This is a genomic window from Isoptericola variabilis (genome assembly GCF_050311655.1).
In the GTDB taxonomy this organism is placed as follows: Bacteria; Actinomycetota; Actinomycetes; order Actinomycetales; family Cellulomonadaceae; genus Isoptericola; species Isoptericola variabilis.
Genome location: NZ_JBNOZM010000008.1, coordinates 1 through 57,671 on the forward strand (window position 1 = coordinate 1; position 57,671 = coordinate 57,671).

Genomic DNA, 57,671 nt, shown 5'->3' on the forward strand with positions numbered 1-57,671 from the left:
TCGCCCAGCACCAGGGCCGCCGCGTCCGACCCGAGGAAGTCCTCGCCGAGCACGAACGCCTGCGCCAGCCCGTTGGGCACCTGCTGCACCGCGTAGCTGATCGAGATCCCGAACTGCGACCCGTCGCCCAACAACCTCCGGAACTGCTCGGCGTCGTGCGGGGTCGTGATCACCAGCACGTCCCGGATCCCCGCCAGCAGCAGCGTCGACAGCGGGTAGTAGATCATCGGCTTGTCGTACACCGGTACCAGCTGCTTGCTCACCCCGAGGGTGATCGGGTGCAGCCGGGTACCGCTCCCACCGGCCAGGATGATTCCACGCATGGTCCATAGGCTATCGTCGCGAGCCGGTCCGTCCCGGACGGGTCGATGGACGGGCCGCGAGGCGCGCCCTCGGCCCTGTGACTGCTGAAGGAGCTGCTGTGTCCGCACCCGCCGACGCGTCCGAGCGTGTGGCCGCGCCGGCGCGCCCGCGCACGGAGGTGCGCACGGACGTGCAGGGCCTGCGCGCGCTGGCGGTGAGCGCGGTGCTGGTCTACCACCTGCTGCCGGGCACGGTGACGGGCGGCTACGTCGGGGTGGACGTCTTCTTCGTCATCTCGGGCTTCCTCATCACGTCGCACCTGCTGCGCCGGCCGGTGCGCGGCGTGGGCGACCTGCTGGAGTTCTGGGCGCGCCGGGTGCGCCGCCTCATCCCGGCGGCGACGGTGGTGCTGGTGGCCACGCTCGCGGCGACGCTGCTGTGGCTGCCGACGACGGTGCACGCCCGGGTGGCACGGGAGGTCGCGGCCGCGGCGCTGTACGTGGAGAACTGGGCGCTGGCGCGCTCGGCGACGGACTACCTGGCCGCGGACGAGCTGGCGTCTCCCGTGCAGCACTACTGGTCGCTGTCGGTCGAGGAGCAGTTCTACGTGCTGTGGCCGGTGCTGATCGGGCTGGCCGTCCTGCTCGCGGTGCGTCTGCGCGGGCGGGGGCAGTGGGTGCCGACGGCGGTGGTGGGGCTGGTCGTCGTCGTGTCGCTGGCGTGGTCGGTGCACCTGACGGGGACCAACCCGTCCGCGGCGTACTTCGTGACGACGACGCGGCTGTGGGAGCTCGCGCTCGGCGGGCTCGTCGCGGCGGCCGTGACGGCGCGTCCGTGGGGCCTGCCGGCCCCGGTGCGGGCGGCGTCGGCGTGGGCGGGCCTGGTGGCCGTGGTGGCGGCGGTGCTCCTCTTCGACGGGACGACGCCGTTCCCCGGCGTCGCGGCCGCGCTGCCCACGGTGGGCACGGCGCTGGTGATCGCGGCGGCCGCCGACGGCGCCCGGGGCGGGCCCGGCGGCCTGCTCGCGCTGCGGCCCGTGCAGTGGCTGGGCGACGTCTCCTACAGCGTGTACCTGTGGCACTGGCCGCTGATCGTCGTCGTGCCGTACGCGCTGGGGCACGAGCTGGGCGGCGTCGAGCTGGTCGTCGTCGTCGTCGCCTCGCTGCTCCTGGCGGCCGTGACCAAGCGCTGGGTCGAGGACCCGCTGCGCCGCCAGCCGCTGCTGGTGCGGCGCCGGGCGGCGACGTTCGGCCTGCTCGCGGTGTGCGTGGGCGTCTCCGCGGTCTGGGGGGTCTCGGCGGCCTCGGCCTCCGACGCGCGTGCGCACGAGGCAGTCGCGTCCGCCCCGGCCCGGGTCGCGGAGGCCGGCGAGTGCGCGGGCGCCGGCTCGGTGCGTGACGCGTCGTGCGACGTGCGCGGCCTGCTCACCCCGCCGGAGGCCGCCGCGCAGGACAAGCCCGCCGTGTACGCGGACGACTGCTGGAACGACCCGCCGTTCACGACCCGGAACAGCTGCACGTACGGATCCGACGACGCCCCTGTGCGGGTCGCGCTGCTCGGCAACTCGCACGCGGGCCACTGGGCGCCGGCGCTGGAGGCCGGGGAGGACGCGGGGGACTGGCAGGTCGACACGTACCTGCAGTCGTCCTGCTACCCGGTCGAGCAGCTGCTGGACTACGAGGCCGCCGACGACGCGCAGGGTTGCCTCGACACCACGCGGTGGGCGATCGACTCCGTCGTCGCCGGCGGCTACGACCTGGTGGTGATGTCGGCGCGCACCAACCAGCTCCTCGCGGACGTCCCGGACGACGAGCAGTCGGAGGCGGCTCAGGACGCGTACGCCGGCACACTGGCCACGTTCACCGACGCTGGCATCCCGGTGCTCGTGCTGCGCGACACGCCCGCGATGCCCGACAACGTCCCCGACTGCCTCGCCACCGGACCGGTCTCCTGGGACGAGTGCGGAGCACCGCCGTCGCAGGCCCTCGAGCCGGACCCGCTCGCGGCCGCGGGCCGTGCCGACACGTCGGGCCTGGTGACCGTCCGCGAGGTCACCGACCTCATGTGCGACGACGACGTCTGCCACCCCGTGATCGGTGGTGTGATCGCGTACTTCGACCACGGCCACCTCACTGCGACGTTCGCGCGCACCCTGACGCCGGAGGTCGCCGACGGCGTCCGCGCCGCGCTGCGGACGGGCGCCGCCGGCTGACCCCCGCTCAGCGGGCGGTGTGCCGGACGAGGACGTCCTGCACGTGGGTCCGCTTCGACCGCGGCACCAGGACCTGCTGGTCGTAGTGCCCGACGGCGACGAACGAGATGAAGACCTCGTTGTCGGGGATGTCGATGATCTTGCGGATCGCGGACTCCTTCGCGGTCCCCATCGCCGTGTTGAGCGAGCACGACCCGAGGCCCGTCTGGGTGAGGCCGAGCAGCAGCGACATCATGAACAGCCCGCCGTCGACGAACGGCTGGTTGCGCTCCGGGGCGAAGAGGAACGCGTCGAGGTCCGCCGTGACCAGCAGCAGGCGGGGCGGCATCGCGTAGCCGTTGAAGCCTCCCTGGATGTCCAGCACCGACTTGATGATCTGCGGGTCCTCGAACTGGTGCACCCGCGCGGCCTGGCGGTTGCACACCGACGGCGACTGCATCGCGATCTGCACGGCCCTGCTCACGTCCTCGTCGCTGACGGGCTCGTCGGTGAACTCGCGCACGCTGCGGCGACCGTAGACGACGTCGAGGAAGCCGCGGTGGTCGTCCTCGTCGAGGCGGATCTCGCGGACCTGCTCGGCGGGCAGCACACCACCCTCGTGGTGCCGGGTGTTGTCGATGAGGTCCTGCGCCGCCCCGGAGAAGAGCTGACGGAACGCGGAGACGTCGGTCTGGAGCGCGGCGTGGCGGTCGAAGTAGGTCTTCATCACGGCCGCGGAGCTCTGCACGTAGGGGTCGTCGGTGCTGTACCCGGCGGAGAGCCAGGCGTTCATCTCCTTGGCGAGCCCCGGGACGGCGATCTTGCCGAAGCCGGGGCGGAAGTTGCTGCGGCTCAGGCCCTTCTCGATGGCGTGGGCGTGGAAGATCATCCGCGCCCGGGCCCCGGACACCTTGCTGGCCTTGTGCGCGGTCTCGTAGGAGCGGACCTGCCGCTCCTGGTCGGCGAGGGCGAGCGCCATGGCCTGCTTGGCGAACCCCTGGGCCGGCGACTTCCCGGTCCTGCGCCGTGCCCGGGCGGCGACGCCGGCGGGGATCTCCTGGAGCGCGACGCTCCGGACGTCCGCGCCCGCCCGCCGCCCGGAGAAGTGCACCGCGCCCAGCATGACCTGGCTGAAGCCCGGGTCGGACACCTGGAAGGTGACGGTGTCCTGCCGCGCCTCGGACGACCCCTCGGGGAGGGTCACCTTGCCGACGACGCGGAAGCTCCCGGTCTCGGGGTTGCGGACGTGGACGTTCACGGTGCGGGCGTCGGTCCGGGGAGTCCAGTCCAGCGTGAGCTGGTAGGCCGATCCCGGGGTGAGCGCCTCCGGCAGGTCGGTCCAGACGAGGTTGCCGAGCACCGAGCCGCCACGCGCCACCTTCAGACGGGTGCCGGTCGCCTTCCGCGAGATGCGCCAGGCGTTGCTGCTCGCGGAGAACTCGGGGTTCGTCAGCGTGAACCGCTGGAAGGGGCGGATCGCGGCGGAGCCCGACGTGGCGGGGTCGAGCGCGGCCTTCAGCCACTCCAGCGACGACGCGCGGCCGGACTCGATGTACTCGCGCGCCTTGGTGAAGTCGATCTCCCGGGTGACGAACGGGTTCTCGGCGATCGTCGTGGTGGTGTCGGTCTCGAGGACGCGGCGCTGGTCGCCGAAGCCCAACGACGCCAGGAGGTTCTTGAAGCGGTCGGCTCCACGCTTCGCGTTGTAGATCGAGGAGAACGGCTTCTCGAAGATCGCGGAGAAGGCCGAGCCGTGGAAGCTGTCCGTGACCACGTAGCCGGCGTCGCGGTAGGCGCGCAGGAAGTTCTCGGGGGCGTCCTCGGCCAGGACCTCGGCCCGCGGCTCGTCCGCGAACAGCTCCGTCGCCTTCTCCCGCCCCTCGTCCGGGTTGGGGATGACCACGATCTTGTCGAAGCCCAGCTTGTCCGCGATCGCCTGCGCGACGGCCTTCTTCTCCGGGCTCGGGTCGAGGAAGAAGACGGCGAGGTAGTCGCCCTCGGGGCTGACCGTCGCCCTGTCCGCCAGGTCGCCGTAGTGCTCCTTCGGCAGCAGGAACACCGGGTCCACGACCAGCGAGGCCTTGACGCCGAAGACGTCCCGCGCCGTGTCGATCGCGTACTCCTCGCGCACGGAGATGGCCTTGAACTGCTGCAGGTGCCCGGAGTGCTTGGCCACGAACGGCACCTTGAACTTGTCGGTGCCGCGGTTCCCGAACGACGTGCCGTACGCGACCCGCTCGTTCTCCGGGCCGACGAAGTCCAGGAAGAGGTCGTCGTTGACGCGCCCGATCAGCGGGTTCCACAGCTGGTCGCTGCCGACGACGAAGGTGCGGGCGACGTCGTTGAGGCGGGGGAGCGCGGAGAAGTGCTCCTGCTCGGTGTGCTCGTACCCGACGCGCCGGGCGAAGTCCATCGACACGATGTCGGTGGGCCAGTGCACCCGGTAGCCGTTGTAGCCGAGCGGCTCGTGCACCATGAGCACCGAGCGGCCGAGGCTCTCGACGGCGCGGTTCAGCCCGTAGTAGGTGAGGATCGAGCCGTAGTTCTTGCCGTACCACCATCCGAGGATGGCGACGTCGTACGTCTTGGTCGGAGCGCTCATGCGTGCTGTCCTTCGCTGCTCTCGTCTGTGCTGTTCGCCTGGAACGTCGTGCGCCACTCCTCGACCGACGTGAACGACGGCATCGCCTCCCGGTAGCGGCGGCTCAGCGGCGCCCACTGGCTGCGCAGCTGTCGGTGCAGCTGCATGCTGCGGACCAGGTAGGCGCGGAACTTCTTCGGGTCCCGCACGTACATCGAGGCGCCGGTGCCGTCCGCCGACGTGACGACGGCGGAGTCGAGGTGCGACAGGCGCCACCACCGGGCGGCGGTCGTCGCGACCCGCTCCTCGGGCACCTCGAGCGCCTCGGGGCGCACCGCGCGCAGCTGCTTGGCCATCCCGGTCAGCGCCGAGACGACGGCGCGGGGCCTGCCTCCGGGCGCCGTGGGCACCTTGCCCTTGCGGGAGGGCCGGTGGCGCCGGGTGAGCGGGAAGGCGCCCGGGTCCTTCTCCACGACGGCGTCGGGGAACGTCGCGCGCAGCGCCCGCACCTCGGTCAGCGTGGAGCCGATCGTCGCGTGCAGGTGCTCGGGGCCCTGCAGCAGGTCCTCGAGGGCCCGCAGGCGCAGCTCGACGGCGGAGTACTGCAGCTGCAGCAGGTGCTTGACGTCGCCGGTGAAGCTCGCGCGGGGGAGCCCGCCGCCGCTGCGGTACGGCGAGTGCAGCATGGCCGCGAGCCAGCGGTTGCGCTGGTGGTAGTACGCCTGCCAGTCGATCGCGTCGTCCTTGTCGACCCACGGCACGTGCCACACGGCCGCCCCGGGCAGCGAGACGGTCGGGATGCCCTTGTCGGCCGCCCGCAGGCTGTACTCGGCGTCGTCCCACTTGATGAACACCGGCAGCGACAGGCCCACCGTGCGCAGCGCCTCGACCGGGATGAGGGACATCCACCAGCCGTTGTAGTCGACGTCGACGCGCTGGTGCAGCCAGGGGGTCGTCCGCAGGGGGTGCAGCGAGAAGTCGTGACGGTCGAACGTGTTCTCGATCTTGCCCCACCAGAACGAGTAGCGGTTGACCCGTTCGCCGAAGGTGTGCAGGCACGACTTCTCGTACATCGAGAACATGTGGCCGCCCACGATCGTGGGCACCCGCGCGAAGTCGCCGAAGGCGATCGCCCGGGCGATCCCCTCGGGTTCCGAGACGACGTCGTCGTCGAGCAGCAGCACGTAGTCGGACTCGCCGGCCTGCAGCGTCTCCGTCATGCCGCGCGCGAACCCGCCCGAGCCGCCCAGGTTCCCCTGCCGCACGAGCGACAGCCGGTCGCCGAGCACCGCCGCGGCCTCGGCGAAGTCGGGCTGCTCCTGGACGAGCTTCGTGCCCTGGTCGACCACGTAGACCCGGTCCACCAGGTCCTTGAGCGTGGCGTCCTCGCCGAGGGCGCGCAGCTGCGCGACGCAGTAGTCGGGGCGGTTGAACGTGGTGATCGCGATCGAGGCCGTCCCCTGCTTGCGCGCGTGCGACCCCGCGACGCTCCACGCGGCCGCCTCGAGGGTCACCGGGCCGTCGGAGGCGTACAGGTCGAACCAGTACCACCCGCCGTCGCCGAAGGACGCGAGCGTCAGGTCGACGTCGACGACGCCGTCCACGCTGTGGATCAGGCGCACCCGCTGCGGGTTCCCGCGCGCGTTCGACTTGTAGACCGCCACGGTGGCGGCTCCCGAGAGCCGGATGCTGAGCCGCACCTCGTCGACGTCGGTCCAGCGCCGCCAGTACCCGGCGGGGAACGCGCCGAAGTATGAGCCGAACGAGGCCTCGCTGCCGTGGTCGAGGCGCAACGACCGGCGCCCCAGGACCTCGGCGCCCGCCTCGGCGGGTGCGACGTCGGGGTGCGCCTCCTCGACCGCCCGCGCCATCGTGAAGTCCACGTACAGCGGGAGCGTGTCGGGATCGGCATCGGGAGGCAGCACCACCTGGTGCACGACGCGGCGCGCCACCGCGGTCTCCCTGGCTGTGTCGAGTTCTTCCATGAGAGTCACGCCTTACCCCCGAACACTGCGTCGAGCTTGTTGTCGACCATGGAGAGAGCGGAACCGATCGCCATGTGCATGTCGAGGTACTGGTAGGTACCCAGTCGGCCGCCGAAGTACACGTTCTTCTCGCCCTGCATGTGCTTGCGGTACAGCTGTAGCCGATCGCGGTCCGCCGAGGTGTTGACCGGGTAGTAAGGCTCGTCCCCGCGTTCGGCGAAGCGGGAGTATTCGCGCACGATGACGGTCTTCTCGCGATGGTAGTCGCGTTCGGGGTGGAAGTGGCGGAACTCCAGGATTCTCGTGTAAGGCACGTCGAGGTCGGCGTAGTTCATCACCGGTGTGCCCTGGAAGTCGCCGACCGGCAGCACCTCCTGCTCGAAGTCCAGGGTGCGCCACGACAGCTCTCCCTCGGAGAACTCGAAGTAGCGGTCGACGGGCCCGGTGTAGACGACGGGCACCTGTCCGACGGTCGAGGCCTTGTTGACCGGCTGGTCCTCGTCGAAGAAGTCGGTCTCGAGGCGGACCTCGATGCGCGGGTGGTCGGCGAGGCGCTCCAGCCAGGCGGTGTAGCCGTCGACCGGCAGCCCCTCGTACGTGTCGTTGAAGTAGCGGTTGTCGTACGTGTAGCGCACGGGGAGCCGCTTGATGATCGACGCGGGGAGGTCGGTGGGGTCCGTCTGCCACTGCTTGGCGGTGTAGTCCCGGATGAAGGCCTCGTAGAGGGGGCGGCCGATGAGCGACACGCCCTGCTCGTCGAGGTTCTCGGGGTCCCTGCCGGCGAGCTCGCCCGCCTGCTCGGCGACGAGCGCCCGGGCCGCGTCCGGGCCGTACGACGAGCGGAAGAACTGGTTGATCGTCCCGAGGTTGATCGGCATCGGGTACACCTCGCCCTGGTGCGTGGTGTACACGCGATGCACATATCGGGTGAACGCCGTAAAGCGGTTGACGTAGTCCCACACCCGCTCGTTCGAGGTGTGGAAAAGGTGCGCGCCGTACTGGTGGACCTCGATACCGGTCTCCGGTTCCCGGGCGCTGTAGGCATTGCCACCGATGTGGTGGCGCCGGTCGATCACGAGAACGTTCGCGCCGTACTGTTCGGCGAGCCTCTCGGCGACGGTCAGGCCGAAAAATCCCGAGCCCACCACGACAGCGTCCGTCATGCGACGACCTCCTCAAGAAACGAAAGCGGTGCCGTGGACGCACCACGGCGGGAGCATGGCCAGCAGGGTGTGCGGGCTGGTCACGGGAACCGAGGCTAGGGGCACGACAAGCCGCCGAAGGGCGAAATTGAACGGCGTCTCCTGATGATCGGAAAGTGTTCATCCGCGCGTTACCTGAACGTCGGACGAAGGTCCGACACCGCGGTTCGGGCGCGCTCGACGGGCCCGACGGCTAACGTCTGCTCGTGACGGTCGCAACGAGGCGACCGCACCTCTCGAAGGGGACACCATGAACCTGCGCACCACCCACCGCGCGCGTCTGGTGGCCGTCGGCGCCGCCACGGCCCTCCTGATCGCGGGCGTCGGCAGCGCCGCGGCCGCCGGGGAGACGGCGGCCGAGCCGCCGTCCACCCCGGTCCCGGTCGCCACCCCGGACGGCCAGACCTTCTCCTACGTCGTCAACGCCAAGCACGCGAACCCGGGCCAGACACGGCTGGCGGAGCGGGCCGTCGAGGCGGCGGGCGGCGTCGTCGTCCAGTCGTGGCCCGAGATCGGCGTCGTCGTCGCGCACGCGGCGCGGGCGGACTTCCGCGCCGACGTGGTGCGCCTCGCGCGCGGGCACGCCGTGGAGTCGGTGGGGGTCACCCGTACCGTCCCGGTGAGCGAGGGCACGCCCGCCGCCGCCGACGAGGTGCCGGGGGCCAAGGGCGGCCCCTGGAAGTCGAAGGTCACCAAGAAGCCCGGCGCGGGCGTCGAGGACGGGTCCGGCGCCCAGGCCGTCCCGGACCCGGGCGAGGCCACCCAGTGGGACATGGCGATGATCAAGGCCGACCAGGCGATCGAGATCAACCCGGGCTCGCCGGACGTGCTCGTCGGCGTGCTCGACTCCGGCATCGACGTCACGCACCCCGACCTGGCCACCCAGGTCGACACCGCGGCGTCCGTGAACTGCACGGCGGCGGGCCGCCCGGACACGTCGGCCACCGGCTGGCTGCCCACCACGTCGGACCACGGCACGCACGTGGCCGGCACCATCGCCGCCGCCGACAACGGCATCGGCATCGTGGGGGTCGCGCCGGGCGTGAAGATGGCGTCGGTGAAGGTCGTCAACGACGACGGCTTCATCTACCCGGAGTACGCCGTCTGCGGCTTCGTGTGGGCGGGCCTGCACGGCGTGGACGTCACCAACAACTCGTACTACATCGACCCGTTCGAGTACTGGTGCGACGACCAGCCCGACCAGGCGGCGGCGAAGGAGGCCGTGCGCCGCGCGATCGACTTCTCCACCGACCGGGGTGCCGTGCACGCCGCGGCGGCCGGCAACTCGGCCACCGACCTGTCGAACAACACCCGCGACACGGCGAGCCCCAACGACTCCACGCCCGTGGACCGCACCATCAACTCGGGCTGCGAGGACATCCCCACCGAGGCGGACGGCGTCGTGACCGTCTCGTCGGTCACGAGCACGGGCGCGCTGAGCTCGTTCTCGAACCGTGGCCTCGGCAAGATCGACGTGGCCGCCCCCGGCAGCGCCATCGTCTCGACCGAGCTCAACGGCACGTGGGACACCAAGAGCGGCACGTCCATGGCGTCGCCGCACGTGGCGGGCGTGCTCGCGCTCATGAAGTCCGCCCACCCGGACTGGACGCCGGCCCAGCTCGAGCAGGCCGTGCGCGACCAGGCCGACGACCGCCCGTGCGGCACCACGTCCGCCGGACCCGTGTGCGTCGGGACGCCGCAGGAGAACTCGTTCTTCGGTGACGGCCTGGTCGACGCGCTCGACGCGGTGACGCTCGGCTGACGCCGGGGCGGACCGCGCCGCTACCGGCCGGCGGCGTACCCCTGCGCCCCGCGGGGGTTCGCCGCCGCGCCGAGCACGCCGGTGGCGGGGTCGCGCGTGACGGCGCTGAGGCGCCCGAGCGCCCAGTCGCCGGCGAGGGTGAGCACGTGGCCGCGCTCGGCCAGCCCGGCGAGGACGTCGGCGCCCAGCCGGTCCTCGACGACGGCGCCGCCGGGCGTCCAGGTGCGGGGCCAGAACGACCCGGGCGCCGACGTCGTGTGCAGGGCGGGGGCGTCGATCGCCTCCTGCGGCGTGTAGCCGCCCACCAGCACGCGCAGCAGGAACGCGAGCTGCCACTGGTCCTGCTGGTCGCCGCCCGGCGACCCGCACGCGAGCACGGGCTCGCCGTCGCGCAGCACGAGCGTCGGGGTGAGCGTGGTGCGCGGCCGGCAGCCGGGCGTCAGGGCGGACGGCGAGGACTCGTCCAGCCAGGTCATCTGCAGCCGGGTGCCGAGGGCGAACCCGAGCCCCGGCACGGTGGGGGAGGACTGCAGCCACCCGCCCGACGGCGTCGCGCTGATCATGTTGCCCCAGCGGTCCACGACGTCCAGGTGGCACGTGTCGCCGCGGGTCGCGCCGGTCGCGTCGGTCACCAGGCCGTCGCCGTTCAGCGGCGCGGCGGCCGTGACGACGACGGTCGGCTCGCCGACGCCGGCCGCGGCGCCTCCGGTCGGCGCGCCGGGCAGCGCGGCGGCGGGGACGTCCGTGGCGTAGCTCGTGCGCAGCGGCGGGACCGGCGGCGTCGGCCGGCCCGGGACGTCGCCCGGGCGGACGTCGTGCGACGCGCGGTCGCCGATCAGCGCGCGCCGCGCTGCCGCGTACCGGTCGGAGAGCAGCACGTCGAGCGGCACACCGTCGCCCGCGTCGTCGCCGTACCAGACGTCGCGGTCGGCGAGCGCGAGCTTGAGCGCCTCGAGCACGGTGTGCGCGCCGAGCTCGGTGGACGGGTCGAGCCGCGCGTCGTCGAACCCGTCGAGGATGCGCAGCGCCTCCAGCAGCGCCGGTCCCTGCCCCCAGGCGGCCGTCTTGGCCACCGTGTACCCGCGGAAGTCGACCGTGACGGCGTCCTCGAACGTCGCTTCGAAGCCGGCGACGTCCGCCGCGGTGAGGACCCCCGCGTGGTCGCGGCCGTCGGCGTGCCGGTGCGGCGTGCGGACGAACTCCTCGGCCGCCTCACCGACGACGGCGCGCCATGCGCCGCGCGCGGCGTCGACCCCGGCGGCACGGTCGGCCCCGCTGGCGGCGGCGTCGGCCTCGGCGGCGACGAGGCGCTCGAGCACGGCCGCCAGCTCGGGGTTCGTGACGAGCTCGCCCGGCCGCGGGGCGCGCCCGCCGGGCAGCCAGCGCTCCGCCGACGTGGGCCAGTGCTCGCGGAACAGCTCCGCGACGCCCTCGATCGTGCGGCACACGGCGGCCAGCACCGCGTGGCCGTCGCGGGCGTACCCGATGGCGGGCGCGAGGGCGTCGGCCACGGTCCACGTGCCGTGGTCGCGCAGCAGCAGGAGCCACGCGTCGACGGCGCCCGGCACGGCGGCCGCCAGCGCACCCGAGCCCGGCACGAGGTCCAGTCCCTCGACGTCGCGGTAGTGCGCGATCGTCGCCCCCGCAGGGGCGGGCCCCTGCCCCATCAGCACCCGGGGCCGCCCGGGCTCGTCCGCCGTCGCGAGGATCGCCGTCATGTCCCCGCCGGGACCGTTGAGGTGCGGCTCGACGACGTGCAGCACGAACGCTCCGGCGACGGCGGCGTCGAACGCGGTGCCGCCGCGCTCCAGCACCGACTGGGCGCTCGCGCTCGCCAGCCAGTGCGTGGAGGCGGCCATCCCGAACGTGCCGCGCAGGTCGGGGCGCGTGGGGTGGGGAGCCGGGGGAGTGAACGTCATCGAGGATCCTCCGTGGTGTGTCCGAGGGCGGAGACGACGAGCGTGAGCACCGCGCTCACGCCCACGCCCCACGCCAGGTGGGCCTGCAGCAGCAGCGCCCCGGCGGCGGCGCCGGCGCAGATGAGGGCGATGGCGGCGATGCGCCGCCCGGAGTTCGTGCCGTGGCCGCCGGCGAGCCGCGAGTCGGCGGCCAGGCCGGTGATGGTCGACGTGACGACCACCGTCGTGACGTCCTTGACCGACAGATGACGCGCGGTCGCCGCCTGCATGCCCATCGCGAGCGCCAGCAGGCCGGTCACCGTGAGCTGGACGGCGTGCGGCAGGTCGTCGCCCGGCACGGCGAGCAGCACGGTGATCGCGGTCAGCAGCACCCCGACGGTCGCGAACATCGCGGTGGTGCGGGCCGTCCACCCCACCCGGACGGGACGCAGCACGACGCCCGCGACCACCGCACCGGCCATGAACGTGCCGAGCGCGAGCAGCGGGCCGACGACGGGCAGGTCGTCGCCGCCGGCGAGCGCCATGCCGAGGATGACGACGTTGCCCGTCATGTTGCCCGTGAACACCCGGTCCAGACCGAGATAGCCGACGGCGTCGGCGATCCCGGTGGAGAACGTCAGGGCGAGCATCAGCGCGAGATGGAGCCGGTCGCGGTCGCGCCGGAGCGGTCCGAGGAGAGGTCGGGGCACCCGGTCACCGTACCGACCACTGCCGAGACAGTTCAGGTCCCCGCGGGTCGGACGACCTCGCGGGGACCTGAACCGGCTCGCTGACGGGTCACTCGGCGGCGGCGCCGCCGGTGACCTGGTCGACGAAGTCGGGGTTCGCCTCGAGCCACGCGTCGACGGCGGCCTCCGGGTCGTCCTTGTACTCGTCGTCGTTGAACATGAGGTTCTCGAGGGAGAACAGTTGCTCGTCGTCGAGGGTGAAGGCCTTCAGCCAGCCCGCCAGCTCGGGGTAGCGGTCGGCGAAGTCCTTCGTGCCGTAGGTGTGGATCTCCTCGGCGTCGCCCATCGCGCCTTCGGGGTCCTCGAGGTCGCGGACCGGGAACTCGTCGTAGGCCCAGTGCGGCCGCCACAGCGTGACGGCGATGTTGTTGCCCTTGTCGGCGGCGCCCTTGAGCTCGGCGAGCATCGCCGGCGTCGAGGAGATCGTGTAGTCGAGTCCCTCCAGGCCGTAGGTCGGGATCGCCTCTTCCTTGGTCACCTTGGTCAGACCGGCGCCCGCCTCGATGCCGACCAGCTTGTTGCCGTAGTCGTCGGCGTACTTCGCGAGATCGCCGATGGTCTTCGCCGGCGAGTCCTCGTTCACCGCGATGGTGAGCTTGGCGTCGTCGTACCAGGTGCCGAGGTCGGAGATGTCGTCGCCGAACTTGTCGACGTAGTCGGCGTGCGTGATGGGCAGCCACGTGTCGAAGAGCACGTCCATGTCCCCGCCGGCCAGGCCGGTGAAGACCACGCCGATGTCGGCGGTCTTGGTGTCGACGTCGTAGCCCTTCTCCTCGAGCACCTTGGCCCAGAGGTTCGACACGGCGATGCCCTCGTCCCAGCCGGACGGGATGCCGATGGTGATCTCCTTCTCGTCACCCGAGGCGGTGTCGGAGCCGCCGTCGTCGCCCGAAGCGCAGGCGGCGAGGGAGACGGCGAGGGCGAGCGTGCCGCCGGCGGCGGCGACACGACGGGTGTGGCGTCCGAGATTCATTGGTTGTCCTTCCTGAAGGTGCCCGCGCGGCGGCGCGACGGCCGCCGCACGAGCGAGGAGCGGGAGCGTCAGCGCGTGGCCTGGAGAGCCTTGGCGACCGGCGAACGGTCGCCGAGGGCCGAGGTGACGCGGTCGAGGTAGATCGCGAGGAACACGACCGCGAGGCCGGCCTCGAAACCGAGCGCGATGTCGACGCTGGACAGCGCGCCCACGACGTCGCCGCCGAGGCCGCCGGCGCCGACCATGCCGGAGATGACCACCATCGACAGGGCGAGCATGATGACCTGGTTGACGCCCGCCATGATCGTGGGCATCGCCAGCGGGATCTGGATCTGGCGCAGGATGCGGCGGTCGGTGGAGCCGAACGCGCGGCCGGCCTCCACCACCTCGGAGTCGACCTGGCGGATGCCCAGCTCCGTGAAGCGCACGCCGGGGGCGAGCGCGAACACGATGGTCGCGATGATGCCGGGCACGGGGCCGGTGAGGAAGATGACGACCGTCGGGATCAGGTAGACGAAGGCGGGCATCGTCTGCATGAAGTCGAGGATCGGCCGCACCACGCGCGAGACGTGCTCGTTGCGCGCGGACCATATACCGAGCGGGATGCCGATCAGCAGGGCCACCACGGAGGCGAGCAGGACGAGCGCCAGGGAGTCCATGGCGTTGTCCCACTGGTCCATCGCCGCGATGAGGACGAAGCCGACCAGGGACCCGACACCGAGCTTCCAGCCCTTGGCCCAGAAGGCGATCGCGGCGAGCACGATGGCGACGACGAAGAACGGCGGGGTGCCGAGCACCCAGGCCAGGCCGTCGTAGATGGACTCGAAGAACGTCTTGATCGCGTCGAACAGCGGATCGAACGTGTCGGTGACCCAGCCGATCGCGGTCTCGATCCAGTCGCCGACCGGGACGCGGGGGACGAGGGTGTCGGTCGCTGCGGTGATCATGCCGGGGCTCCTTCCGTCGTCGTCCCGGCGGGTTCGTCGTCGCTCCGACCCTCCTGCGCCGTCCCGGGCGTCGAGACGTTCCCGTTCTCGACGGGCTCGCCCGCCATGGCCTCGAGCAGCGTCACGCGCGGCACGACGCCGACCAGGCGGCCTTCGTCGTCGACCACCGCGAGCGGCACCGCCGACTCCGCGGCAGGCGCGAACAGCTCGGCGATCGGGGTGTCCTGGTGCACCGACGTCACGTCGGCGTCGATGATCCCCTCGAGCTTCTCGACGCCCGCCTTGGTGGCACGCACCGCGTCGTCGGCGCGGACGAGCCCCTTGAGGACGCGGCGCCGGTCGACGGCGAAGGCACCCGACACCTCGGCGTCGCGCATCTCGCGCGCGGCCTGCCGGGGCCCGCCACCCGCCGGCACCGTGAGGCGCGGGCGCTGCATGACGGTCGACGCGGTGAGCACGCGGGACCGGTCGACGTCGGCCACGAACTTCTCCACGTAGGAGTTGGCCGGGTCGGAGAGGATCTGCTCGGCGGTGCCGATCTGCACGATGCGGCCGTCGCGCATGACGGCGATCCGGTCGCCGAGGTGCATGGCCTCGTTGAGGTCGTGCGTGATGAAGATGATCGTCTTGCCGAGCTTCTCCTGGAGCTCCAGGAGCTGCTCCTGCATCTCCGAGCGGATCAGCGGGTCGAGGGCGCTGAACGCCTCGTCCATGAGCAGCACGTCGGTGTCGGCGGCGAGCGCGCGGGCGAGGCCGACGCGCTGGCGCATGCCGCCGGACAGCTGCGACGGCAGCGAGTCCTGCCAGCCGGACAGGCCGACCATGTCGAGCGCGTGGCGCGCCTTCTCCTGGCGCTCCGCCTTGCCGACCCCCTGGATCTCCAGCGGGTAGGCGGCGTTGTCGAGCACCGTGCGGTGCGGCAGCAGCGCGAAGTGCTGGAACACCATGCTCACGCGGGTGCGGCGGAGCTCGCGCAGCCGCTTGCCGTCGACCTTCGCGAGGTTGGCGTCCCCGAGGAGGACGTCGCCCGCGGTGGGGGCCCACAGGCCGTTGAGCATGCGGATGAGCGTCGACTTGCCGGAGCCGGACAGGCCCATGACGACGAAGATCTCTCCGGGGGCCACATCGAAGGTCGCATCGATCACTGCGGCGGTGCCGAGGCTCTTCACCTCGTCGCGCGTGGCGCCGGCCTCGAGGCGGCGGACCGCCTCGGCGGGCTTGGGGCCGAAGACCTTGTAGACGCCTCGCACGGACACCGCGGGCGTCATGCCGGAGGTCTCGGTGGGCGTTGTGGTGGTACTGCTGTCTCCCGTCATTCGGGCAGGGCTCGCCACCTTCCATCACGTTCGGATGTACCCACGGTTCGCCGGGCGGTGCGTCGAGCACCGGTCACGGGTTCCCGTGCTTCCGCGGTTCCGGTGGGCACAAGGGCATCAAGCACCCTCCTACGCCGAAGGGTGCTCTGGCGAACCGAGAACCCCTGTCTGATTTGCGCTGTTCTCCCTTGTCGTCCTGGGGCTTTATCGGACTCTGGCCCCCGTCGAGGGTGAAATGATCGTTACCTGAATGTGATATTCACCGTGGCGCAGGTCACTTTTCGGGCCGGCGGGGTGTGGTCCGGGCCACCTTCCGGCGCGCCGTTCGGGTGAGGTTATGCCCCGGGTTCTTTCCTGATCGGGTAAAGAGGGGTGGCCTGCGAGGCCCCGCGCCGGGCCGCCGCCGACCCGTCGGAGACGGCGGGTGAAAACGTTCCATGAGCGGGTGAAAAACTCCCGCGCGGGGTCTGGCTCGTGCCGTCGGCAACTCTTGGACGTCCATACTCGGCGCACCCCCACGTCGGTCCGCGCCTGCATGCTGGCGTGCCGACGAGCGGCACCGAAGCCGTCGCGGCCGTCCGGTCGCGCACCCCGCCGCCGGCCGATGGTCGGCACTTCCCCCGGAGGATCCGTGGAACCCGTCCTCTCCCGCCCCGTGCGTGGGCGCGCTCCCGCGCTCGTCGCCACCCTCGCGCTGATCCTCGCGCCGCTGCTCGCCGCGCCCGCGTCCGCGTCCACCGAACCCGTCGTCGAGCCGTCTGCCACGACCGAGCCGACGGATGGGCCCACCGATCCGACGACCGAGCCCACCGAACCTGTGGACGTCACTGCCCCGGACGCCGCGTTGCTCGTCCTGGACGGCACGCCCAGGGTGGGGCAGGAGCTGTCCCTCGACCCGCAGTCCGCGCTGTGGGAGCCGGAAGGCGTGGCGCTCGACTTCACGTACCGCTGGTTCACCGACGACGTGGAGGTCGAAGGTGCGCAGGACGACAGCCTCGTCCTGACCCCCGCCATGCTCGGCAGCACGGTCAGTGTCGAGGTGACCGGCAAGGCCCCGGAGGGTGCCGTGGGCGGGGAGCCCAGCGACTCCGTCGTCGTGACCGCCGTCGACGCGGTCGCCTCGGGCGCCTTCGTGACGGCCGCCCTCCAGGTCACCGGCGACGCCCGCGTGGGGCAGACGCTCACCGTGACTGCGGACACGTGGACGCCGGCCGTCGACCTGGCGTTCGAGTGGCGCCGCGGCGACGTCGTCGTGGGCCAGGGCAGCACCTACGTGCCCGGCCCGGCCGACGTCGGCAGTGCGCTGACCGTGGTCGCGAGCGGCGAGGCGCAGGGTTACCTGCCCGCCAACGTCACGGCCACCACGGGGACCGTGGTCGCGGGGACGCTTTCGGGGGCCACCCCCACGGTGACCGGCACCGTCCAGGTCGGCAGGACCGTGACGGCGGTTCCCGGCACGTGGGCCCCCGCCGACGCCGCGCTGTCCTACCAGTGGCTGCGGTCGGGGACGCCGATCAGCCGTGCGACGAGCCCGACCTACACGCTCACAGCGGCGGACGCCGGCAAGGCGCTCCAGGTGACGGTCACCGGGACCGTCGAGGGATACGCGCCGGTGTCACGGACGTCCGCCGCCAGGACCGTCGCGAACGCCACCCTCACGACAGCCACCCCGACGCTGTCGGGCACGGTCCGCGTCGGGTCGAAGGTGACGGCCAGGGCCGGAACCTGGACCTCGGGCGCCACCCTGACGTACCAGTGGTATGCGTCCGGCAAGGCGATCTCCGGTGCCACCACGTCGGCCTACACGCCCACGGCGTCCGTGAAGGGCAAGAGCCTGTCGGTGCGTGTGACCGGGAAGAAGGCCGGGTACACCAGTGTCACGAGGTCGAGCGCCGGCAAGACGGTGGGGGCGGGCGTCTTCTCCGCGCCCGCGCCGAAGATCAGCGGCACCGTCCGCGTCGGGAACAAGGTCTCCGTGACGCGCGGGACGTGGAAGCCGTCCGCCACGACGTACCGCTACCAGTGGCGCGTCAACGGCGTGAAGATCACCGGCGCGACGAAGTCGTCGTACACGATCCCGTCGAAGTACGCGGGCAAGAACCTCACCGTGACCGTCACGGGCAGCCGCGCCGGATACACCACGAAGTCGGTCACGAGCGCGTCGTCCAAGGTGCTGCGCGTCTACTCGCGCACCTCCGCGCCGAAGGTCTCCGGCACCGCACGCGTCGGGTCCACCCTCAAGGTGAGCAGCCGCGGCACGTGGACGCCGACGCCGTCGTCGTGGAAGTACCAGTGGAAGGCCAACGGCACCGCGATCAAGGGTGCCACCGGGTCGAGCTTCAAGCTCACGGGCGCGCAGTACGGCAAGCGCATCACCGTCACCATCAAGGGCGTCCGCTCGGGCTACTACCCGACGTCGCGCACCAGTGCCGCGACCGCCGCCGTCGGCGCTCCCGCCGCCGTGCTGACGAAGGACGGCACCTACAGGGTGGGCACGCAGATCAAGCCCGGCACGTACATCACCTCGGGCAGCTCGGCGGGTTGCTACTTCGAGCGCCGTTCTACGGCGGGCTCCTCGCTGAGCGGCATCATCGCCAACAGCATCACGTTCGGGCAGACGATCGTGACGATCAAGAGCACCGACAAGTACTTCGTGACCGATGGCTGCGGCACCTGGCGCAAGTACTACGCCTACGGGTCGGTCCGGACCAGCACGGCGGCCGACGGTATCTACCGGGTGGGGACGAGCGGCGGGCAGCTGAAGCCGGGCCTCTACTACACGTCGGGCTCCTCCGACGGGACCGGGTGCTACGTCGCGTCGATGTCGAGCTTCTCCGCGGAGCTCGACTCGATCCTGGACAACGACTTCTTCGACGGTCCGGGCTACTGGCAGGTGCTCGCGAGCGATACGGCCTTCGAGACGGCGGGCTGCGTCTGGCGGCGCGTGTCGAGCTGAACCGGCAGGTCCCGAGCGCCGTCGTCCGTCATCTCGTCCTGGGGACCGGCCGGCGGCGGCGCTCGTTGCTGCGCCGCCGGTCGGGCCGGTGCGGCGAACTTCACCCGCGCAGTACCGGGTGAAGTCGGACATCGGCCGGTCTGAGCGCTCGGGAGCGCTCCCATACTTGACTCGCGACACCATCGTCCTGCCGAGTTCGGCCCACCCCAGGAGAAGCCCGTGAAGCACCCTCGTCCCACGCGCCGTGCCGGCCGCGTCGCCGCGCTCGTCACGGCTGTGACACTGCTGGCCGCACCGCTCGCGACCGTCCCGGCCACGGTGGCCGCCCCGACGGCGTCGGCCGCGGTGTCCACCTCGGTGACCGTCAAGAAGATCGCGACGAAGACCGCGCCGTACAAGAAGAAGGCCACGGTCCGGCCGAACGTCGTGGCCAAGGGCAGGGTCTCCGTGAAGTCCAAGACCCTCACGGTGAAGAAGTCCGGCACGACGATCGCGAAGAACAAGAAGTCCGTCGCGCTCAAGGCCGGCACGTACAGGGTGACCACGAAGGTCACCTACAAGACGTACACGCTGACGTCGGCCGAGAAGAAGGTCTGGTCGGCGACGAAGTCGAAGTCCAGGACGCAGACGCTGGTCGTCAAGCAGGGCAAGAAGCCGTCGCGTACGACCCCGGTCAGCGCGTACCACTGCCCGAGCTGGGCGCCGATCAAGGGCAACCGGACGACGGCGAAGAAGGGCGACTGGATCTATCACGTGCCGGGTGGCCGCTACTACAAGGCGACCAAGCCGGAGGAGTGCTTCACGACGACCGCGGCCGCGCGCAAGGCCGGCTACCGCGCGTCGAAGAACGGCTGACGCTCCCCGTCGCGCACCACGAACCGCGCCGGACGAGGCCGGCACCCGCTCGGGTGCCGGCCTCGCTGCGTCCGGGACGCGCCGCGGTCTACCCTGGGTGCTGGCCCGTGCGGACGCCGCCGGGCCACGCGCAGACGGGAGCCCCCAGCGCACACGGCTCATACCGCAGACCCCAGGAGGGCGACCATGTCCACGACCGCTGAGGCACCCGGCACGACGGGCTTCGACGAGGCTCCCGGGCGCTACAAGGTGCGCTCGCTCGCGCTGGCGGAGGCCGGCCGGCACCAGATCCGGCTCGCCGAGCACGAGATGCCCGGCCTCATGGCGCTGCGCGCCGAGTACGGCGAGGCGCAGCCCCTGGCCGGCGCGCGCATCGCCGGCTCCCTGCACATGACCGTGCAGACCGCCGTCCTCATCGAGACGCTGGTGGCGCTCGGCGCCGAGGTGCGTTGGGCCAGCTGCAACATCTTCAGCACGCAGGACGAGGCGGCCGCAGCGATCGTCGTCGGCCCGCACGGCACCCCCGAGGACCCGCAGGGCGTCCCCGTCTTCGCGTGGAAGGGCGAGAGCCTCGAGGAGTACTGGGACTGCACCGAGCAGATCCTCGTGTGGCCGGGCGCGGAGAACGGCCAGGGCGGCCCCAACCTCATCCTCGACGACGGCGGCGACGCCACGATGCTGGTGCACCTCGGCCTGCAGTACGAGCGCGCCGGCGTGGTCCCGCCCGACACGCTTCCGGGCGAGCCCGACCACACCCACGAGATGAACGTGGTGCGGGGCGTGCTGCGCCGGGCGCTGGAGTCCGACCCGCTGCGCTGGACGACGATCGCGCAGGGCATCGGCGGCGTCACCGAGGAGACGACGACGGGCGTGCACCGGCTCTACCACCTCGCCGAGGCGGGGGAGCTGATCTTCCCGGCGATCAACGTCAACGACTCGGTCACCAAGTCGAAGTTCGACAACAAGTACGGCATCCGGCACTCGCTGCCGGACGGCATCAACCGCGCGACGGACATCCTCATCGGCGGCAAGGTCGCGTTCGTCTGCGGCTACGGCGACGTCGGCAAGGGCGCGGCGGAGGCGTTCCGCGGGCAGGGCGCGCGCGTCATCGTGTCCGAGGTGGACCCGATCTGCGCGCTGCAGGCCGCGATGGACGGCTTCCAGGTCGCCCGGCTCGACGACGTGATCGGCGAGGCCGACTTCGTCATCACCACGACGGGCAACAAGGACGTCGTGCGCACCGAGCACATGCTCGCGCTCAAGGACAAGGCCGTCGTCGGCAACATCGGGCACTTCGACAACGAGATCGACATGGCCGGCCTCGCCGCCGTGCCCGGCGTCGTGAAGACCGAGGTCAAGCCGCAGGTGCACGAGTGGACGCTGCCTGCGGCCGATGGTCGTCCCGAGCGGTCGATCATCGTGCTGTCCGAGGGGCGCCTGCTCAACCTGGGCAACGCGACCGGGCACCCGTCGTTCGTCATGTCGAACTCGTTCGCCAACCAGGTGATCGGCCAGATGGAGCTGTTCGCCGACATGGCGCGCCCCGCCGAGGAGCGCCAGTACGAGCGGCAGGTGTACCGCCTGCCCAAGGTGCTCGACGAGAAGGTCGCGCGCCTGCACCTCGACGCCCTCGGCGTCCGGCTCACCGAGCTCAGCAAGGAGCAGGCCGAGTACATCGGCGTGCCGGTGGAGGGCCCGTACAAGCCGGAGCACTACCGCTACTGACCTGTCGGTCCAGGACCGGCTCCTGTGCACGTGGCCCTGACAGCTCACCCTCGCGGCGTGCTGTCAGGGCCACGCGCATGTTCCGGTGCTCCTGGCCCTGACAGCTCGCCGGGCGGGTACGGGGGACAGCCCCCGCGCGCAGGGTGGCTCGCCGGTTATCGGCTCGGCGCCGCGGGCGGCAGCCTGGAAGCATGACCAGCATGACGTCCACCGACGGCCAGGTGCCGCCGCCCGCGAACCCGCCGACCTCGCCGTCGTCCGCACCGTCGACCGCGCAGCCCGGAGCGCGGCCGGCGGCGTCCCCACGGGCGACGGCGGAGGGGGCGCCGCCGTTCCTCCTCGCCCCGTTCGACGGCCGGACCTGGCGCGCCTACGGCTTCCTGTGGCTCGCGCTGCTGCTCGCGCCGTTCGCGCTCGCGTACGCCCTGTTCACCGTGTCGTTCATGGCGGGCGTCGCGGTGACGGTCGTGGGCCTCTTCGTCGCCGGCGGCGTGCTGCTCGGGGCGCGCGGCTGGGCGTCGGTCTACCGGCGGATGGCGGTGCGCTACCTCGGCGTCGAGATCGCGGAGCCCGCGCCGCGTCAGCCGCGCAAGGGGTTCTGGCGGCGCCTCGGCGGCATGCTCGGCGACGCCACCGCCTGGCGCGGGCTGCTGTACATGGTGGTGACGTTCCCGCTGGCCATCGCGTCGTTCGTCGTGAGCACGGTGTTCCTCGTCGTCGCGCTCGGCGGGATGACGCACTGGTTCTGGTCACGGTGGCTGCCGCTGCAGCAGGCGGGCGACGGCACGTGGCACCGTGGTGCGTCGTTCGGCACGGACTGGTTCGTCGACACCCCTGCCCGCCAGCTCCTGCTCGCCGCGGCGGGCCTGATCCTGTTCTACCTGTGGCCGCAGGTGCAGTCGCTGTTCGTCGGCCTCTTCCGGCTGCTCGCCGTCGGGCTGCTCAGCCCCACGCGCGCCAGCCTGCGCGTCGCGTACGCGGAGCGGGCGCGCGCCGTCACGGTGGAGGACGCCGACGAGCGACTGCGCCGCATCGAGCGCGACCTGCACGACGGCACCCAGGCGCACCTCGTCGCCGTCGCCATGCAGATCGGCGAGGCGCGCGAGCTGCTGCGCGACGGGGCCGACGAGTCCGAGCTCGCGTCCGTCCTGGAGACGGCCCACTCCAGCACGAAGGACACGCTCGCCGAGCTGCGCGAGCTCGCCCGCGGCATCCGCCCGCCCGCGTTGGACGCCGGCCTGTCCGTGGCCCTCGAGACGCTCGCGGCGCGCGCCGCGCTGCCGGTGCGGGTGCACGCCGTCGGGCTCGAGGGCGCGGACCTCCCGCCCAGCGTCACCGCCATCTCGTACTTCGCCGTCGCGGAGCTCGTCGCCAACGCGACCAAGCACGCCCGCGCGACCGGTGTCGACGTCGTGGCGGGCGTCGAGCCGGTCGCCGACGCCGCGACCGGGGCCGCCGTCCGTGCGCTCGTGCTGCGCGTGCACGACGACGGCGTGGGCGGCGCCGCGGTGCGCGCGCCCGACGCGTCGGGCCGGGGCAGCGGCCTCGCGGGGCTCACGGACCGGCTGTCCGGCGTCGACGGGACGCTCCGGGTGGTCAGCCCGGCGGGAGGGCCTACGGTGATCACCGTGACCATCCCGCTGCCCGCCCCCGGGACCCGCCGATGACGGCCGCGCCGTCGACCGGTACGAGCCCGCTGCGCGTCGTCGTCGCCGAGGACTCCGCCATCCTGCGTGACGGGCTCGTCGCGCTCCTGTCGCGCCGCGGGTACGACGTCGTCGCGGCGGTGCCCGACGGCGACGCCCTCGTCCGCGAGGTCACGACGCTCGCCGCCGCGGGTGCGCTGCCGGACGTGCTCGTCGCCGACATCCGCATGCCGCCGTCGCACACGGACGAGGGGCTGCGTGCGGCCGAGGCGCTGCGCGCCGCGCACCCCGGCCTGCCGGTGCTGGTGTTCTCGCAGTGGGTCGAGACGCGCTACGCGTCCCGCCTGCTCGAGGGCGACCCGCGCGGCGTCGGCTACCTGCTCAAGGACCGCGTGGCCGACGTCGGGGACTTCGTCGCCGCGCTGGGCCGCGTCGCGGCGGGGGAGACCGTGCTCGACCCCGAGGTGGTGCGCCAGCTCATGGGCGCGCACCGCTCGCCGGAGGACGGCGTCGGCCGCCTGACGCCGCGCGAGAAGGAGGTCCTGGAGCTCATGGCCCAGGGCCGCTCCAACGGCGCCATCGCCGAGCAGCTGTACCTGTCCTACGGGGCGGTGGAGAAGAACGTCGCCGCCATCTTCACCAAGCTCGACCTGCCGCAGGACTCCGCCGACCACCGCCGCGTGCGCGCCGTCCTGCGCTACCTGGGCGTCGACGCCTGACCCGTGACCTGTCAGGACCACACGCAGGTATTCATGCGTGTGGTCCTGACACGTCGCGGGTTTCGCGAGTTGTCAGGACCACGACCACGTAGGGGTGCGCGTGGTCCTGACAGGTCGGCGGGGGTTGTCCCCCGGAGCGGTCCGGGGGAGAGGGCGGCCGGCGCGGGGGTCAGGCCCATGTCGGACGACGTCGCAGGTCACGAGGCTGGAAGGGTCCTCGTCGCCCAGCCTCAGGAGCCATCGTGGCCGTCCTCGACGCCCCCGCCCCGCACGCCCCGTCCGCACCGCCGCCGCTCGCGACGGCGCGCACCACCGCCCCCGCGTCCGCACCGACGTCGGCCCCGGACGCCGCCCGCCCGCGTCGGGCGCGGGACCCGTTCGTCGACGTCGTGCGGGCGCTGGGCACGCTCGGGGTGGTGCTGCTGCACTGGCTCATGGCGGAGGCCACCTGGGACGGCCGGACGCTCCTCGTCGGCAACGCGCTCGGGCACGGCGCCGGCTGGCTCGTCACCTGGCTGCAGCCGCTGGCCCTGCTGTTCTTCGCGGCCGGCGCCTCCGCCGGGTACCAGCGCTCCGTCACGACCGTCGGGGGTCGCGGCTGGGGCGGGACGATCGCGGCACGCCTGCGCGGCGTCGTGCGGCCGGTGGCGGCGTTCGCCGGGGCCTGGGCGCTCGCGGTCGCCGCGCTCCTCGCCGTCGGCGTGCCCGACGACGCGGTGTGGAGGATGGCGCGGATGGCTCCGCAGCTGCTGTGGTTCCTCGGGGTGTGGGTGGTGCTCATGGCGCTCACCCCGCTGCTGCGGGCGGCCTGGCAGCGGTGGCGGTGGGGCGCCCTCGCCGTCGCCGTCGCGCTGCCGCTCGCGCTCGACGCGCTGCGGTTCGGGCTCCCCGGAGAGGTCACCGGCGCGCTGGCCTGGGCCAACGTGCTGCTCGCGTGGGCGGCGCCGTTCCTCGCCGGGATCGCGTACGCCTCCGAGCGCACCGCCCCCCGCCGTCCCGCCCTGGACGGGACGGGCGCGCCCGCCGACCCGCTCGCCGGGCGCACCGCCCGGCTCCTCCTCGCCGCCGGGGCCCTCGCCGCGGTCGCCGCGACCGTCGTGCTGGTGGCGGCCGGGCCCTACCCGCTCAGCCTCGTCGGGATGCCCGGCGACGAGATCTCGAACCTCGGCCCGCCGACCGCGCCCGTCATCGCGCACGCCGTCGCCCAGGTGTGCCTGGTGCTGCTGTTCCGTGCCGCGCTGGTGCGCCGGGCCGCCTCCGGGACGGGAGCGCGGGCGGTCGGCGCCCTGGCCCGCCGGTCGATGACCGTCTACCTGTGGCACCTCACCGCGATGTTCGCCGTCGTCGGCGTGGCGCTGCTCGGCCTGGGCCAGGAGCTGCCGGCCGCGTGGGGCGCGGACTGGTGGGCGTCCCGACCGGTGTGGTTCGCGGCGTACCTGCTGGTGCTGCTCGGCCTGGTGCGCGTCTTCGGCCGCTTCGAGGACCGCCGCCGCTGACCGAGAGCGTTGTGGGTCAGCGGGGCGGGTCCGGGACGGCGTACGGCAGGCGGTGCAGGGTGGCGGCGCGGGCCTCGGCCCGCTCCTGCTCGGCCCTGCCGCGCTCCAGCTCGCGGTCGCGGCGCTCGTGCAGGACGGCGTGCAGGAAGGCCTCGGCGGGCGTGCCGGGCGGCGGGCCGGGGGCGACGAACGGCTCGATCCGGCCGGCGAGGTCGTCGGCCAGGCCCGCACGCGACGCGGGCGCCAGCCGGGGGGCGCGGTCGAGGAACTGCCGGGCGGCGAGGGCGAGCCCGTCCGGCAGGCGCCGGATGTCCGCGGTACGGGCCCAGACCGCCAGCTCCGGCGGCATGGCGAGCGGGACCGTGCGGCCGCGGCCGCCCCGCACCCGGATGACGTACGTGCCGGCGAGCAGATCCCCGAGCCGCTTGCCGCGGGAGTTGGACAGCGACGCGATCAGGGCCACGCTGCCGAACGTCAGCCAGAGCTCGCCGATGCCCACCAGCGCGCGCACGAAGGCGTGCCGGAACCGGACCGGCCCGCCGTCGTCGCGCACCACGCGCAGCCCGGTGATCAGCTTGCCCAGCGACCGGCCACGGCTCAGCGTCTCGACCGTCGTGGGGACCACGACCATCACGAGCACCGCCGCCACGACGCCGGCCACCCGGGCCCACTGCTCGTCGAACGCGACGTCCTGGAGGGCGACCACGATCAGCAGCGCGATCCCGACGACGGCGAGCGCCGCGAGGTCGAGCAGCGCCGCCAGCGCGCGGCTGACGAACGACGCCGGCCGCGCGTCGAGCACCACGCCCTCGCCGATGACGACCCCGTCCGTGACGCCTCCGTCGATCCCGCCCCGCATGTGCATCCCCCGCTCGTGCGACGTGTCCCGTGTGGAAGGCTAGCGGCCGTGGACCTCGACGCCTTCACCGCCGTGCACAGCCCGCAGTGGGAGCGCCTGCGCGTGCTCACCCGCAAGCGACGGCTGGACGGCGCGGAGGCCGACGAGCTGGTGCGGCTGTACCAGGCCGTCGCCACGCACCTGTCCACGGTCCGGTCCGCCGCGCCCGACCCCGTGCTCGTCACGAAGCTCTCCGACCTGCTGAGCCGGGCCCGCGTGCGCGTGGCGGGCACGCACGAGCCCGCCTGGGCCGACGTCGTCCGGTTCGTCGTCGTGACCGTGCCGGCCGCGCTGTACCGGGTGCGCTGGTGGACGCTCGCCGTCACCGTGGCGTGCCTCGCGCTCGCCGTCGTCGCCGGGTACCGCGTCGCCACAGACCCGGACGCCCTCGCGCTGATGGGCCCGCCCTCGGTGCGGGAGCAGTACGTCGACGACGCGTTCGCGTCGTACTACGACCCGGGGGCCTCCTTCGCCGCCATGGTGTGGACCAACAACACCCTGATCGCCGCGCAGTGCGTAGGCCTCGGCATCACCGGCGTCTGGCCGGCCTACGTGCTGATCCAGAACGCGGTGGGCGTGGGCGCCACCGGCGGCATGATGGCCGCCTACGACGAGCTGGACGTGTTCCTCCAGCTCATCGCGCCGCACGGGCTGCTGGAGCTCACCGCGGTGTTCGTCGCCGGCGCGGCCGGGCTGAAGCTCTTCTGGACGGCGGTGTCGCCCGGCCCGCGGCCGCGCACCGTCGCCCTCGCGCAGGAGGGCCGCGCGCTCGTCACCGTCGCGATCGGGCTCGCGGGGGCGCTCGCGGTGTCCGGGCTGATCGAGGGGTACGTCACGGGCTCCGCGCTGCCGTGGTGGCTCAAGATCGTCATCGGCGCGATCGCGCTCGCCGGCTTCTGGGTCTACGTCGTCGTGCTGGGTCGCCGCGCCACCGCGGCCGGGCTCACCGGTGACCTGGACGCCGACCGCGCCGGCGAGGTCGTGCCGACCGTCGGCTGACCGACACCCGCCTGTTCGGCGCGGGGCCGGTCAGAGCCGCCCGGCGGCCTTGAGCGCCAGGTAGGTGTCCGCGAGGCGCGGCGCGAGGTCGTCCGGGAGCGCCTCGACCACCTCGGCGCCGTGCTGGCGCAGCACGGTGGAGACGGCGGCCCGCTCGAGGTCGGCGCGGGCGGCCGCGGCCGCGTCGTACACGGCGGCCGCCGACGAGCGGTCCGCGCGCAGCCGGGCGGCGTCCGCGTCGGCGACGGCCGCGACGACCACCTGGTGGGTGCCCGACAGCCGATCGATCACCGGCAGCAGGCCGGTCTCGACGGCCGCCGGATCGAGGGACGTCAGCAGCACCACGAGCGAACGCTGCGAGACCCGCTGCCGCACCTGGCCGACGAGGCCGGGCCAGTCGGTCTCCAGCAGCGCGGGCTCGACCGTGGAGAGCGACTCGGCCAGCGCGGGCAGCAGCCGCGGGCCGGACGCGCCCGCGACCCGCGCGCGCAGCGCCCGGTCGTAGGCGAGCACCTGGACCCGGTCGCCGGCGCGGTCGGCGAGCGCCCCGAGCAGCAGGGCGGCCTCGATGCCGGCCTCCAGCCGCGTGCCGCCGAGCGACGACGGCGCGTCGTCGTCCGGACCCCCCGCCCGATCGGCGTCGGCCACGTCCTCGGGCACGGCCGCGGTGCCGATCCGCGCCGCCGAGGTGCGGCCGGTGTCGAGCACGATGACCACGCGCCGGTCGCGCTCGGGCCGCCAGGTCCGCACGACGACGTCGCCGCGGCGGGCGGTGGCGCGCCAGTCGATCGAGCGCACGTCGTCGCCCACCACGTACTCGCGCAGCGAGTCGAACTCGGTGCCCTCGCCGCGCACCTGCACGGCCGCCCGGCCGTCCATCTCCCGCAGGCGCGCGAGCCGGGAGGGCAGGTGCCGCCTGCTGGCGAACTCGGGGAGCACGCGCAGCCGGGCCGGCACGGCGATCGACGCCTGGCGGGCGGCGACGCGCAGCGGCCCGAACGAGCGGATCGTCACCGGCCCGGCGACCCGGTCGCCGCGGCGGGTCGGCCGCAACGGGGTGCGCACCCGGGCGGACTCGCCGGGCGGCAGGTCGACGTCGTGCCGGGCCGAGCCGGCCACCAGCGGCTCGCCGGCGGCGGCGCCGTCCGTGTGCACGCCCGCGTCCGGCACGAGCGACGGCGGCCAGGCGTCGCGGACCACGGCGCGCAGCCGGCGTCGTGCCGTGTTGGTGACCACCAGCTCCGAGCGGGCCGTCGTGCCGAGGCGCACCGACCGCGGCGTCCGGCGCTGGAGCGCGACGGCGCGCGGCGACGCGGCGAGCGCGACGTCGACGGCGCACACGGCCGCCACGACCAGCGCCCACGCCACGACCGTCCCCGGCACCGGGAACAGCGCCACCGGGATCAGCCCGAGCACCGCCAGGACGACGGCACGCCACGTCAGCGCCATCTCACCACCACATCCACCGTCACGACCACGCCTGCCCCCGACACCTCGCCGCCGCGCTCAGCGCGGGACGGGGACGGTCGCGAGTACGGTCGTCAGGACGCTCTCGGCGGTGACGCCCTCGAGCTCCGCCTCGGGCCGCAGCTGGACGCGGTGCCGCAGCGTCGGGTGCGCGAGCGCCTTGACGTCGTCGGGCGTCACGTACGAGCGACCGGACAGCCACGCCCAGGCGCGCGACGTCGCGAGCAGCGCGGTGGCGCCACGCGGCGACACGCCCAGCGACAGCGAGGGGGAGCGGCGGGTGGCGCGGCACAGGTCGACGGCGTAGCCGAGGACCTCGGGTGCGACCTGGACCTGGCGCACCTCGGCGCGCGCGGCGGCGAGCTGCTCGGGGCGGGCGACCGGCCGGACCCCCGCGGCGCCCAGGTCGCGCGGGTCGAACCCGGCGGCGTGCCGGGCCAGCACCTCGATCTCCTGCTCGCGCTCGGGCACGGGCAGCACCACCTTGAGCAGGAAGCGGTCGAGCTGCGCCTCGGGGAGCGGGTACGTGCCCTCCTGCTCCACCGGGTTCTGCGTGGCGATGACGACGAACGGGTCCGGCAGCGGCCGCGGCGTGCCGTCCACGGACACCTGCCGCTCCTCCATCGCCTCCAGCAGGGACGCCTGCGTCTTCGGGGGCGTGCGGTTGATCTCGTCCGCGAGCAGCAGGTTCGTGAAGACGGGGCCCTCGCGGAACGAGAACTCGGCGGTGCGCGCGTCGTACACGAGCGAGCCGGTGACGTCGCCGGGCATGAGGTCCGGCGTGAACTGCACGCGCTTCGTCGACAGGTCGAGCGACGCGCCGAGCGCCCGCACCAGCAGCGTCTTGGCGACGCCGGGCACGCCCTCGAGCAGCACATGGCCGGAGCAGAGCAGCGCGATGAGCAGGCTCGTCACCGCCGAGTCCTGACCCACGACCGCCTTGCCCACCTCGCTGCGCACGCCCGCGAGCGCGGCGCGCAGCTCGCGCGACGGCGTGCTCGCCGTCGCGGCTCCTGGCGCCGGGGGTGTCAGGGGCGCCTGCGGTGCCTGCGGTGCCTGCGTGGGCGCGGCGTCGCCAGGGGCGGTCGACGCAGTGGTCGACGGGGTGGTCTCGACAGGGGCCGCGGGCGGTGTGCCCTGCGGGTTCTCGTCGGGGGTCGTCACGATCGGTGGACCTCGCTCTCCAGGGTGTCGAGCCGACGCGCGAGCTCGGTGAGCGCGTCGTCGTCGTGGGGTGGTGGGCCGTACAACAGGTCGGCCAGGTCGTGCGCGGAGCGGCCGGTGGCACGTGCGACGGCCTCGGTGAGGGCCGTGGCGTCGGCGGACCGGGGCACGCCCAGGCGCCGCGCGACGGACTCGGCGGTGGCGGCGCGCAGGCCCGCGGCGGCGTGGCCGCGGGACCGGGCCCGCCGGTAGAGGCGGCCGCGGCCGCGGGTGGTCTCGGCGGCGCGGACCACGACGGGCAGCGGCTCCGCGACCAGCGGGCCCAGCCGGCGCGCCCGCCACACGGCGGCGACGAGCACGACCAGCAGCGCCCACAGGCCGACGACGCCGGCCCACGGCGGCAGGATGCCGGCGCCCGCGGACGGTGCGCCGCCCTCGCCGGTCGTGCTGGTGTCGAGCGGGTCGGGGACGAGCCACACGAGCGTGTCGCGGGTGCCCAGCAGGCCCAGCGCGAGCGCCGCGTCGCCGTCGTCCAGCACGACGCCGTTGGTGACGAAGGACGGGTCGTCGACGGCGGTCACGGTGCGCCCGCCGTCGGCCCCGGACGACCGCACCTGCGCGAGCGCCGCGGACCCGTCGGCCGGCCAGCACAGCGTCACGTCGGTGGCCCCGGGCTCGGCCGCGAGGCCCGGCGCGAGGCGCATCGTCCCGGCGCGCGTGGCGAGCGGCAGGTCGCACGACGGCTCGACGGCGCCCGCGGGCACGGGGACCCCGGGGACGCGGCCCACGGCGTCGTCGGTGGCCGCGCGCAGCAGCAAGTCGTCGGCGCCGAGGAGCACCAAGTCCGCGTCGACGCCGGCCAGTGCGTCGACCTGCTCGGGCAGCAGCATGCTCGTGGGCGTCACGACGAGGGTCGTGCCCGGTCCGGCCTCCGCGACGGCGTCCGCGACGTGGGTGACGTGCCGCACCTCGACGCCCTGGCGCCCGAGCACCTGCGCGACGGCCCGGGCCCCGTCCGGCTGCGCGTTGTCGGGCGCGTACGGGATGGTGGACGTGACCGGGCGCTGCACGGCCAGCACAGCCACCACGAGCGCGAGGACGCCGAGCACGAACAGCGTCCACCGGGCCCGCCGCCAGCGGTGCACGGTACGGCTGCGGCCGGTGCTGCCGTCGCCCGTCACCACCGGGGACACCACCGCGTCCGGCGAGCCCGCGCCCATGGCGGCGCCCCCGGGTGCGGCCGTCGCCGTCGGCGCCTGTGTCGTCTGCGTCGTCATCCTGCCCCCACCTCGCCGGACGCCGCAGCGGCGAGCGGCGCGGGCCGCAGCGCGCCCACCCGTTCGTCGAGGCCGCGCAGGCGGCGGTCGTCGTCGGGGCCGGCGGGGAGGGTCCCGTAGCAGACGTCGTCGAACAGGCGGGCCGCGTCGTGCAGCTCGGCGGCGACCGTGGGCAGCCGGGTGCCCGCGTCGTGCGCGGCCTCCTGCGCCGTACGGCCCGGGCGCTCGTCCAGTACGACCCGCTCCTCCAGGGAGCGCACGAGGGCGCGGAAGCGGTCGAGCACGGCCGCGGACCAGTCGCCGCGGGCCGCGGCGGCGTCCGCGGACGCCCGCAGCTCGGCGGCGGTGCGCTCGTCGTCGCCGAGCACGACGGCGGAGCGCCGCCGGCGGCGCACCAGGCGGACGGGCCCCGCGACCCACCAGGCGATCACGGCGACGAGCACCACGACGACCACGACGACGAACGCGAGCGGGAAGCGGCCCTCGCCGAGGGTCAGGCCGTCGAACAGGTCGCCGAGCCAGGTCAGCAGGCGTTCCAGCAGCGACGGCGTGGTCGAGTACTCGGGGCGGGACAGCTCCTCCAGGAGCCAGTCGTGCGCCGTCTCCCGGTCGGGGACCACGGGCACGCCGGCGGGCATGTCGACGACCAGGGCCGCCGCCACGACCCCGTGCGCCACCGCCGCCGCGCCGCTCACGCGAGCATGCCGGGCGGCGGACCGGGCCGGGGGCCGGGCGCGTCGCCGGGGCGGCGGCCGTCGGACGCCTGCGCGGCGGCCGCGAGCTGCACGTCCAGCCCCTCGCGGCGCATCCGCACGTCGATGTAGAGCAGCGCGACGACCGCGCCCACGAAGATCACGGTGATCGCCGCGGTGATGACGGAGGACAGGACGCTGACCACGAGCGTCGCCGTGGTGAGCGTCTCGATGCTGCCGCCGGTGCCGCCGATCATGCCCGCGACGACGCTGAGCGGGATCGTGATGATGTAGGCGGCGGCGCTCACGATGACCAGCGCGAGCAGGTAGATGCCGAACAGCCGCCAGAAGGAGCCCCGCGTCAGCCGCCAGGCGCGCGCGAGGGTGCGGCCCAGCCCCTGCCCCTCGAGCGCCAGCGCCGGTGCGACGAGCCCCACCCGCACGCCGAGCCAGACCATGACGACGACGTACCCGAGGCCGAGCACGAGCCCGAGGCCGATCGCCCCGCCCACGGACTGCTCGCTCACCGCGGCGACGAGCAGGACCAGGACGAAGAACCACACGAAGGCGAGCACGGCGCCGGCGAGCGTGCGCAGCAGGGACCAGCCGATCAGCCGGCCGACCCGGCCCTGCAGGCGTTCCCAGACCTCGCCGAGGCTCAGCTTCCGTCCGATGACCGACTGGCTCACCGAGACGGTGAGGATGCCCTCCACCACGGGCTGGGCCAGGAGCATGGTCAGGCTGGTGCCCAGCGACGTCGCCAGGGTCTGCGCCATGAGGTTGTCGAACCCGAGGTCGGCGAGCTCCGGGTCCGTCGCGGTCAGCGACGAGAACGACGACGAGATCGTCGGCACGATGAGCTGCGCGACGAGGACGCCCAGGACGGTCGCCACCAGGATCACGAGGGTCGCGGCCCCGAGCATGACCTTCGGGTTGTGGCGGATCGCGGTGAACGCGCCGTCGTAGATCTCGCCCAGCGACAGCGGGCGCAGCGGCACGACACCGGGCTTCGCCGCCGCCGGCACCGGCGGCTGCTGCGGGCCGTACGGGCTCTGCCCGTACCCCTGGCCGTACTGCTGCCCGTACTGGCCCTGCCCGTACTGCTGGCCGTACTGACCCTGCCCGTACTGCTGGCCGTACTGACCCTGGCCGTACTGCTGCCCGCCGCCGGGCGGCGCGGCGCCCTCGGGCAGGCGCTGGCCGTACCGGGGCGGCTCGGGGGCGTCCCCCCAGCCGGACGGCGGCTGGGGCTGGTCGGGCGTGCTCATCGCGGCCTCCCGGGCGGCAGGGCGGTCGGGTCGTGCCGACGCGTGCGTCGGCGGACGGGACTGTCGGGCTGTGCTGGTGACGTGACGTGTGCTGGTGGAACGCTGGAGGACCGGGTGTGACGCCGGTCGCCCCGACCCTAGTACGGCGCGGCGAGACCCTCACGCGGCTTTCCACCGGGCCGTTCCACGGAGCCTCTGCCGTGACTGGCATCATGGGTGCATGAAGTCCCGTGTCCTGGTGGTCGACGACGACACTGCGCTGTCCGAGATGATCGGTATCGTCCTGAAGTCCGAGGGGTTCGAGCCGACGTTCTGCGCCGACGGCGACGGTGCCCTCGTCGCCTTCCGCGACGAGCAGCCCGACCTCGTCCTGCTCGACCTCATGCTGCCCGGCAAGGACGGCATCGAGGTGGCCCGCGAGATCCGCGCCGAGTCCGGCGTCCCGATCATCATGCTCACCGCCAAGACGGACACGGTCGACGTCGTGCTCGGCCTCGAGTCGGGCGCCGACGACTACGTGACGAAGCCGTTCAAGCCCAAGGAGCTCGTCGCCCGCATCCGCACCCGGCTGCGCCGCAACGACGATCCGGGGCCCGAGCGGCTGCGCATCGGCGACGTCGAGATCGACGTCACCGGCCACAACGTGGTGCGCGACGGCGAGCGCATCAGCCTCACCCCGCTGGAGTTCGACCTGCTCGTGGCGCTGGCCCGCAAGCCCTGGCAGGTGTTCACCCGCGAGGTGCTGCTCGAGAAGGTCTGGGGCTACCGGCACAGCGCCGACACCCGCCTGGTCAACGTGCACGTGCAGCGCCTGCGCTCCAAGGTCGAGCGCGACCCCGAGAACCCGACGGTCGTGCTGACCGTGCGCGGTGTGGGCTACAAGGCCGGTGCTCCGCGCTGAGCCCGCCGCGCGCCGCGTCCGCCGGACGTGGCGGCGGTGGCGCGCCTGGACCGTCTCGCGGACCCGGTACCTCGTCCGGCGGTGGCGGTCGTCCCTGCAGCTGAGGGTCGTGACGTCGGCGCTCGCGCTGGGCGTCGTCGCCGTCGCGCTGCTCGGCCTCTACCTGTCGATCTCGATCCGCGACGGGCTCTACGAGCAGCGCGTCGACCGCATCGAGCGCGAGAACGCCTCCATGACGGAGCAGGTGCGCAGCGCCTTCGACACCTCGCCCGCGACGTCGAACTCCGACCTGCAGCTCCTCCTGGTGCAGATGGTGCGCACCCTCGCGGCGGGCGCGTCGAGCGCGCAGGACTTCCTCTTCCTCAGCACCCCCGACCAGCAGCGCCGGATCGGTGACCCGGGCACCCAGCCGGGGCTCAAGGCCATCATCAGCGAGGACCTGCGCGAGGCCACCCGGGCCTCCGACGGGCAGGTGCTGCAGTCCGTGCAGATCCCTGCCGAGTTCACCGACAGCGAGGCGCCGGAGCCGGGCGTCATCGTCGGGTCGACGGTCGAGGTGCCGTCCATCGGCACGTACGAGCTGTACGCGATCTACTCCCTGCAGGCCGAGCAGGAGACGCTGTCGTTCGTGCAGCGCACCCTCGCGCTCGGCGCACTCGCGATCCTCGCGCTGCTCGGCGCGCTCACGTGGGTCGTGACGCGGCAGACGGTCGCGCCCGTGCGGCGCGCCGCGACGGTCGCCTCGCGGCTCGCCGACGGCCACCTGGACGAGCGGCTCCCGGACGCCAAGGGCCAGGACGAGATGGCCACCCTCACCCGCACGTTCAACGAGATGGCCGGGAACCTCGAGGACCAGATCGCGCGGATGGAGGAGCTGTCGGCCGCCCAGCGCCGCTTCGTCTCCGACGTCTCCCACGAGCTGCGCACGCCGCTCACGACGATCCGGATGGCGGGCGAGGTCATCCACGCCTCCCGCGACGACCTCGACCCCGCCGCCCGGCGTTCCGCCGAGCTGCTGTACACCCAGCTCGACCGCTTCGAGATCCTGCTCACCGACCTGCTGGAGATCAGCCGGTTCGACGCCGGCGCCGCCGTGCTCGACGTCGAGCAGCGCGACCTGCGCGACGTCGTCGCCGCCGTGGCCGACACGTCGATGCCGCTCGCGGAGACCAAGCACGTCTTCCTGTCCGTGACGCTCCCCGACGAGCCGGCGACGGCGGACGTCGACCCGCGTCGCGTCGAGCGCATCGTCCGCAACCTCGTGGTGAACGCCGTCGAGCACGCCGAGGGCAAGCCGGTCGAGGTCACCGTGGGGGTCGACGCCGACGCCGTCGCCGTCGTCGTGCGCGACCACGGCGTGGGGCTCGCGCCCGAGGACCTCGACCGCGTCTTCCACCGCTTCTGGCGCGCGGACCCGGCCCGCGCCCGCACCACGGGCGGCACCGGGCTGGGGCTCGCGATCTCCCTCGAGGACGCCCGCCTGCACGCGGGCCGCCTCGAGGCGTGGGGGCGCCTCGGGGAGGGCGCGAGCTTCCGGCTCACCCTGCCGCGGCGCGCCGGGATCCGCCTGACGGGCTCACCCCTGCCGCTCGAGGGCCCGTCGACCGGCGTCACGGCACCGCCCACCGGGCAGCTCCCGGTCGTGAACCCGCCGACCGGCCCCACGCCCACGGCCATCCCCGAGCTCGGGGTCGTGGACGCCGACGGCGTGGACATCGCCCACGCCCCCGTCCCGCCCGCACGGGACGACGCCCAGGAGGAGGCCCGATGACGACGCCACGCACCCCCCGGCCGGCGCACCGTCGGCGCCGCCGGGCCGCCTCGCTGCCGGCCGCCGTCGTGACCCTCCTGACCGTGCTCGCCGTGACCGTCGCGTGCGCGCGCATCCCCACGAACGGGCCGGTGCGCGACGGCGACACGGAGCTGGAGAACATCAGCGAGATCGGCTACATCGCGTCCGGGCCGGCGGCCGGCGCCACACCGGACCAGGTGGTGCAGGGCTTCCTCAGCGTGGCGCAGCTCGGGCCCACGTCGAGCTCGTCGTTCGCCGTGGCGCAGGAGTACGTCACCGACGAGGCGTGGGAGGGCTGGGACCGGTACGCGCGCGTGCTCGTGCTCGAGGGGGACCCCGAGCTCGACCTCACCGACGTCCCCGCCGACGCCACCGAGGCGACCGTCGACGCGACCGTGCGCGTGGTCGCGACGCTCGACGAGCGCGGGATGTACACCGAGGAGGCCCGGACCAACGAGTTCACGGTGCCGTTCGGCCTGACACGCGAACCCGGCGGCGAGTGGCGGATCTCCCAGCTCGAGGACGGCCTCATGCTCCCGTCCGCGTTCTTCAGCCAGGCGTTCCACCCGACGACCCTCTACTTCCCGACGCCCGACCTCACCTGGTGGGTGCCCGACATGCGGTGGTTCCCGCGCCAGACCTGGCGCACCGACGCCACGAGCGAGATCCTGGCGGGCCCGCCCGAGTGGCTGCAGGACTCGACGACCACCGTCATCCCGGAGGGCACCTCGCTCGCCATCGACGCGGTGACGGTGACCGACGACGGCACCATCGACGTGAGCCTCACCTCCACGATCTCCCAGGCCAGCGCCCAGCAGCGGGCGCTCGCGGCGGCGCAGCTCCAGGCGTCGCTCGCCGAGGGGGAGGGGCGCACCGTCGTCCTCTCCGACCAGAACACGCCGCTCACGACCGCCGGCGCCGACGAGATCTCGGCGCCTCGGACGAAGGGCGAGGCGCTCGCGCTCGCCGACGGCAAGCTGGTGCGCGTCGTCGGGCGCGAGCTGCGCGAGCTGGAGGAGCCCGTCTCTCTCGACGGGCTCGACGCCACGGCCCTCGCCGCCGGCCCCGGCGACGAGCCGGTCGTGGTGCGCGACGGCGCGGAGCGCATCGTCCGCGTCAGCGGCGACGGCGCCCCCGACGTGCTGCTGTCGGGCTCGAAGCTGGTGCCGCCGTCCGTCGACCGGTTCGGCGCCGTGTGGAGCGCGCAAGGGTCGCAGCTCCTCGTGGCGATGCCGTCCGGCGCGGTGCGGAAGCTGGACGTCGACTGGCTGTCGTCGCGGACCGTGCGCTCGGTGCGCGTGTCGCCGGAGGGCGCCCGCGTGGTGATCGTCAGCGCCGGTCCCAGCGGCCGCCTGGTGCACGTGGCGGGCGTGGTCCGCGACGCCGAGAACGTCCCGACCGGCCTCTCGGCGCCCGTCCAGGTCGGCGCCTCGGTGTCCCAGGTGACGCAGGCGGTGTGGCAGGACGAGGCGGCCCTCGCCCTGATCGGCCAGGAGTCCGACGGCGACGGGGCCGTCTTCCTCGCCGGCGTCGGCGGGCTCGCCGGCCAGGGCGGTCTGTCGCGCGCGCAGCCCGGAGTCCCGGACCCGCGCTCCGTGACGGCGTCCGTCGGCACCGGGGCCATGCTCGCCGTCGACGGCGACGGCACCCTGTACTCGCGGCAGAGCTCCGCGCTGTGGTCGATGGTGTCCGACGGGGTCCAGCTCGTCGCCTACCCCGGCTGACGGCCGCGACGACACCGCCGCGCGACCGCAGGCCCCGAGGCTGCCCCCAGGCCGCCGTCGTCCCCAGGTCGTGGAGCGGTCTCCCGCGCGCAGCGGCGGGAGCGGCACGCTGCACGGGTGCCCCAGATCTCGACCGCCCCGCCCCGCATCCCGTCGCCGGTCGCCCGGCCCGACCGCGCCCGGCCCGACCCCGCGCCGCCGCCCGTGCGGTGGCTCCGCGAGCTCGGCCGGCTCGTCGTACCCGTGTCGTGCCCCGGCTGCGGTGCCCTGGACGTGCTCTGGTGCCCCGCCTGCGGCGCCCTGCTCGGCGGGCCCCCCGCCCGGGTCGAGGCCGCGGCGCCGCGCCTGGACCGGCTCGACGGCGTCCCCGTGCTGCCGGTCTGGGCGCTCGCGGCCTACACCGGGCCGATGCGGGAGATCGTCGTGGCGTGGAAGGACCGCGGGCGCACCGACCTCGACCGCCTCGTCGGCCCGCCCCTGCGGTCCGCGGCGCGCGCGGTCGCCGTACGCGCCGCGCCCGCCCTCGACGGGCGCCCCCTGCTCGTCGTCGGCGCACCCTCCACGACGGCGTCCCGCCGCGCCCGAGGACGCGACCACGTGCGCGTCCTCGCCCGCGCCACCGCGGCCGGCCTGCACGACGCCGGCCTCACCGCGACGGTCGTCCCGGCCCTGGTGCGGCGCGGGCGCGGGCGCGACCAGGTGGGGCTCGGCGCGCGCGCCCGGGCACGCAACCTCACCGGCTCCGTCGCCACGCGCGGTCGGCCGCTCGCCCGCGCCGGCGGGGCCCGCCCCGCCGTCCTCCTCGTCGACGACGTGGTCACCACGGGATCCACGCTGGCGGCCGCCGAACGCGCGCTCGAGGACGCCGGCGCGGACGTCCTCGGAGCTCTCGTGCTGGCCGCGACCCCGCCTCCCGGGGCCGTCACGAAAGAGGTGAGGAACCTCCTCGCCCCACCGGTATCCCTGGCGCACGAGAGGGGGTTAGCCTGAGGGTCCCACGCGGGCGAAGCGCCCCGAGACCACGGTCCGGGACGTTGGCCCGTGCGACCCACGAGCGGTCCGGACACGCGTCCGGCGACCCGGGAGGTGGTGCCGAGCACGGTGCCCCCCAGGGGGTGCCCAGACGGACAACTCGGGCCGCTCGAGCAGTGGGCGGCCTCACGACGAAGTGGAGCAACACGATGGAGATCGTCGTCGTCGGCAGGCACACGGAGGTGGCGGACAGGTTCCGCCGGCACGTGGAGGACAAGTTGAGCAAGGTCACCCAGCTCGCACCGGCCGCTCGCCGGGTGGACGTGGAGGTGACGCGCGAGAACAACCCGCGGCTCTCCGAGGTCCGGGAGCGGGTCGAGCTCACCGTGCACGACAAGGGGCCCGTGATCCGCGCGGAGGCCGCGGCGGACGACCGGTTCGGAGCCCTCGACATCGCGTTGGACAAGCTCACCGAGCGGCTGCGCCGGTCGCGCGACCGCCGCAAGGACCACCGCCGCCGCGCGAACGGCGTCCTCCCGTCCGTGGACGTCCGCCCCTACGACGAGGTCGCCGCCGCCGAGGCGACCGCCGAGACCTCCGCGCCCGTCGCGCTCGCCGAGCCCGGCGACGCCGTCGAGGAGCAGCTCGGCGACTCCCCGGTGGTGATCCGGCGCAAGCTGCACCACGCCGAGCCGATGACGGTCGACGACGCCGTCTACCAGATGGAGATGGTGGGTCACGACTTCTTCCTCTTCATCTCCAAGGAGACGGCCCGACCGTCCGCCGTGTACCGGCGTCGGGGGTGGACGTACGGCGTCATCGAGCTGGACTCGACCGTCGGCGGAGTGGAGCCGGTGACCGAGCTGACGTGATCTGGATGTTCTGACCGCAATCGCGGTTGCGGTCGGGGCGGGTAGGGGCTTCTTCGCTGGGACGCGTTCACGGGCGCCAGGGCGCCCTCCACTTCGGGAGTGATACGTCCCCGCGAAGAAGCCCCTACCCGCCCCTTCTTGCTCGCTTGCCGTCGTCGCGGGTCGAGCCCGTCGACACCCTTCTCGCTGGTGTGAGCCTGTCGAAGCCCGGCACGACGCGCACGGCTGACGGACGCGGTGTCGGTGGGGGTCGGCAGGATGGTCGGGTGGACTCCCTCTCGCTCGCGCAGGCTCGTCGCGTCGCCCTCGGTGCCCAGGGGCTGCACCGTGCCCGGCCGGGTGTCGGCGGCGGGGTGACGATGCGCCGGGCGATGGCGACCGTGGAGCAGCTGAACCTGCTGCAGATCGACTCCGTGAACGTGCTGGCGCGGGCGCACCTGATGCCGCTGTACTCGCGGCTCGGGCCGTACGACGTGGGGCTGCTGGACCGGGCGGCCGGGCGGGCGCCGCGGCGGATCGTGGAGACGTGGGCGCACGTGGCCTCCTTCGTGCCGGCCTCGACGTACCCGCTGCTGGAGTGGCGGCGGCGCAACTACCTCGGCGAGGCCTGGGGCACCATCGCGGGGGCGCCGCTCGCGCACGCGGCCGAGCTGGACCACGTGCGGCGGCTGGTCGCCGAGCGGGGGCCCGTGACGGCGCGCGAGATCCACGACGAGCTGGTCGCCACCGGGCGGTCCGGGCCGCGCTCGCGGGAGGAGTGGGGCTGGAACTGGACGACGGCCAAGCGCTGCCTGGAGTTCCTGTTCTTCACCGGCGAGGTGATGGCCGCGCGCCGCAACACGGCGTTCGAGCGCTGCTACGACCTGCCCGAGCGCGTGCTGCCGCCGGCGGTCCGGGCGGCGGCACCGGTGCCCGACGACGAGGCCGTAAGGCGCCTGCTCGAGCTCGGCGCCCGGGCCCACGGCGTGGGCACCACCCGCTGCTTCGCCGACTACTTCCGCCTGCGCGGCCCGGCCGTGCGCAAGGCGCGGGACGAGCTGGTCGAGGACGGCGTCCTCGTGCCCGCCGAGGTGCGTGGCTGGGACGAGCCCACCTACCGGCACCGGGACGCGCGGCTGCCCCGCCGGGCGCAGGCCCGCACGCTGCTCAGCCCGTTCGACCCCCTCGTGTGGGAGCGGCGGCGCCTCGAGGCGCTGTTCGACGTGTTCTACCGGATCGAGATCTACGTGCCCGCCCCCCAGCGGGTGCTCGGGTACTACGTGCTGCCCTTCCTCGAGGGCGACGCGATCACGGCGTTCGTCGACCTCAAGGCCGACCGGCAGGCGGGCGTCCTGCGCGTCCAGTCGGTGCACCCCACCGCCCAAGCCGGCCCCGACACCGCGGCCGCGCTCGGCGCCGAGCTGGCCGTGCTCGCGGGCTGGCTCGGGCTCGGCACGACGACGGTCGCGCCGGTCGGGGAGCTCGCGCCCGCGCTGGCTGGTGCCGTGCGCGCCGCGTAGGGCGCCGCGCTCCGAGCGCTCGTAGGATCGGCGCCACGACGACGGGCGCGCCGGCGTCGGTCGGGACCGCAGAAGGTCAGGAGCGCTGATGGCCACGGCCGTGCTGTACCTCGCCGCGGCGCTGGTCGGCGGGCTCGCGGCGACGCTGCTGCGGCTGCCGCCGTTGGTCGGCTTCCTCGCCGCCGGGTTCGCGCTCGGGGCGGCCGGGGCCCCGGACCTGCCCGGGCTGGAGACCGTCGCCGAGCTGGGCGTGGCGCTCCTGCTGTTCGCGATCGGCCTGAAGCTCGACGTCCGCTCGTTGCTGCGCCCGGAGATCTGGCTCACGACCGTGGCGCACCTCGTGCTGAGCGTCGCCGTGGCCGTCGGGTTCCTCGGCCTGCTCGCCGTCGTCGGGATCCGGCTGCTCGCCGACGAGTCGCTCGGCTCCCTGGCGCTCGTCGGGCTGGCGCTGTCGTTCTCCTCGACCGTCTTCGTGGTCAAGGTGCTCGAGGACCGCTCGGACACGACGGCGCTGTACGGGCGCATCGCCGTCGGCGTCCTGGTCGTCCAGGACGTCGTGGCCGTGGCGTTCCTCGCCGTCTCGACGGGGGAGCCGCCCAGCCCGTGGGCGCTCGCCGTCGTCCTCCTGGTGCCGGGCGCGTGGGTGCTGCGGCGCGTGTGGGACCGGGCCGGGCACGGCGAGCTGCAGGCCCTGTTCGGCGCGTTCGTGGCCCTCGTCCCGGGCTTCTGGCTGTTCGAGACCGTCGGGCTGTCGGGCGACCTGGGCGCGCTCGTGATGGGGGCGCTGCTCGCGGGGCACCCGCGGGCCACCGAGCTCTCCCGCTCCCTGCTCACCGTCAAGGACCTCGCGCTCGTCGCGTTCTTCCTGCAGATCGGGCTGCACGGGATGCCGGCGCCGGTCGACCTGGCGCTCGCCGGCCTGCTGCTCCTGCTGCTGCCTCTCCAGGCGGCGGGCTACGCCCTGCTGCTGTGGCTCATGCGGCTCCGTCGTCGCACGTCGTTCCTCGCGGGTCTCGCGCTCGGCAACTACTCGGAGTTCGGCATCATCGTCGTCGCCTTCGGGGCGACGGCGGGCCTGCTCGACGAGGAGTGGACGGTGATCGTGTCCCTGGCGGTCGCGGGAAGCTTCGTGGTCTCCGCGATCGTCAACCGGCGGGGGGTGGAGCTCGCGGCCCGCCTCACCGTGCTGCTGCCGCGCCGGGACGTCGACAAGCTGCACCCCGACGACCGGCCCGTCGACATCGGCCGTGCCGACGCCGTCGTCCTCGGCCTGGGGCGGGTGGGCTCCGCGACGTACCGGCGGCTGCGCGACGTGCACGGCCTGAGCGTCATGGGGGTCGAGCACGACCGCACGCGCGTCGACGCGCTGCGGGCCGAGGGGATCGCCGTCGTCCCGGCGGACGCCACCGACTCGGAGTTCTGGGCCCGGGTCAAGCGGGCCGGGCAGGTGCGCCTCGCCGTCCTCGCCATGCCGTTCCACAAGGCGAACCTCATCGCGCTGGCCCGGCTGCGCGCCGCGGGCTTCGCCGGTCGGGTGGCGGCCATCGCCCGCTACGACGAGGACGCCGCCGAGCTGCGCCGCCACGGCGCGGACGCCGTCTACCACCTGTACGGGGCGGCGGGCGCCGAGCTCGCCGACCGCGCCGCCGCCGACCTCGCGCCCGGCCCGGGCCGCGACCGCGAGCCGCTGTGAGCGGCGCCGGGCTGTTCGTCTGTCGCGAACCCGTGCCGGACTCCCAGGCTCTCGGCCTAGGATGACCGGGGTGTGACCCAGGCGACGGCGCGGACGTGCGATCCCGACCGCCCGTCGTCGCCCGTCGTCGCGCCGCACGGTCCCGGACATCCCCGGGGCGCCACCGACCCTGGAGTACTGCGTGCCTGCGATCCTCGAGAAGGTCCTCCGTCTTGGCGAGGGCCGGATTCTCAAGAAGCTCAACAGCCTCGCCGAGCAGGTCAACCGGCTCGAGCCCAGCTTCGAGGAGCTGAGCGACGCCGAGCTGCACGAGGAGACCGCCCGGTTCAAGGAGCGGCTCGAGCACGGCACCTCGCTCGACGAGCTGCTCCCCGAGGCGTTCGCCGCGGTCCGCGAGGCCGCGCGCCGCACCCTCGGCCAGCGGCACTTCGACGTGCAGCTCATGGGCGGCGCGGCCCTGCACCTCGGCAACATCGCCGAGATGAAGACCGGTGAGGGCAAGACGCTCGTCGCCACGACCGCCGCCTACCTCAACGCCCTCGAGGGCAAGGGCGTGCACGTCGTCACCACCAACGACTTCCTCGCGAAGTACCAGGGCGACCTCATGGGCCGCGTCTACCGGTTCCTCGGCATGACCACGGGCGTCATCCTGTCGGGCCAGACGCCGGAGGAGCGCCGCAAGCAGTACGCCGCCGACATCACGTACGGCACGAACAACGAGTTCGGGTTCGACTACCTGCGCGACAACATGGCGTGGTCGCCCGACGACCTGGTGCAGCGCGGCCACCACTTCGCCATCGTCGACGAGGTGGACTCGATCCTCATCGACGAGGCCCGCACCCCGCTCATCATCTCCGGCCCCGCCTCCGGCGACGCGAACCGCTGGTACACCGAGTTCGCCAAGGTCGTCCGCCGCCTCACCGTGGACACGGACTACGAGGTCGACGAGAAGAAGAAGACCGTCGGCGTGCTCGAGCCCGGCATCGAGAAGATCGAGGACTACCTCGGCATCGACAACCTGTACGAGTCGCTGAACACGCCGCTGATCGGCTTCCTCAACAACGCCATCAAGGCGAAGGAGCTGTTCAAGCGCGACAAGGACTACGTCGTCCTCAACGGCGAGGTCATGATCGTCGACGAGCACACCGGCCGCATCCTCGCCGGCCGCCGCTACAACGAGGGCATGCACCAGGCCATCGAGGCCAAGGAGGGCGTGCAGATCAAGGCGGAGAACCAGACGCTCGCCACGATCACGCTGCAGAACTACTTCCGCCTCTACGACAAGCTCGCCGGCATGACCGGTACGGCCGAGACCGAGGCCGCCGAGTTCCAGGGCACCTACAAGCTGGGCGTCGTGCCGATCCCCACCAACCGGCCCATGATCCGCATGGACCAGGCCGACCTCGTGTACAAGAACGAGGAGGGGAAGTTCAACGCCGTCGTCGAAGACATCGTCGAGCGGCACGCGAAGGGCCAGCCGGTGCTGGTCGGCACCACGAGCGTCGAGAAGTCCGAGCTGCTGTCGGGCCTGCTCAAGCGGGCGGGCGTGCCGCACAGCGTGCTGAACGCCAAGGAGCACGAGCGCGAGGCGTCCGTCGTCGCGCAGGCCGGCCGCAAGGGCGCCGTCACCGTCGCCACCAACATGGCCGGCCGCGGTACCGACATCATGCTCGGCGGCAACGCCGAGTTCCTCGCCGTCGCCGAGATGACCGAGCGCGGCCTGGACGCCGCGGAGGACCCGGAGGCCTACGAGGCGGCCTGGCCGGACGTGCTCGAGAAGGCCAAGCAGGCGGTGGCGTCGGAGCACGAGGAGGTCACCGAGCTCGGCGGCCTGTACGTGCTCGGCACCGAGCGGCACGAGTCGCGCCGGATCGACAACCAGCTGCGCGGCCGCTCCGGCCGTCAGGGCGACCCGGGCGAGTCGCGGTTCTACCTGTCCATGCAGGACGACCTCATGCGCCTGTTCAACTCGGGCCTCGCGTCCTCGATGATGGACCGCGCCGGCTTCCCGGACGACATGCCGCTCGAGTCGAAGATGGTGACGCGCGGCATCCAGAGCGCGCAGTCGCAGGTCGAGGCCCGCAACTTCGAGATCCGCAAGAACGTCCTCAAGTACGACGACGTCCTGTCGCGGCAGCGCTCCGTCATCTACGCCGAGCGCAAGCGCGTGCTCGAGGGCGAGGACCTGCAGGAGCAGGTGCAGCACTTCCTCACCGACGTGATCACGGCGTACGTGGAGGGCGCGACCGCGGACGGCAACCCCGAGGCGTGGGACCTGGACGCGCTGTGGACGGCGCTCAAGTCCGTGTACCCGGTGTCGATCACGCCGGAGGACGTCGTCGAGGAGGCGGGCGGCGTCGGCCGGCTGAGCCACGAGATGATCCTCGAGGAGCTGCTCTCGGACGCCCGCGTGGCGTACGAGGCGCGTGAGGAGTCCCTCGGCGAGGCGGCGATGCGGCAGCTCGAGCGCCGCGTCGTCCTGTCGGTGCTCGACCGCAAGTGGCGCGAGCACCTCTACGAGATGGACTACCTCAAGGAGGGCATCGGCCTGCGCGCGATGGCGCAGCGCGACCCCCTCATCGAGTACCAGCGCGAGGGCTTCCAGCTCTTCCAGGCGATGACGGAGTCCATCAAGGAGGAGTCCGTCGGGTTCCTCTTCAACCTCGACGTGCAGGTGCAGCAGCCCGGGGCCCAGGGCGCCCCCGGCGCCCCGGTGATCTCCGCGGCCAGCGCCGCCGCGGCTGCCCAGTCCGACGCGGGCCAGGTCGTGGCCGGCGCGACGACGCCGGCCGCCGAGGCCGCGCCGGTCGCGGAGCCCGAGGCACCGGCCGCTCCGGCAGAGGCCGAGCCGGCGCCGGCGGAGCCCGCCGGTGCGGAGGAGCCCGTGCTCCTGGCCAAGGGGCTCGACGCCCCGGCGCCGCAGCGGCTGTCCTACTCGTCGCCGAGCGAGGACGGCTCGACCACGACGACGGGCGCCCCCACGCGCCGCTCGCGCCGCGAGCTGCACGGCGAGGCCACCGCGGCGACCAGCGACGGCCGGACCTTCCCCGGCACGCCGCGCAACGCCCAGTGCCCCTGCGGGTCCGGCAAGAAGTACAAGGTCTGCCACGGCATCAACGAGGAGTGACCGGCGTCCCCTCGCGCGACGCCCTGAGCGTCGTCCCCACGCCGGAGCCCCGGCCCGCCGCGCGCGGGCCGGGGCTCCGGCGTTCTCCCGTCCGGCCGGTCAGCCCACCTCGAGGACGGCGACCCGCCACGCGCCGCGGCGTGCCTCCAGCCGGACGGCGGCGGCGCGCACCCGGCCGTCGTCGTCCAGGACGACGGTCGCCTCGGCCACGTCGTCACCGAGGCGCACGAGCCGGACCCGCCGCACCTGCACGGGCCGGTGCGGCTCCTCGTTCCGCAGGAGGTCGTGGGCGAGGCCGATCCGTGCGCGCTCGGCGAGCTGGTCGCGCACCTGGGGCGTCACCCAGCGGGCGAGCTGCGCCGCCGGCCGCTCCCCGCGCAGCACCTCGACCGCGGCGCGCACGACCGTGCAGCACTGCGCGGTCGGGTCGGGCAGCGGCGCGGGGGCGGTCTCGCGCAGCGGCCGTGCCGGGAGGTCCTCCTCCTCGGCCCGGGCACGACGGACGCCCTCGGCGCCGACCCGCACGTGCCGCGGGCGTGACGCCGGGCGGGTGCTCGCCTCGGGATAGCCCGCCGGGCCGGTCGGACGCGGCGGGGCCGACACGCGCAGGGCGCGCCGCGCGGGCGAGCGGTCGGCGGACGGCGCGTCGGCCATGCCCTCCGGGCGACGGGCCGCGCCGCCACCAGCGCTGCCACCAGCACCGTCACCAGCACCGCAGCCAGCGCCGTCAGGCGTGCCGTCGGCCGTACCGGCGTCCGGCCCGGTGCTCGACGTCGCGGGCGTGCCGCCGTGAGCCGGTCGCGCCGCGGGAGCGGCAGGACCGGTGCCCGGAGGCGGGGGAACGCTCGGTGCAGGGGCGGTCGGCGCGGTCGGCGTCGCGGTCATGGTGCCCTCCGATAGGTGCGTGAGTCGTGGGGACGTCGGTGCCGTCAGGCCGGGGCGCGCAGGATCTGGCCGGGCAGGAGGAGGTCGGGGTCCGCGCCGATGACGTCGCGGTTCTCCGCGTGCCAGCGCGTCACCTCGCGGAGGACCTCCGCGTCGGTGGGGGAGCCGCCGAGCGACCGGGCCGCGATGTCCCACAGCGTGTCGCCGCGCAGGACCACGCGCGTACCGTCGTCGTCCGTGACCGCGGCGGCATCTGCTTCCGCAGCCTGGCGGGAGACCGGGGCGGCCGCGAGCTCCTCGACGGGGACGTCGTCCGCCGCCTCGTCCTGGTGCTCGACGGCGGGGGCCGCGGGTGGCGCGGCGGCGTCGGCGGTGCCGAGCGACTCCCGGTCCGTCGGGGGCGCGGTCGGCTGTGCGTCGGCGTCCGTGGGCTGCCATCCGAGGTCGAGGACGACGGACGCGCCGTCGGCGCCAGGCGCGGCGGGCGCGGGGTCGGCCGCCAGGGCCACGGTCGGGGCGAGCGCCAGGCCCGTGCCGACACCGACGCCGACGGCGGTCCGGACGATCCGGCGGACGGCGGCGGGCGCGAGTCGCTCGACGGCGGCCTCGCCGGCGCGCCACCGGCCACCGAGCCGCGACGCGGCGACGCAGGCCAGGGCGAGCGCTCCGCTCAGGGCCAGCCAGGCGGCCGCGAGCAGCCCGGCGGCGAGCACGGCGAGCTCGACCCACCGGTCGACGGTGAGCCCGCCGGCCGCGGCGGCGCTCCGGGGGGCGAGGGCCGCGGCCCGCAGCAGCAGGGCGGTACCCGCGACGGCGGCCGCGGCCGTGAGGGCGACGAGTCGGCCGAGCCCGGTGGCGGTCCGGCTCGGGCGAGCGGACGCGTCGCGCCGTCGTGCGGGCTCGTCGCGGTGCGTGCTGCCGGACATCGAGGTCTCCTTCGTCCCGCCGCCGTCATCTCGGATCCTTCACAATGATGCCGTTTGATAGCGGTTGATGTGTTCTGGTAGTGGATATTGAAGCGGACTGGTGCCGGGTCTGTCCACCCGGGCATCCTGTGAGACACCGACCGTCGACGAGAGGAGCCTCATGACACCCGCGGGTCCGGCCAGGTGGGAGCGGCTCTTCGCCGACCTCGAGGCGCGCTTCGACGCCGAGCAGGCCGCGGAGCAGGAGGGCGCGGTCGCCGAGCTGACGCGGGCCGAGCAGGCGTCGATCTCGCTGGCCGACCGGTTGCGGGCCGCGACCGGCTCGGTGCTGCGGCTCGAGCTGCTCGACGGTGAGGGGATCGAGGGGCACCTCGCCCGCGTCGCCCACGCGTGGCTGCTCCTCGACGGGACCGGCGCCCGGGGACGGGTGCAGCACCTGGTGCCGCTGGACGCGCTCGCCTCCGTCGTGGGCCTCGGCCGGCTCGCGACGCCGTCGCGGGCCCGCACCAACGGCCTCGGGCTGGGACACGTGCTGCGCGGGCTCCAGCGCGACCGTGCCCGGGTGCTGGTCCGCACCGCCGGCGGGTCCGTCATCGGCAGGATCGGGCGCGTGGGCGCCGACCACCTCGACGTCGAGGAGGCGGAGCGCGCCCGGCCGGTCGTGCGGACGGTGCCGTTCGGTGCCCTGCTGCGCGTCAGCGAGGCGTGACGCCGGGGGCGCCCGGCGGGAGGGTCAGAGGTCGCCCGACGCGATCCGCTCGCGCGTGCGGGCGTACTGGTGCTCGATGTACTCCTCGAGCTTGCTCGCCTCGACCCGCCACACCTTCTTGGGGCCCACCTGGATGGCGGGCAGCTCGCCCGAGCGCACGAGCGAGTAGGCCTGGGTGCTGGAGATGTTGAGCATCTCCTGCACGTCCGCGAGGGAGAGGAACCGGCTGGCCATACGGGCAATTCTGGCACAGCGGTCACCGGCGATGACGTCGGTTGTCCACAGTGGTTGCCGGAAGCACGCCCGGGATACCTGATGATAGGTTCCGGCCCGATGCGGCGCCGAGGCCGCGTCCAGACACCCCGGAGGACGTCCGTGAGCACCGACCCCTTGCCGGCACCCGTGGCTGCGCGCCTGCGCCGCCCCACCTGGCGTGATCCCCGGCTCGTCGTCGGCGTCGTGATCGTCGCCGCGTCCGTGGCGCTCGGCTCGTGGGCCGTCTCCTCGGCGGGCCGCACCGTGCCCGTGTACGCGGCGGACGGCACCCTGACGCCCGGCGAGTCCGTGGACGTGTCGCGGCTGCGCACGGTCGACGTGCGGATCGACGCGGGCACGGAGCTGTACCTGCGCGCCGACCAGGAGCTGCCGGACGAGGTGGTCGCCCTGCGGGTGGTCGACGACGGCGAGCTCGTCGCCCGGTCGGCCCTCGGCGACGCCGCGGACGTCGACGTGCGCTCCGTCTCCGTGCCCGTCGACCAGGCCATGTCGTCCCGGGTGCGGGCCGGGTCCGCCGTCGACCTCTGGGCGACGCCCGAGGCGCCGGCGGGTGCCGTCGAGGCGGCCGAGCCGTCGCCGCTCGTCGAAGGGGTCGTCGTGGAGCAGGTCGACGACGGGGGCTCCGGTCTCGTCGTCGCGGACGGGGCCACGCTGCACGTCCTCGTGCCGTCGTCCGACCTGCCTGTCGTCCTCAAGGCGCTGTCGGTCCCCGGCAGCGTGACGGTGGTGCCGCAGGCGGGGGCCGGCGTCTGATGGGCGGCGTCACCGTCCTGTGCGCGGTGCGCGGCGCGGCGGAGCCCGACGTGGTCCTCGCCCTCGGCGCTCCCGGCTCGGGGGCGACCGTCACCCGCCGCTGCGGAGACGTGGCCGAGCTGCTCGCCGCGGCCGCGGCGGGCGCGGGCGCCGTCGCCCTGGTGTCCGGCGACCTGCCGGGCCTGGACCGGGAGGCGGTCGGCCGGCTGCACGCCGCGGGCGTCCGCGTGGTCGCGCTGGGCGACGACGGTGCGCCGGCCGCGCGGCTGCGTGCGCTCGGCGTGGACTCCGTCGTCGAGCGGTTCGACGAGGCCCCCCTGCTCGCCGCGGTCCGTGACGCGGCGCCGGTGCCCGCCGCCGGGTCGTCCGCCGGCGCGCCCGACCTGGTGCTGGGCCGCGGGGGACAGGACGTCGACGACCCGCTCGTCGGCGAGGACGTGCTCGGGTTCTCCGGCGCCGTCGCGGACGACGCCGAGCCTCGCCGTGGGAGCGTCGTCGCCGTCTGGGGACCCGTGGGCGCGCCGGGGCGCACGACGACGGCGCTCGAGCTCGCGGCCGCGCTGGGGGGTCTGTCCCGCGGGCGCCGGCGGCACGGTCGTGCCCGCCGCGAGGCGGCGGCGTCGGCGCCCGAGGAGGCGCTGGTCGTCGACGCCGACACGTACGGTGCGTCGGTGGCGGCCCGGCTGGGCCTGCTCGACGACGCCCCGGGGCTGGCGGCGGTCGCCCGCGCCGCGACGCACGGTTCGCTCGACCTGCCGACGCTGGCCCGCCACAGCCCGGTTGTCGGGGGCCGGTTGCGCGTGCTGACAGGGATCACTCGCGCCGCCCGGTGGCCCGAGCTGCCCTCCAGTGCGATCGAGGTGGTCCTCGAGCGCGCACGTGAGCTCGCCGACTGGACCGTCGTCGACTGCGGCCCGCTCCTCGAGGCGGACGAGCTGCTCATGTACGACACGCACGCGCCGCAGCGCAACGGCGCGACGCTCGCGGCTCTGGAGGCGGCGGACGTCGTCGTGGTGGTCGGCGCGGCCGACCCGGTGGGCATCCAGCGGCTCGTGCGCGGGCTCGAGGACCTGCGCGAGGTGCCGGTGCCGGTGTCGGGGGAGAGGGTGGTCGTCGCGAACCGCGTGCGCGCGTCGGCGGTGGGCGCGCGCCCGGAGGCGGCGGTGCGCGAGGCGTTGGCGCGCTACGCGGGCGTCGAGGACGTGCACGTGGTGCCCGACGACGCCGCCGGGCTCGACGGCGCGCTGCTGGCGGGTCGCACGCTCGCGGAGGAGGCTCCCGCGTCGCCGGTGTCGGTGGCGTTCGAGGCGCTGGCCCGGCGGGTGCGGGCCGCGGTCGTCGCGGCGGTGCCGGCGGAGGTATGAGCGCGGAGGTGTGAGCGCTCGGCTGCCGCTCGCGGCAGACTGTGCCCATGCGCATCTACGTTCCCACCACGCTGGACGAGCTCGAGGGCGCCGTGGTCGCCGGCGCCGGGGCGCGGTGGGACGTCCCCGCCCGCCGCGCGCACGCGGTGACGCCCGCCCTCGCCCGTGACCTGCCCGACGAGGACGACGAGAGCCGCGAGTACGAGGCCTTCCTCGCCGCCGCGGACGACTCGCTGGCCCTGGTGGCGGCCCGCCGGGCCGCCGTCCCGCTCCGCGTCGTCGTCTCCCTGGACGTGCCGGACGACGAGGTCACGGTGGCCGACGGTGCCGACGAGCCCAGCGCCGTCGACGTCGCCGCCCTGACCGGCGTGCCCGTCGTCGCCGTGCACGTCGACGAGCCCGAGGCCGCCGACGACGTGCGCGCGGTGCTCGCGGCCGCCGACGAGGAGAACGACGCCGAACGGTCCGGCGACGTGGGTGCGACGTCGGAGTCGGCGCTCGACGACGCGCTGCAGCGCGTCACCGACCGCGACCTGCTCTGGTACGACCCGACCGAGATCCCCCAGATCCCCCGACCCTGAGAGTGGGACCTCAGCCGAGGTAGACGAGGGTCTCGTCGTGGAGGCAGCCGTTGGTCGCGAGCGCGTTGCCGTGCCACGGGCCGGGGGCGCCGTCGAGCCCGGTGAAGCGGCCGCCGGCCTCGGTGACGATGGGGACGAGGGCGGCCATGTCGTAGACCTCGAGCTCGGGCTCGGCGGCGATGTCGGCGGCGCCCTCGGCGACGAGCATGTACGACCAGAAGTCGCCGTAGCCGCGGGTGCGCCACACCTGCCGGGTGAGGTCCAGGAAGCCGTTGAGCTTGCCGTGCTCCTCCCACCCGGACAGCGACGAGTAGGAGAACGAGGCGTCGGCGAGCGTGCTCACGCCGGAGACCGACATCCGCGACGCGGATGCGAGCGACTTGCCCGTCCAGGCGCCCGAGCCCTTCGCCGCCCACCAGCGGCGGCCGAGCGCCGGCGCCGAGACGAGGCCCATGACGACCTCCTCGCCGTCGGCCAGCGCGATGAGCGTGGCCCACACGGGGACGCCGCGCACGAAGTTCTTGGTGCCGTCGATCGGGTCGATGATCCAACGGCGCGCGCCGCTGCCCGCGGAGCCGTACTCCTCACCGACGATCGCGTCGCGCGTGCGCGCCCGGTGCAGCTGTGCCCGGATGAACTCCTCGGCGGAGCGGTCGGCGTCGCTGACGGGGGTGTTGTCGGGCTTCGTCTCCACGCGCAGGTCGAGCGCCTTGAAGCGGGACATCGTGATCGCGTCCACCTGGTCGGCGATCACGTGGGCCAGGCGCAGGTCGTCCTCGTACGTGCGCGCGGGCCCGCTGGTCGGGCTGGGAGACGGCTGGGTGTACGACACGCCTCACACGGTAGCGGTACCGCGACCTCGCCCGGGCCCCGGCGCGCGGGGGTGGGACAGAGCGGTCAGTCCCCCAGCAGGGCGAGCAGCTCGGCGGTGGTGCCGCACTCGCCGAGCCGGGGGAACAGCCGCGTCGTGCTGTGCTCGTGGTCCTCGGCGGAGCGGTCGGCCATCGCGTCGGTGACGAGGCAGACGTGGTAGCCGTGCTCGTGGGCGGCGCGGGCGGTGGACTCGACGCCGATGCTGGTGGCGATGCCCGTCAGCACGACCTGGGTCACGCCGCGGCGCCGCAGCTGGAGGTCGAGGTCGGTGCCGTAGAAGGCGCCCCAGTTCCGCTTGGTCACGACGACGTCCGACGCCGCGGTGTGCAGCTCGGGCGCCAGGACGTCCCAACCGTCGGGGCGGGCCGCCCCGCGCGGGGCGTCGGTGCGGCCGGGCACGCCGTCGGCGCCGTCGGGCGCTCCGGTGACGCGCACGAGGACGACGGGCAGGCCGCGGGCGCGGAACGCGTCGGCGAGCTCCAGGCTGCGGGCGAGGACGGCGTCCGCGGCGTGCGGGGCGGTCGGCGCGGCGAGGATGCCGGCCTGCAGGTCGACGACGACGAGCGCGGTGCGGGGGTCGAGGGTGGTGAAGGTCATCAGCGGTGCTCTCCGGGTGTCGGGACGGGAACGGCGTGGAAGGTCGTGGGACGGAGCCGCAGGGAGCGGTCGACGAGCGTGAGGACGCCGACGACGACGGCGCAGCCGGCCATCGCGAGGGCGAGGTCGTGCAGGCCCGACGTCGTGGGGCCGTCGGCGTACAGGGCGGCGATGGCCGCCGTGGACACCAGCGCGCCGAGGTACATGAACGTGCGCAGCAGCCCGGACGCGGCGCCGACGGTGGCGGCGTCGGCCTGGCGGGCGAGCGCCTTCTGGTGCGCGAGCCCCGCCAGGCCCTGCATGCCGCCGATGCCCACGCCGGCGAGGACCAGCAGCCACGTCGGGCTGGCGGGCTGCACGACGGCGAGGATCGCGCCGCCGGCCAGCAGCGACCCCGACCCGACCAGCAGGGCCGCCCGCACGGGGGCGCGCCGCCCGGTCGCCGACGCGACCGCGACGGCGACGACCGACGTCGGCAGCATCAGCAGCCCCGCGGTGGCCTCGCCCAGCCCGCGGCCCTGCTCGAGCCACTGCACGTAGCCGAACATGAACGCGTACGTGGCGGTGGCGGTGAGCAGGGCGCGGGCGTACGTGAGCAGCAGCGGGCGGTTCCCGGCGAGCAGCCGCAGGTCGATGAACGGTCGACGCGCCCGCAGCTCGTGCCGCGCGAACCACGCGCCCGTCACGACGGTGGCGGCGAGCACCCACCACGGTGCCGCGCCGACGAGCACGAGCATCAGGCTGGTCAGCGCGGCCGCGAAGAGCAGCACGCCGAGGACGTCGAGGCGCGCCGCGAGGCCCGGGCCGGCCGTCCGCGCGTCGCTCGGCGCGTCGGTCATGGCGAGGGCGGCGCCCGTCGTGCGCGGCAGCCGCAGGCCGCCCAGCACGAGGCAGGCGACCGCGAGCGGCACGTTGACCAGGAAGATCGCCCGCCAGCCGCCGACGCCCACGAGCAGCCCGCCGAGCGTCGGGCCGACGATCATCGTCACCTGGTTCGTGACCGCGAGGATCGTGAGCACCGTCGCGATGCCGCGGTCCTCGCCGGAGCGGTCGGTCGCGCGCCGCACGAGCCACATCGCCGCGGGGTAGGCGGCGCAGGTGCCGATGCCGAGCAGTGCGCGGGCCAGCACGAGCACGCCGAGGGACGGGGCCAGCGCGCCGAGCAGGCCGGCGACGCCGACGAGCGCCGCCCCGACCAGGTAGGGGCGCTGCGGCCCGACGAGGTCGACCACCCGCCCGACCACCGGCTGTCCCACCGCCGTCACGAGGTAGAGCGCGGTGACGAGCCAGACGGTCTGCGCGGCCGGGGCGCCGAACGCGATCCCGATGGGCACCAGCGCCACCGCGATCATCGACGAGTTGATCGGGTTGAGCAGCGACCCGAGCGCCAGCGGCAGGGTGAGGCGCCGGTCGTAGGCCGTCGGCATCGCGGCGCTCGCGGACTCGCGGCGGACCGGGTGGCGGCGGAGCAGCGTCACGCGCGGTCGGCCTCCCCGGTGGGTGCGTCGACCGCGCGTGCGCCGGCCGTGGGCGCGACGTCGTCGGGCACGCCGTCCGTGCGCGCGGGGTCGAGGAGCGTCCGGTCGAGGATCGCGAGGGCGGTGGTCACGGTGGCCAGCTCGTCGGCGGTGAGGCGCTCGCCCAGGGCGGTCGTGAGCCATTCCTGGCCGGCCTCGCGACGGCCCTCGACGAACGCGCGCCCGTCGTCGGTCAGGGAGATCACCTGGCGGCGGCCGTCGTCGGGGTCGGGGTCCCGGCGCACGAGGCCGCGCTCGGCGACGACGGCGAGGGTGGCGCCGAGGGACTGGGGCCGGACCCGCTCGGCCGCGGCGAGCGCGCCGGGCGACGCGGGCCCGTGCTTGGCGAGGCGGGAGAGCAGCGACGTCTGCGACGGCGTGAGCTCCCGGTTGTCGCTCAGCTCGAGGAAGCGGCGGCGCAGACGCCCGACGAGCGAGCGCAGCTCGCGCGCGGCGGCGGCGGCCGTGTCGACGGGCACGACGAGGTCGGGGGAGGAGGTCACCTCGTCACGGTAGAACTCGTCAGTCCAGGCTGACAAGTTGTGCCTGATGAGTCGCCCCGGGACGGACGGGTCGAGGCGAGCGGATCAGTCGGCGGCGTGGCGCGCGGTCAGCAGACGGCGGAACGACGCGACGCGCGCCTCGCGCGCCGGCCGGTCGTCGTCCGACGACGCGGAGAGCCAGTCGTCGAGCGCGCAGTCGGGGGCGTCCGCGAGGTGCGTGCACCCGCGCGGGCAGTCCTCGGCCACCTCGGCGAGGTCCTCGAACGCCTGCAGCAGGTGCTCGGTCTCGACGTGCGCCAGCCCGAACGACCGGACGCCCGGCGTGTCGACGACCCAGCCGTCGTGGCCGCCGTCGCCCCCGACCGGCAGCCGCAGCGCGACGGCCGACGTGGACGTGTGGCGTCCCCGGCCGGTGACGTCGTTGACGACGCCGGTGGCGCGGTCGGCATCGGGCACGAGCGCGTTGATGAGCGTCGACTTGCCGACGCCCGAGTGCCCCACCAGCACGGACGTCCGCCCGGCCAGCCTGGAGCGCACGTCCTCGACGCTCGCGGCGTCGTCCTGCCGCGTGACGACGACGTCGACGCCGATCGGGGTGTAGAGGTCGCGCAGGGGGGCGGGGTCGGCGAGGTCGGCCTTGGTGAGGCACAGCAGCACGTCCATGCCGGCGTCGTAGGCGGCGACGACGCAGCGGTCGATCATGCCGGTGCGCGGCTCGGGCTGGGCGAGCGCCGTGACCACGACGAGCTGGTCGGCGTTCGCCACGACGATGCGTTCGTAGGGGTCGGTGTCGTCCGCCGTGCGGCGCAGCACCGACGACCGGTCCTGGATCCGCACGATCCGTGCGAGGGTGCCCTCGTCGCCCGACGTGTCGCCGACGACGTCCACGCGGTCGCCCACGACGACGCGGGTGCGCGTGAGCTCGCGCGCCTTCATCGCGAGGACGGTGCGCTCGTCGGCGGTGCCGTCGTCGACCACGAGGGTGTACCGGCCGCGGTCGACGCCGGTCACCATGCCGACCTCGGCGTCCGCGTGCTCGGGGCGCTGCTTGGTGCGTGGCCGGGAGCCGCGCTTCGAGGGCCGCGCGTACTGCGCGTGCTCGTCGACGGCGCGGCGGGCCATCAGGCCCTGCCCTCCGTGACGGGGCCGGTGGCGGCGCCGAGCATCCGCTCCCACATCCCGTCGAAGCCGGGCAGGGTCTTGGCCGTGGTGCCGACGTTCTCCACCCGCACGCCCGGCACCCGCAGGCCCAGCACCGCGGCGGACGTCGCCATGCGGTGGTCGGCGTAGGTGCGGAACAGGCCGCCGTGCAGCGGGCGCGGCGTGATGACGAGCCCGTCGCGCGTCTCCTCGGCCTGCCCGCCGAGCCGTGTGATCTCGGTGGCGAGCGCCGCCAGCCGGTCGGTCTCGTGGCCCCGCAGGTGCGCGATGCCGCGCAGGCGGCTGGGGGAGTCGGCGAGCGCGGCGAGGACGGCGAAGGTCGGGGCGAGCTCGCCCGCTGCGTGCAGGTCCAGGTCGGCCCCGCGGACCTCGCCCGTGCCGGTGACGGTGAGGACGTCGCCGTCCAGGCGCGCCTGCGCCCCGAGGCGGCCGAACAGCTCGGGGAGCAGCGCGCCCGGCTGGGTGGTCTCCGTGGGCCAGCCCGGCACGCGCACGCTGCCGCCGCCCACCAGTGCCGCAGCGAGGAACGGGGCAGCGTTCGACAGGTCCGGCTCGACCCGCACGTCGCGCGCGGCGACCGGGCCGGGGGAGACCTGCCAGATGCCGTCGCGCGAGTCGTCCACCTCGACGCCGACGTCGCGCAGGGTGGCCACGGTCATCGCGATGTGGGGGAGGCTCGGCAGGGTGGTGCCGATGTGCCGCAGCGTGAGCCCGCGCTCGAAGCGCGCGCCCGCGAGCAGCAGGGCGGAGACGAACTGGGACGACGCCGACGCGTCGACGTCGACCGCGCCGCCCGTCACGCGGCCCGCGCCGTGCACGGTGAACGGCAGGTGGGTCGGCGTCCCGCCGTCGGGGGACGTGACGCGCACGCCCAGGCTGCCCAGCGCCGCGAGCACGGGGAGCATGGGCCGCACCCGCGCCTCGGGATCGCCGTCGAACCGGACCGGGCCGTCGGCCAGCGCCGCGACCGGGGGCAGGAACCGCATCACGGTGCCCGCCAGCCCGGTGTCGACGTCCACGTCGCCGCGCAGCGGCCCTGGGGTCACGTGCAGGGTGCTGGGGTCGTCGCCCTCGTCGATGCGGGCGCCCAGGGCGCGCAGCGCCCCGATCATGAGGTCGGCGTCGCGCGAGCGCAGCGCCCCGCGCAGGGTGCCCGCGCCGTCGGCGAGCGCGGCCAGCACGAGCAGCCGGTTCGTCAGCGACTTGCTGCCCGGCACCTCGACCGTCGCGTCCAGCGGCCCCGTCGCGACCGGCGCCGCCCACTCGTCGACGACGTCGGGGGCGGGCGGGGCGGCGTGCGGCGGGACGGCTGAGGTCATGGCTCCGAGGCTAGTTCACGGGCTGCCCTCGTCGCGGGCCGTCTCGCCGGCGAGGGTCCGTGCGGGGGTCGGTGTCAGACAGCCTCGGCGACCTTCGCCCGCAGCTTCGCGGCCTCGGCCTTCGTCGCCGCCTTCGCCGCGTCCGCCTTGGCCGCGACCTTGGCCGCCTCGCCCTTCGTCGCGGTCTTCACCGTCTCGGCCTTCGCCTCCGCGAGGCGGGCCGCGTGCGTCCGAGCCTGGCGCACGCGGTAGGTGACGCCCGGCCGGCCCTCGAGGTCCACGCCGGCGATGACGGCGGCGCCGACCTTGCCGAGGTCCTTGACGAAGGCCGCGGTGCGCAGGCTGCGCTCCGCGCCCTTGCTGGTGAACGGCTGGTGCGCGACGGCGAGCGGCGCGGTGAGCGCCGCCAGCGCGAGCGCGGCGGTGCGGGGCGTGCGGCCGACGGCGAGCAGGACGCCGGCCGCGGCGGTCGCCGCGCCGTGCGCCCGCACCAGGAGGCCGAGCTGACGGTCGCTGAGCGGCTCGGCCCCGACCGCGTCGGTGACGATCGTGGAGCCC

The 57,671-nt window shown here is 74.3% G+C and carries 46 protein-coding genes and 1 pseudogene (1 of these 47 running past the window's edge); 22 read left to right on the forward strand and 25 right to left on the reverse strand.

Annotated features, from left to right (window positions below; genetic code table 11):
- On the reverse strand, positions 1–323 hold a 323-nt coding region (locus ACQP60_RS16835), incomplete at its 3' end, for a sugar nucleotidyltransferase (protein ID WP_429734956.1).
- A 98-nt stretch (positions 324–421) separates the two neighbouring features.
- Between ACQP60_RS16835 and ACQP60_RS16840 the strand changes: the two genes are divergently transcribed.
- Positions 422–2,515 (forward strand): acyltransferase family protein, encoded by a 2,094-nt coding sequence (locus ACQP60_RS16840; protein WP_429734958.1) that lies wholly within the window; start codon positions 422–424, stop codon positions 2,513–2,515.
- Positions 2,516–2,522: 7 nt separating this feature from the next.
- On the opposite strand, the gene ACQP60_RS16845 is transcribed toward ACQP60_RS16840, so the two are convergent.
- From ACQP60_RS16845 to glf, 3 genes are read right to left on the reverse strand one after another with little or no spacing between them, the layout of a single operon-like run.
- Positions 2,523–5,096: a polysaccharide pyruvyl transferase family protein gene (locus ACQP60_RS16845; RefSeq protein ID WP_429734960.1), complete on the reverse strand. Its 2,574-nt coding sequence runs from the start codon at positions 5,094–5,096 to the stop codon at positions 2,523–2,525.
- Positions 5,093–7,060 carry a glycosyltransferase gene (locus tag ACQP60_RS16850; RefSeq protein ID WP_429734962.1) on the reverse strand — a complete coding sequence of 656 codons (1,968 nt, stop codon included), beginning with the start codon at positions 7,058–7,060 and terminating at the stop codon, positions 5,093–5,095. Before ACQP60_RS16850 ends, ACQP60_RS16845 begins: the two co-directional genes overlap by 4 nt.
- Positions 7,061–7,065: 5 nt before the next feature.
- Positions 7,066–8,223 (reverse strand): UDP-galactopyranose mutase, encoded by a 1,158-nt coding sequence (glf, locus tag ACQP60_RS16855; RefSeq protein ID WP_429734965.1) that lies wholly within the window; start codon positions 8,221–8,223, stop codon positions 7,066–7,068.
- A 289-nt stretch (positions 8,224–8,512) separates the two neighbouring features.
- Between glf and ACQP60_RS16860 the strand changes: the two genes are divergently transcribed.
- The gene (locus ACQP60_RS16860) at positions 8,513–10,024 is read left to right on the forward strand and encodes a S8 family serine peptidase (protein WP_429734967.1); all 1,512 of its coding nucleotides are present in this window, start codon (positions 8,513–8,515) and stop codon (positions 10,022–10,024) included.
- Positions 10,025–10,044: 20 nt separating this feature from the next.
- On the opposite strand, the gene ACQP60_RS16865 is transcribed toward ACQP60_RS16860, so the two are convergent.
- From ACQP60_RS16865 to ACQP60_RS16885, 5 genes are all read right to left on the reverse strand, one after another.
- Positions 10,045–11,943, reverse strand: a complete 1,899-nt coding sequence (locus tag ACQP60_RS16865; protein ID WP_429734969.1) for a gamma-glutamyltransferase family protein — start codon at positions 11,941–11,943, stop codon at positions 10,045–10,047.
- A complete protein-coding gene (locus ACQP60_RS16870; RefSeq protein ID WP_429734971.1) occupies positions 11,940–12,632 on the reverse strand; it encodes a YoaK family protein in 693 nt (230 codons plus the stop codon). The genes ACQP60_RS16865 and ACQP60_RS16870 overlap by 4 nt, the downstream gene beginning before the upstream one ends.
- An 88-nt stretch (positions 12,633–12,720) precedes the next feature.
- On the reverse strand, positions 12,721–13,644 hold the full coding sequence (locus ACQP60_RS16875; protein WP_429734974.1) for a glycine betaine ABC transporter substrate-binding protein: 924 nt from the start codon (positions 13,642–13,644) through the stop codon (positions 12,721–12,723).
- Between the two features lie 68 nt (positions 13,645–13,712).
- Positions 13,713–14,591 carry an ABC transporter permease gene (locus tag ACQP60_RS16880; RefSeq protein WP_429734976.1) on the reverse strand — a complete coding sequence of 293 codons (879 nt, stop codon included), beginning with the start codon at positions 14,589–14,591 and terminating at the stop codon, positions 13,713–13,715.
- Positions 14,588–15,859: a quaternary amine ABC transporter ATP-binding protein gene (locus ACQP60_RS16885; protein WP_429734978.1), complete on the reverse strand. Its 1,272-nt coding sequence runs from the start codon at positions 15,857–15,859 to the stop codon at positions 14,588–14,590. The genes ACQP60_RS16880 and ACQP60_RS16885 overlap by 4 nt, the downstream gene beginning before the upstream one ends.
- 679 nt (positions 15,860–16,538) lie before the next feature.
- On the opposite strand from ACQP60_RS16885, the gene ACQP60_RS16890 reads away from it, so the two are divergent.
- The 6 genes from ACQP60_RS16890 (at position 16,539) to ACQP60_RS16915 (ending at position 25,304) form a co-directional block, all read left to right on the forward strand.
- Positions 16,539–18,863, forward strand: a complete 2,325-nt coding sequence (locus ACQP60_RS16890) for an Rv1352/Rv1906c domain-containing protein (RefSeq protein ID WP_429734980.1) — start codon at positions 16,539–16,541, stop codon at positions 18,861–18,863.
- A 219-nt stretch (positions 18,864–19,082) separates the two neighbouring features.
- Complete coding sequence (locus ACQP60_RS16895; protein WP_429734982.1) at positions 19,083–19,718, forward strand: sunset domain-containing protein; 636 nt, start codon at positions 19,083–19,085, stop codon at positions 19,716–19,718.
- 186 nt (positions 19,719–19,904) lie between these two features.
- Positions 19,905–21,443, forward strand: coding sequence for an adenosylhomocysteinase (gene ahcY, locus ACQP60_RS16900; protein WP_429734984.1), 1,539 nt, complete (start codon positions 19,905–19,907; stop codon positions 21,441–21,443).
- 191 nt (positions 21,444–21,634) lie between these two features.
- A complete protein-coding gene (locus ACQP60_RS16905; RefSeq protein WP_429734986.1) occupies positions 21,635–23,110 on the forward strand; it encodes a sensor histidine kinase in 1,476 nt (491 codons plus the stop codon).
- Positions 23,107–23,808 (forward strand): response regulator transcription factor, encoded by a 702-nt coding sequence (locus ACQP60_RS16910; RefSeq protein WP_429734988.1) that lies wholly within the window; start codon positions 23,107–23,109, stop codon positions 23,806–23,808. The genes ACQP60_RS16905 and ACQP60_RS16910 overlap by 4 nt, the downstream gene beginning before the upstream one ends.
- Positions 23,809–24,050: 242 nt before the next feature.
- Entirely contained in the window at positions 24,051–25,304 is a 1,254-nt protein-coding gene (locus tag ACQP60_RS16915) for an acyltransferase family protein (protein ID WP_429734990.1), read from the forward strand.
- 16 nt (positions 25,305–25,320) lie between these two features.
- Here the strand turns inward: ACQP60_RS16915 and ACQP60_RS16920 are convergent, their stop codons facing one another.
- Positions 25,321–26,169, reverse strand: coding sequence for an RDD family protein (locus ACQP60_RS16920; RefSeq protein ID WP_429734992.1), 849 nt, complete (start codon positions 26,167–26,169; stop codon positions 25,321–25,323).
- A 42-nt stretch (positions 26,170–26,211) separates the two neighbouring features.
- Between ACQP60_RS16920 and ACQP60_RS16925 the strand changes: the two genes are divergently transcribed.
- The gene (locus tag ACQP60_RS16925; RefSeq protein WP_429734995.1) at positions 26,212–27,201 is read left to right on the forward strand and encodes a stage II sporulation protein M; all 990 of its coding nucleotides are present in this window, start codon (positions 26,212–26,214) and stop codon (positions 27,199–27,201) included.
- A gap of 30 nt (positions 27,202–27,231) precedes the next feature.
- Here the strand turns inward: ACQP60_RS16925 and ACQP60_RS16930 are convergent, their stop codons facing one another.
- From ACQP60_RS16930 to ACQP60_RS16950, 5 genes are read right to left on the reverse strand one after another with little or no spacing between them, the layout of a single operon-like run.
- Complete coding sequence (locus ACQP60_RS16930) at positions 27,232–28,650, reverse strand: DUF58 domain-containing protein (RefSeq protein ID WP_429734997.1); 1,419 nt, start codon at positions 28,648–28,650, stop codon at positions 27,232–27,234.
- Positions 28,651–28,707: 57 nt separating this feature from the next.
- Entirely contained in the window at positions 28,708–29,835 is a 1,128-nt protein-coding gene (locus ACQP60_RS16935) for an AAA family ATPase (protein ID WP_429735337.1), read from the reverse strand.
- A complete protein-coding gene (locus ACQP60_RS16940; RefSeq protein WP_429734999.1) occupies positions 29,829–31,109 on the reverse strand; it encodes a DUF4350 domain-containing protein in 1,281 nt (426 codons plus the stop codon). The genes ACQP60_RS16935 and ACQP60_RS16940 overlap by 7 nt, the downstream gene beginning before the upstream one ends.
- Positions 31,106–31,804: a DUF4129 domain-containing protein gene (locus ACQP60_RS16945; protein ID WP_429735001.1), complete on the reverse strand. Its 699-nt coding sequence runs from the start codon at positions 31,802–31,804 to the stop codon at positions 31,106–31,108. The genes ACQP60_RS16940 and ACQP60_RS16945 overlap by 4 nt, the downstream gene beginning before the upstream one ends.
- A complete protein-coding gene (locus ACQP60_RS16950) occupies positions 31,801–33,069 on the reverse strand; it encodes a DUF7847 domain-containing protein (RefSeq protein WP_429735002.1) in 1,269 nt (422 codons plus the stop codon). The genes ACQP60_RS16945 and ACQP60_RS16950 overlap by 4 nt, the downstream gene beginning before the upstream one ends.
- Positions 33,070–33,289: 220 nt before the next feature.
- Here ACQP60_RS16950 and mtrA point away from each other — a divergent pair, with 220 nt between their 5' ends.
- From mtrA to ACQP60_RS16995, 9 genes and pseudogenes are all read left to right on the forward strand, one after another.
- A complete protein-coding gene (gene mtrA, locus ACQP60_RS16955; protein WP_429735004.1) occupies positions 33,290–33,970 on the forward strand; it encodes an MtrAB system response regulator MtrA in 681 nt (226 codons plus the stop codon).
- Positions 33,957–35,741: an MtrAB system histidine kinase MtrB gene (gene mtrB / locus ACQP60_RS16960; RefSeq protein ID WP_429735006.1), complete on the forward strand. Its 1,785-nt coding sequence runs from the start codon at positions 33,957–33,959 to the stop codon at positions 35,739–35,741. Before mtrA ends, mtrB begins: the two co-directional genes overlap by 14 nt.
- Positions 35,738–37,486, forward strand: coding sequence for an LpqB family beta-propeller domain-containing protein (locus ACQP60_RS16965; RefSeq protein ID WP_429735008.1), 1,749 nt, complete (start codon positions 35,738–35,740; stop codon positions 37,484–37,486). Before mtrB ends, ACQP60_RS16965 begins: the two co-directional genes overlap by 4 nt.
- Before the next feature lie 117 nt (positions 37,487–37,603).
- On the forward strand, positions 37,604–38,476 hold the full coding sequence (locus tag ACQP60_RS16970; protein ID WP_429735010.1) for a ComF family protein: 873 nt from the start codon (positions 37,604–37,606) through the stop codon (positions 38,474–38,476).
- Between the two features lie 191 nt (positions 38,477–38,667).
- The gene (gene hpf, locus ACQP60_RS16975) at positions 38,668–39,330 is read left to right on the forward strand and encodes a ribosome hibernation-promoting factor, HPF/YfiA family (protein WP_429735012.1); all 663 of its coding nucleotides are present in this window, start codon (positions 38,668–38,670) and stop codon (positions 39,328–39,330) included.
- Positions 39,331–39,596: 266 nt separating this feature from the next.
- Positions 39,597–40,829, forward strand: a complete 1,233-nt coding sequence (locus tag ACQP60_RS16980; protein WP_429735014.1) for a winged helix-turn-helix domain-containing protein — start codon at positions 39,597–39,599, stop codon at positions 40,827–40,829.
- An 88-nt stretch (positions 40,830–40,917) separates the two neighbouring features.
- Positions 40,918–42,522 (forward strand): cation:proton antiporter domain-containing protein, encoded by a 1,605-nt coding sequence (locus tag ACQP60_RS16985; RefSeq protein WP_429735016.1) that lies wholly within the window; start codon positions 40,918–40,920, stop codon positions 42,520–42,522.
- Positions 42,523–42,703: 181 nt separating this feature from the next.
- A pseudogene (gene secA, locus ACQP60_RS16990) lies at positions 42,704–45,199 on the forward strand (preprotein translocase subunit SecA); the annotation flags it as partial.
- Positions 45,200–45,406: 207 nt separating this feature from the next.
- Positions 45,407–45,649 (forward strand): SEC-C metal-binding domain-containing protein, encoded by a 243-nt coding sequence (locus ACQP60_RS16995; protein WP_429735339.1) that lies wholly within the window; start codon positions 45,407–45,409, stop codon positions 45,647–45,649.
- Between the two features lie 99 nt (positions 45,650–45,748).
- On the opposite strand, the gene ACQP60_RS17000 is transcribed toward ACQP60_RS16995, so the two are convergent.
- Entirely contained in the window at positions 45,749–46,303 is a 555-nt protein-coding gene (locus ACQP60_RS17000; RefSeq protein ID WP_429735018.1) for an Rv3235 family protein, read from the reverse strand.
- A gap of 275 nt (positions 46,304–46,578) precedes the next feature.
- The gene (locus ACQP60_RS17005) at positions 46,579–47,460 is read right to left on the reverse strand and encodes a LysM peptidoglycan-binding domain-containing protein (RefSeq protein ID WP_429735020.1); all 882 of its coding nucleotides are present in this window, start codon (positions 47,458–47,460) and stop codon (positions 46,579–46,581) included.
- Between the two features lie 160 nt (positions 47,461–47,620).
- Here ACQP60_RS17005 and ACQP60_RS17010 point away from each other — a divergent pair, with 160 nt between their 5' ends.
- A complete protein-coding gene (locus ACQP60_RS17010; RefSeq protein WP_429735022.1) occupies positions 47,621–48,169 on the forward strand; it encodes a hypothetical protein in 549 nt (182 codons plus the stop codon).
- 24 nt (positions 48,170–48,193) lie between these two features.
- Here ACQP60_RS17010 and ACQP60_RS17015 read toward each other — a convergent pair whose 3' ends face one another.
- A complete protein-coding gene (locus tag ACQP60_RS17015; protein WP_429735024.1) occupies positions 48,194–48,403 on the reverse strand; it encodes a helix-turn-helix domain-containing protein in 210 nt (69 codons plus the stop codon).
- Between the two features lie 141 nt (positions 48,404–48,544).
- Here ACQP60_RS17015 and ACQP60_RS17020 point away from each other — a divergent pair, with 141 nt between their 5' ends.
- Genes ACQP60_RS17020 through ACQP60_RS17030 form a run of 3 tightly spaced genes read left to right on the forward strand, consistent with a single transcriptional unit; the run spans position 48,545 to position 51,143 of the window.
- The gene (locus tag ACQP60_RS17020; RefSeq protein ID WP_429735026.1) at positions 48,545–49,198 is read left to right on the forward strand and encodes a hypothetical protein; all 654 of its coding nucleotides are present in this window, start codon (positions 48,545–48,547) and stop codon (positions 49,196–49,198) included.
- Entirely contained in the window at positions 49,198–50,562 is a 1,365-nt protein-coding gene (locus ACQP60_RS17025) for a CpaE/TadZ family protein (protein ID WP_429735028.1), read from the forward strand. The genes ACQP60_RS17020 and ACQP60_RS17025 overlap by 1 nt, the downstream gene beginning before the upstream one ends.
- 47 nt (positions 50,563–50,609) lie before the next feature.
- The gene (locus ACQP60_RS17030; protein WP_429735030.1) at positions 50,610–51,143 is read left to right on the forward strand and encodes a DUF6912 family protein; all 534 of its coding nucleotides are present in this window, start codon (positions 50,610–50,612) and stop codon (positions 51,141–51,143) included.
- Between the two features lie 10 nt (positions 51,144–51,153).
- On the opposite strand, the gene hisN is transcribed toward ACQP60_RS17030, so the two are convergent.
- The 7 genes from hisN to ACQP60_RS17065 form a co-directional block, all read right to left on the reverse strand.
- Positions 51,154–51,975: a histidinol-phosphatase gene (gene hisN / locus ACQP60_RS17035; RefSeq protein WP_429735032.1), complete on the reverse strand. Its 822-nt coding sequence runs from the start codon at positions 51,973–51,975 to the stop codon at positions 51,154–51,156.
- Between the two features lie 65 nt (positions 51,976–52,040).
- Entirely contained in the window at positions 52,041–52,613 is a 573-nt protein-coding gene (locus ACQP60_RS17040) for a hydrolase (protein WP_429735034.1), read from the reverse strand.
- Positions 52,613–54,091 carry an MFS transporter gene (locus ACQP60_RS17045; protein WP_429735036.1) on the reverse strand — a complete coding sequence of 493 codons (1,479 nt, stop codon included), beginning with the start codon at positions 54,089–54,091 and terminating at the stop codon, positions 52,613–52,615. Before ACQP60_RS17045 ends, ACQP60_RS17040 begins: the two co-directional genes overlap by 1 nt.
- Positions 54,088–54,633 carry a MarR family winged helix-turn-helix transcriptional regulator gene (locus tag ACQP60_RS17050; RefSeq protein ID WP_429735038.1) on the reverse strand — a complete coding sequence of 182 codons (546 nt, stop codon included), beginning with the start codon at positions 54,631–54,633 and terminating at the stop codon, positions 54,088–54,090. The genes ACQP60_RS17045 and ACQP60_RS17050 overlap by 4 nt, the downstream gene beginning before the upstream one ends.
- An 84-nt stretch (positions 54,634–54,717) precedes the next feature.
- Positions 54,718–55,755: a ribosome small subunit-dependent GTPase A gene (rsgA, locus tag ACQP60_RS17055; protein WP_429735040.1), complete on the reverse strand. Its 1,038-nt coding sequence runs from the start codon at positions 55,753–55,755 to the stop codon at positions 54,718–54,720.
- Positions 55,755–57,113: a 3-phosphoshikimate 1-carboxyvinyltransferase gene (gene aroA / locus ACQP60_RS17060; RefSeq protein WP_429735042.1), complete on the reverse strand. Its 1,359-nt coding sequence runs from the start codon at positions 57,111–57,113 to the stop codon at positions 55,755–55,757. The genes rsgA and aroA overlap by 1 nt, the downstream gene beginning before the upstream one ends.
- A 74-nt stretch (positions 57,114–57,187) precedes the next feature.
- A protein-coding gene (locus ACQP60_RS17065) for a DoxX family membrane protein (protein ID WP_429735044.1) crosses the window boundary here: on the reverse strand, positions 57,188–57,671 show its 3' portion. 104 nt of this gene lie beyond the right edge of the window; 484 of the gene's 588 nt are visible here — the last part of the coding sequence; its start codon lies off the right edge, out of view; its stop codon occupies positions 57,188–57,190.

What these genes read in the sequence shown, in the direction of transcription:
- ACQP60_RS16845 (WP_429734960.1), bottom strand. Translation starts at nt 5,096, where the DNA reads ATGAGCGCTCCGACCAAGACGTACGACGTCGCCATCCTCGGATGGTGG.
- ACQP60_RS16850 (WP_429734962.1), bottom strand. Translation starts at nt 7,060, where the DNA reads ATGGAAGAACTCGACACAGCCAGGGAGACCGCGGTGGCGCGCCGCGTC.
- glf (WP_429734965.1), bottom strand. Translation starts at nt 8,223, where the DNA reads ATGACGGACGCTGTCGTGGTGGGCTCGGGATTTTTCGGCCTGACCGTC.
- ACQP60_RS16860 (WP_429734967.1), top strand. Translation starts at nt 8,513, where the DNA reads ATGAACCTGCGCACCACCCACCGCGCGCGTCTGGTGGCCGTCGGCGCC.
- ACQP60_RS16865 (WP_429734969.1), bottom strand. Translation starts at nt 11,943, where the DNA reads ATGACGTTCACTCCCCCGGCTCCCCACCCCACGCGCCCCGACCTGCGC.
- ACQP60_RS16875 (WP_429734974.1), bottom strand. Translation starts at nt 13,644, where the DNA reads ATGAATCTCGGACGCCACACCCGTCGTGTCGCCGCCGCCGGCGGCACG.
- ACQP60_RS16880 (WP_429734976.1), bottom strand. Translation starts at nt 14,591, where the DNA reads ATGATCACCGCAGCGACCGACACCCTCGTCCCCCGCGTCCCGGTCGGC.
- ACQP60_RS16885 (WP_429734978.1), bottom strand. Translation starts at nt 15,859, where the DNA reads ATGACGCCCGCGGTGTCCGTGCGAGGCGTCTACAAGGTCTTCGGCCCC.
- ahcY (WP_429734984.1), top strand. Translation starts at nt 19,905, where the DNA reads ATGTCCACGACCGCTGAGGCACCCGGCACGACGGGCTTCGACGAGGCT.
- ACQP60_RS16905 (WP_429734986.1), top strand. Translation starts at nt 21,635, where the DNA reads ATGACCAGCATGACGTCCACCGACGGCCAGGTGCCGCCGCCCGCGAAC.
- ACQP60_RS16910 (WP_429734988.1), top strand. Translation starts at nt 23,107, where the DNA reads ATGACGGCCGCGCCGTCGACCGGTACGAGCCCGCTGCGCGTCGTCGTC.
- ACQP60_RS16920 (WP_429734992.1), bottom strand. Translation starts at nt 26,169, where the DNA reads ATGCACATGCGGGGCGGGATCGACGGAGGCGTCACGGACGGGGTCGTC.
- ACQP60_RS16930 (WP_429734997.1), bottom strand. Translation starts at nt 28,650, where the DNA reads ATGGCGCTGACGTGGCGTGCCGTCGTCCTGGCGGTGCTCGGGCTGATC.
- ACQP60_RS16940 (WP_429734999.1), bottom strand. Translation starts at nt 31,109, where the DNA reads ATGACGACGCAGACGACACAGGCGCCGACGGCGACGGCCGCACCCGGG.
- ACQP60_RS16950 (WP_429735002.1), bottom strand. Translation starts at nt 33,069, where the DNA reads ATGAGCACGCCCGACCAGCCCCAGCCGCCGTCCGGCTGGGGGGACGCC.
- mtrA (WP_429735004.1), top strand. Translation starts at nt 33,290, where the DNA reads ATGAAGTCCCGTGTCCTGGTGGTCGACGACGACACTGCGCTGTCCGAG.
- ACQP60_RS16965 (WP_429735008.1), top strand. Translation starts at nt 35,738, where the DNA reads ATGACGACGCCACGCACCCCCCGGCCGGCGCACCGTCGGCGCCGCCGG.
- hpf (WP_429735012.1), top strand. Translation starts at nt 38,668, where the DNA reads ATGGAGATCGTCGTCGTCGGCAGGCACACGGAGGTGGCGGACAGGTTC.
- ACQP60_RS16985 (WP_429735016.1), top strand. Translation starts at nt 40,918, where the DNA reads ATGGCCACGGCCGTGCTGTACCTCGCCGCGGCGCTGGTCGGCGGGCTC.
- ACQP60_RS17000 (WP_429735018.1), bottom strand. Translation starts at nt 46,303, where the DNA reads ATGGCCGACGCGCCGTCCGCCGACCGCTCGCCCGCGCGGCGCGCCCTG.
- ACQP60_RS17005 (WP_429735020.1), bottom strand. Translation starts at nt 47,460, where the DNA reads ATGTCCGGCAGCACGCACCGCGACGAGCCCGCACGACGGCGCGACGCG.
- ACQP60_RS17010 (WP_429735022.1), top strand. Translation starts at nt 47,621, where the DNA reads ATGACACCCGCGGGTCCGGCCAGGTGGGAGCGGCTCTTCGCCGACCTC.
- ACQP60_RS17015 (WP_429735024.1), bottom strand. Translation starts at nt 48,403, where the DNA reads ATGGCCAGCCGGTTCCTCTCCCTCGCGGACGTGCAGGAGATGCTCAAC.
- ACQP60_RS17025 (WP_429735028.1), top strand. Translation starts at nt 49,198, where the DNA reads ATGGGCGGCGTCACCGTCCTGTGCGCGGTGCGCGGCGCGGCGGAGCCC.
- ACQP60_RS17030 (WP_429735030.1), top strand. Translation starts at nt 50,610, where the DNA reads ATGCGCATCTACGTTCCCACCACGCTGGACGAGCTCGAGGGCGCCGTG.
- ACQP60_RS17040 (WP_429735034.1), bottom strand. Translation starts at nt 52,613, where the DNA reads ATGACCTTCACCACCCTCGACCCCCGCACCGCGCTCGTCGTCGTCGAC.
- rsgA (WP_429735040.1), bottom strand. Translation starts at nt 55,755, where the DNA reads ATGGCCCGCCGCGCCGTCGACGAGCACGCGCAGTACGCGCGGCCCTCG.
- aroA (WP_429735042.1), bottom strand. Translation starts at nt 57,113, where the DNA reads ATGACCTCAGCCGTCCCGCCGCACGCCGCCCCGCCCGCCCCCGACGTC.